This window comes from Paraburkholderia sp. BCC1885 (assembly GCF_900996235.1).
Lineage (GTDB): Bacteria > Pseudomonadota > Gammaproteobacteria > Burkholderiales > Burkholderiaceae > Paraburkholderia.
On record NZ_CAAJGM010000230.1, the window covers coordinates 56,184 to 113,854 of the forward strand.

General features: G+C 59.0%; 52 protein-coding genes, 2 pseudogenes and 1 other annotated feature. Of the genes and pseudogenes, 40 read left to right on the top strand and 14 right to left on the bottom strand.

From position 1 onward, the window contains the following. Positions 1-61: 61 nt before the first annotated feature. A complete protein-coding gene (locus tag FQ755_RS28090) occupies positions 62-1,591 on the bottom strand; it encodes a UxaA family hydrolase (protein WP_144158503.1) in 1,530 nt (509 codons plus the stop codon). Positions 1,592-2,385: 794 nt separating this feature from the next. Between FQ755_RS28090 and FQ755_RS28095 the strand changes: the two genes are divergently transcribed. Next, entirely contained in the window at positions 2,386-4,089 is a 1,704-nt protein-coding gene (locus FQ755_RS28095) for an aspartyl protease family protein (RefSeq protein ID WP_186308683.1), read from the top strand. Between the two features lie 113 nt (positions 4,090-4,202). Here FQ755_RS28095 and FQ755_RS28100 read toward each other — a convergent pair whose 3' ends face one another. Then, the gene (locus tag FQ755_RS28100; RefSeq protein ID WP_186308684.1) at positions 4,203-4,547 is read right to left on the bottom strand and encodes a response regulator; all 345 of its coding nucleotides are present in this window, start codon (positions 4,545-4,547) and stop codon (positions 4,203-4,205) included. A gap of 294 nt (positions 4,548-4,841) precedes the next feature. Here FQ755_RS28100 and groES point away from each other — a divergent pair, with 294 nt between their 5' ends. Both groES and groL read left to right on the top strand, forming a co-directional pair. Then, entirely contained in the window at positions 4,842-5,132 is a 291-nt protein-coding gene (gene groES / locus FQ755_RS28105; RefSeq protein ID WP_025496518.1) for a co-chaperone GroES, read from the top strand. Between the two features lie 52 nt (positions 5,133-5,184). Further along, on the top strand, positions 5,185-6,828 hold the full coding sequence (gene groL, locus FQ755_RS28110; protein ID WP_074265692.1) for a chaperonin GroEL: 1,644 nt from the start codon (positions 5,185-5,187) through the stop codon (positions 6,826-6,828). A gap of 137 nt (positions 6,829-6,965) precedes the next feature. Here the strand turns inward: groL and cysC are convergent, their stop codons facing one another. Together cysC and FQ755_RS28120 are read right to left on the bottom strand one after the other, a co-directional pair. Continuing rightward, a complete protein-coding gene (gene cysC, locus FQ755_RS28115) occupies positions 6,966-7,553 on the bottom strand; it encodes an adenylyl-sulfate kinase (protein WP_260858904.1) in 588 nt (195 codons plus the stop codon). Between the two features lie 340 nt (positions 7,554-7,893). After that, positions 7,894-8,757: a hydroxymethylpyrimidine/phosphomethylpyrimidine kinase gene (locus FQ755_RS28120; RefSeq protein ID WP_144158515.1), complete on the bottom strand. Its 864-nt coding sequence runs from the start codon at positions 8,755-8,757 to the stop codon at positions 7,894-7,896. A gap of 268 nt (positions 8,758-9,025) precedes the next feature. Between FQ755_RS28120 and FQ755_RS28125 the strand changes: the two genes are divergently transcribed. The 8 genes from FQ755_RS28125 (at position 9,026) to FQ755_RS28160 (ending at position 16,059) form a co-directional block, all read left to right on the top strand. Further along, on the top strand, positions 9,026-9,196 hold the full coding sequence (locus tag FQ755_RS28125) for a rubredoxin (RefSeq protein ID WP_025527884.1): 171 nt from the start codon (positions 9,026-9,028) through the stop codon (positions 9,194-9,196). 191 nt (positions 9,197-9,387) lie between these two features. Beyond that, positions 9,388-10,818: a hypothetical protein gene (locus tag FQ755_RS28130; RefSeq protein WP_144158518.1), complete on the top strand. Its 1,431-nt coding sequence runs from the start codon at positions 9,388-9,390 to the stop codon at positions 10,816-10,818. A 255-nt stretch (positions 10,819-11,073) separates the two neighbouring features. Next, positions 11,074-11,652 carry a YqgE/AlgH family protein gene (locus tag FQ755_RS28135; RefSeq protein WP_144158521.1) on the top strand — a complete coding sequence of 193 codons (579 nt, stop codon included), beginning with the start codon at positions 11,074-11,076 and terminating at the stop codon, positions 11,650-11,652. Continuing rightward, entirely contained in the window at positions 11,649-12,089 is a 441-nt protein-coding gene (gene ruvX, locus FQ755_RS28140; RefSeq protein ID WP_144158524.1) for a Holliday junction resolvase RuvX, read from the top strand. The genes FQ755_RS28135 and ruvX overlap by 4 nt, the downstream gene beginning before the upstream one ends. Then, on the top strand, positions 12,076-12,600 hold the full coding sequence (pyrR, locus tag FQ755_RS28145) for a bifunctional pyr operon transcriptional regulator/uracil phosphoribosyltransferase PyrR (protein ID WP_144158527.1): 525 nt from the start codon (positions 12,076-12,078) through the stop codon (positions 12,598-12,600). The genes ruvX and pyrR overlap by 14 nt, the downstream gene beginning before the upstream one ends. A 125-nt stretch (positions 12,601-12,725) precedes the next feature. Continuing rightward, positions 12,726-13,757 (top strand): aspartate carbamoyltransferase catalytic subunit, encoded by a 1,032-nt coding sequence (locus FQ755_RS28150; protein WP_144158530.1) that lies wholly within the window; start codon positions 12,726-12,728, stop codon positions 13,755-13,757. Positions 13,758-13,826: 69 nt separating this feature from the next. Next, positions 13,827-15,104 carry a dihydroorotase gene (locus tag FQ755_RS28155; RefSeq protein WP_144158533.1) on the top strand — a complete coding sequence of 426 codons (1,278 nt, stop codon included), beginning with the start codon at positions 13,827-13,829 and terminating at the stop codon, positions 15,102-15,104. Positions 15,105-15,180: 76 nt separating this feature from the next. Further along, on the top strand, positions 15,181-16,059 hold the full coding sequence (locus FQ755_RS28160) for a lysophospholipid acyltransferase family protein (RefSeq protein ID WP_144158536.1): 879 nt from the start codon (positions 15,181-15,183) through the stop codon (positions 16,057-16,059). Here FQ755_RS28160 and FQ755_RS28165 read toward each other — a convergent pair. Then, positions 16,056-16,910, bottom strand: coding sequence for a symmetrical bis(5'-nucleosyl)-tetraphosphatase (locus FQ755_RS28165; protein ID WP_144158539.1), 855 nt, complete (start codon positions 16,908-16,910; stop codon positions 16,056-16,058). The two genes, FQ755_RS28160 and FQ755_RS28165, sit on opposite strands and share 4 nt — an antisense overlap. 176 nt (positions 16,911-17,086) lie before the next feature. On the opposite strand from FQ755_RS28165, the gene FQ755_RS28170 reads away from it, so the two are divergent. The 22 genes and pseudogenes from FQ755_RS28170 (at position 17,087) to FQ755_RS28280 (ending at position 39,620) form a co-directional block, all read left to right on the top strand. After that, on the top strand, positions 17,087-18,019 hold the full coding sequence (locus FQ755_RS28170) for an NAD-dependent epimerase/dehydratase family protein (RefSeq protein WP_144158542.1): 933 nt from the start codon (positions 17,087-17,089) through the stop codon (positions 18,017-18,019). Positions 18,020-18,337: 318 nt separating this feature from the next. Next, positions 18,338-19,399 (top strand): dTDP-glucose 4,6-dehydratase, encoded by a 1,062-nt coding sequence (gene rfbB / locus FQ755_RS28175; RefSeq protein ID WP_144158545.1) that lies wholly within the window; start codon positions 18,338-18,340, stop codon positions 19,397-19,399. Between the two features lie 13 nt (positions 19,400-19,412). Continuing rightward, positions 19,413-20,294 carry a glucose-1-phosphate thymidylyltransferase RfbA gene (gene rfbA, locus FQ755_RS28180; protein WP_144158548.1) on the top strand — a complete coding sequence of 294 codons (882 nt, stop codon included), beginning with the start codon at positions 19,413-19,415 and terminating at the stop codon, positions 20,292-20,294. Further along, on the top strand, positions 20,291-20,842 hold the full coding sequence (gene rfbC, locus FQ755_RS28185) for a dTDP-4-dehydrorhamnose 3,5-epimerase (RefSeq protein WP_144158551.1): 552 nt from the start codon (positions 20,291-20,293) through the stop codon (positions 20,840-20,842). The genes rfbA and rfbC overlap by 4 nt, the downstream gene beginning before the upstream one ends. A gap of 7 nt (positions 20,843-20,849) precedes the next feature. After that, positions 20,850-21,752 carry a dTDP-4-dehydrorhamnose reductase gene (rfbD, locus tag FQ755_RS28190; protein WP_144158554.1) on the top strand — a complete coding sequence of 301 codons (903 nt, stop codon included), beginning with the start codon at positions 20,850-20,852 and terminating at the stop codon, positions 21,750-21,752. A gap of 95 nt (positions 21,753-21,847) precedes the next feature. Beyond that, positions 21,848-22,738, top strand: coding sequence for a hypothetical protein (locus FQ755_RS28195; RefSeq protein ID WP_144158557.1), 891 nt, complete (start codon positions 21,848-21,850; stop codon positions 22,736-22,738). Between the two features lie 76 nt (positions 22,739-22,814). Further along, positions 22,815-23,540, top strand: a complete 726-nt coding sequence (locus FQ755_RS28200; RefSeq protein WP_144158559.1) for a GNAT family N-acetyltransferase — start codon at positions 22,815-22,817, stop codon at positions 23,538-23,540. Between the two features lie 41 nt (positions 23,541-23,581). Then, positions 23,582-24,715 carry a dTDP-4-amino-4,6-dideoxygalactose transaminase gene (gene rffA / locus FQ755_RS28205; protein ID WP_144158562.1) on the top strand — a complete coding sequence of 378 codons (1,134 nt, stop codon included), beginning with the start codon at positions 23,582-23,584 and terminating at the stop codon, positions 24,713-24,715. After that, positions 24,715-25,977, top strand: a complete 1,263-nt coding sequence (locus FQ755_RS28210) for an O-antigen translocase (protein ID WP_144158565.1) — start codon at positions 24,715-24,717, stop codon at positions 25,975-25,977. Before rffA ends, FQ755_RS28210 begins: the two co-directional genes overlap by 1 nt. A 2-nt stretch (positions 25,978-25,979) precedes the next feature. Further along, on the top strand, positions 25,980-26,891 hold the full coding sequence (locus FQ755_RS28215) for a glycosyltransferase family 2 protein (RefSeq protein ID WP_144158568.1): 912 nt from the start codon (positions 25,980-25,982) through the stop codon (positions 26,889-26,891). A gap of 51 nt (positions 26,892-26,942) precedes the next feature. Beyond that, positions 26,943-27,950, top strand: a complete 1,008-nt coding sequence (locus FQ755_RS28220) for an EpsG family protein (RefSeq protein ID WP_186308685.1) — start codon at positions 26,943-26,945, stop codon at positions 27,948-27,950. A gap of 42 nt (positions 27,951-27,992) precedes the next feature. Next, positions 27,993-28,952: an NAD-dependent epimerase/dehydratase family protein gene (locus FQ755_RS28225; RefSeq protein WP_144158572.1), complete on the top strand. Its 960-nt coding sequence runs from the start codon at positions 27,993-27,995 to the stop codon at positions 28,950-28,952. 54 nt (positions 28,953-29,006) lie between these two features. Then, positions 29,007-30,179: a glycosyltransferase family 4 protein gene (locus tag FQ755_RS28230; RefSeq protein WP_186308686.1), complete on the top strand. Its 1,173-nt coding sequence runs from the start codon at positions 29,007-29,009 to the stop codon at positions 30,177-30,179. Between the two features lies 1 nt (position 30,180). Then, positions 30,181-31,125: a UDP-glucose 4-epimerase family protein gene (locus tag FQ755_RS28235; protein ID WP_144158578.1), complete on the top strand. Its 945-nt coding sequence runs from the start codon at positions 30,181-30,183 to the stop codon at positions 31,123-31,125. Next, complete coding sequence (locus FQ755_RS28240) at positions 31,122-31,682, top strand: sugar transferase (protein ID WP_144158581.1); 561 nt, start codon at positions 31,122-31,124, stop codon at positions 31,680-31,682. Before FQ755_RS28235 ends, FQ755_RS28240 begins: the two co-directional genes overlap by 4 nt. A gap of 9 nt (positions 31,683-31,691) precedes the next feature. After that, on the top strand, positions 31,692-33,602 hold the full coding sequence (locus FQ755_RS28245; protein ID WP_144158584.1) for a polysaccharide biosynthesis protein: 1,911 nt from the start codon (positions 31,692-31,694) through the stop codon (positions 33,600-33,602). A gap of 78 nt (positions 33,603-33,680) precedes the next feature. Beyond that, positions 33,681-34,213: pseudogene (locus FQ755_RS38370) on the top strand (transposase); the annotation flags it as partial. After that, positions 33,971-34,087, top strand: a sequence feature (AL1L pseudoknot). It overlaps the preceding pseudogene by 117 nt. A 96-nt stretch (positions 34,214-34,309) precedes the next feature. Next, positions 34,310-35,476, top strand: a complete 1,167-nt coding sequence (locus tag FQ755_RS28260) for an acyltransferase family protein (protein ID WP_144158593.1) — start codon at positions 34,310-34,312, stop codon at positions 35,474-35,476. 211 nt (positions 35,477-35,687) lie between these two features. Then, positions 35,688-37,307 carry a hypothetical protein gene (locus FQ755_RS28265; RefSeq protein WP_144158596.1) on the top strand — a complete coding sequence of 540 codons (1,620 nt, stop codon included), beginning with the start codon at positions 35,688-35,690 and terminating at the stop codon, positions 37,305-37,307. Beyond that, positions 37,304-38,266, top strand: a complete 963-nt coding sequence (locus FQ755_RS28270) for a glycosyltransferase family 2 protein (RefSeq protein WP_144158599.1) — start codon at positions 37,304-37,306, stop codon at positions 38,264-38,266. Before FQ755_RS28265 ends, FQ755_RS28270 begins: the two co-directional genes overlap by 4 nt. 26 nt (positions 38,267-38,292) lie before the next feature. Next, positions 38,293-38,727, top strand: coding sequence for a GtrA family protein (locus tag FQ755_RS28275; protein WP_222105793.1), 435 nt, complete (start codon positions 38,293-38,295; stop codon positions 38,725-38,727). Beyond that, entirely contained in the window at positions 38,724-39,620 is an 897-nt protein-coding gene (locus FQ755_RS28280) for a class I SAM-dependent methyltransferase (protein WP_222105794.1), read from the top strand. The genes FQ755_RS28275 and FQ755_RS28280 overlap by 4 nt, the downstream gene beginning before the upstream one ends. A 388-nt stretch (positions 39,621-40,008) precedes the next feature. Here the strand turns inward: FQ755_RS28280 and tnpC are convergent. The 3 genes and pseudogenes from tnpC to tnpA all read right to left on the bottom strand — a co-directional run bounded on the left by tnpC (position 40,009) and on the right by tnpA (position 42,394). Beyond that, positions 40,009-41,585, bottom strand: a pseudogene (gene tnpC, locus FQ755_RS28285) (IS66 family transposase). 63 nt (positions 41,586-41,648) lie between these two features. Further along, positions 41,649-41,987, bottom strand: a complete 339-nt coding sequence (gene tnpB / locus FQ755_RS28290) for an IS66 family insertion sequence element accessory protein TnpB (protein ID WP_222105795.1) — start codon at positions 41,985-41,987, stop codon at positions 41,649-41,651. Further along, a complete protein-coding gene (tnpA, locus tag FQ755_RS28295; RefSeq protein ID WP_313957485.1) occupies positions 41,984-42,394 on the bottom strand; it encodes an IS66-like element accessory protein TnpA in 411 nt (136 codons plus the stop codon). The genes tnpB and tnpA overlap by 4 nt, the downstream gene beginning before the upstream one ends. 31 nt (positions 42,395-42,425) lie before the next feature. On the opposite strand from tnpA, the gene FQ755_RS28300 reads away from it, so the two are divergent. After that, entirely contained in the window at positions 42,426-43,298 is an 873-nt protein-coding gene (locus FQ755_RS28300; RefSeq protein ID WP_144158605.1) for an SGNH/GDSL hydrolase family protein, read from the top strand. A gap of 61 nt (positions 43,299-43,359) precedes the next feature. Here FQ755_RS28300 and FQ755_RS28305 read toward each other — a convergent pair whose 3' ends face one another. Both FQ755_RS28305 and FQ755_RS28310 read right to left on the bottom strand, forming a co-directional pair. Beyond that, complete coding sequence (locus FQ755_RS28305; RefSeq protein WP_144158608.1) at positions 43,360-44,895, bottom strand: hypothetical protein; 1,536 nt, start codon at positions 44,893-44,895, stop codon at positions 43,360-43,362. Between the two features lie 753 nt (positions 44,896-45,648). Next, positions 45,649-46,755 carry an MraY family glycosyltransferase gene (locus FQ755_RS28310; RefSeq protein ID WP_144158611.1) on the bottom strand — a complete coding sequence of 369 codons (1,107 nt, stop codon included), beginning with the start codon at positions 46,753-46,755 and terminating at the stop codon, positions 45,649-45,651. A 200-nt stretch (positions 46,756-46,955) separates the two neighbouring features. Here FQ755_RS28310 and FQ755_RS28315 point away from each other — a divergent pair, with 200 nt between their 5' ends. The 6 genes from FQ755_RS28315 (at position 46,956) to FQ755_RS28340 (ending at position 53,358) form a co-directional block, all read left to right on the top strand. Continuing rightward, positions 46,956-47,342, top strand: coding sequence for a hypothetical protein (locus FQ755_RS28315; RefSeq protein WP_144158614.1), 387 nt, complete (start codon positions 46,956-46,958; stop codon positions 47,340-47,342). A 253-nt stretch (positions 47,343-47,595) separates the two neighbouring features. After that, a complete protein-coding gene (locus FQ755_RS28320; protein WP_144158617.1) occupies positions 47,596-49,248 on the top strand; it encodes a methyl-accepting chemotaxis protein in 1,653 nt (550 codons plus the stop codon). 189 nt (positions 49,249-49,437) lie between these two features. After that, positions 49,438-49,743 carry a hypothetical protein gene (locus tag FQ755_RS28325; RefSeq protein ID WP_144158620.1) on the top strand — a complete coding sequence of 102 codons (306 nt, stop codon included), beginning with the start codon at positions 49,438-49,440 and terminating at the stop codon, positions 49,741-49,743. A 204-nt stretch (positions 49,744-49,947) separates the two neighbouring features. Continuing rightward, on the top strand, positions 49,948-50,709 hold the full coding sequence (locus FQ755_RS28330) for a glycosyltransferase family 2 protein (protein WP_144158623.1): 762 nt from the start codon (positions 49,948-49,950) through the stop codon (positions 50,707-50,709). 176 nt (positions 50,710-50,885) lie between these two features. Continuing rightward, positions 50,886-51,893 (top strand): zinc-binding alcohol dehydrogenase family protein, encoded by a 1,008-nt coding sequence (locus FQ755_RS28335; protein WP_144158626.1) that lies wholly within the window; start codon positions 50,886-50,888, stop codon positions 51,891-51,893. 121 nt (positions 51,894-52,014) lie between these two features. Continuing rightward, the gene (locus FQ755_RS28340) at positions 52,015-53,358 is read left to right on the top strand and encodes an alpha/beta hydrolase (protein WP_144158629.1); all 1,344 of its coding nucleotides are present in this window, start codon (positions 52,015-52,017) and stop codon (positions 53,356-53,358) included. A gap of 34 nt (positions 53,359-53,392) precedes the next feature. On the opposite strand, the gene FQ755_RS28345 is transcribed toward FQ755_RS28340, so the two are convergent. The 4 genes from FQ755_RS28345 to FQ755_RS28360 all read right to left on the bottom strand — a co-directional run bounded on the left by FQ755_RS28345 (position 53,393) and on the right by FQ755_RS28360 (position 57,635). Next, positions 53,393-54,301: a LysR family transcriptional regulator gene (locus tag FQ755_RS28345; protein ID WP_144158632.1), complete on the bottom strand. Its 909-nt coding sequence runs from the start codon at positions 54,299-54,301 to the stop codon at positions 53,393-53,395. A gap of 232 nt (positions 54,302-54,533) precedes the next feature. Then, positions 54,534-55,562, bottom strand: coding sequence for a UDP-glucose 4-epimerase GalE (gene galE, locus FQ755_RS28350; protein ID WP_144158635.1), 1,029 nt, complete (start codon positions 55,560-55,562; stop codon positions 54,534-54,536). A gap of 12 nt (positions 55,563-55,574) precedes the next feature. Further along, complete coding sequence (locus FQ755_RS28355) at positions 55,575-56,738, bottom strand: glycosyltransferase family 4 protein (RefSeq protein WP_144158638.1); 1,164 nt, start codon at positions 56,736-56,738, stop codon at positions 55,575-55,577. A 75-nt stretch (positions 56,739-56,813) separates the two neighbouring features. Then, positions 56,814-57,635 (bottom strand): glycosyltransferase, encoded by an 822-nt coding sequence (locus tag FQ755_RS28360; protein WP_144159184.1) that lies wholly within the window; start codon positions 57,633-57,635, stop codon positions 56,814-56,816. Positions 57,636-57,671 lie beyond the last annotated feature (36 nt).

Below are 57,671 nucleotides of genomic sequence, written 5' to 3' on the forward strand. Positions count from 1 at the left end.
GCGTGCGGTCACCTCTTTGCACAACCACGCGCGGGCGTAAGACGGCTACGGTATGGACTGCTTACATTTGTGCGCCGATCATCCAGGGCACGAACTCTTCGTTGCCCACGCCGAGGGCTTCGCTTTTGCTCTTCGCGCCCGACGCGACTTCGATGATCATTTCGAAAATCTCGCGGCCCTTTTGCTCGACCGTCGAATCCCCGTCCATGATGTCGCCGCAGTTGATGTCCATGTCGTCGACCATGCGCGTGTACATCTTCGTGTTGGTCGCGAGCTTGATCGAAGGTGCCGGCTTGGCGCCGAAGCACGAGCCGCGGCCGGTGGTGAACAGCACGAGGTTCGCGCCGCTCGCGATCTGCCCGGTCGCGCCCATCGGGTCGTAGCCCGGTGCGTCCATGAACACGAGGCCGTTGGTGTCGATCGGTTCGGCGTATCGGTACACGCCCGTCAGCGGGGTCGAGCCGCTCTTGGCCACGGCGCCGAGCGACTTCTCGAGAATCGTCGTGAGGCCGCCGGCCTTGTTGCCCGGTGTCGGGTTGTTGTCGATGCTGCCCTTTTCCCGCTTCGCGTAGTCTTCCCACCAGTGAATGCGCTCGACGATTTTCTGGCCCACTTCGGGCGTGATCGCGCGGCGCGTGAGCAGGTGCTCGGCACCGTAGATTTCGGGCGTCTCGCTAAGGATCGCGGTGCCGCCGTGCTGCACGAGCAGGTCGACAGCCGCGCCGAGCGCCGGGTTGGCGGTGATGCCCGAGTAGCCGTCGGAGCCGCCGCATTGCAGCGCGATGTTCAGATGCGACACCGGCAGCGGCTCGCGCTTCACCTCGTTCGCTACGGGCAGCATTTTTTCGAGTGCGGCGATGGCGGCGTCGACGGTCTTCTGCGTGCCGCCCTGTTCCTGAATCACGAGCGGCACCATCATGGCGTTGGGCTCGACCCCTTCTGCGATGAACAGCGCGCCCATCTGGTTCGATTCGCAGCCGAGGCCGATCACGAGCACGCCTGCGAAATTCGGATGACGGATATAGCCGCCGATCGTGCGGCGCAACTGCTGCACGCCTTCGCCGTGGTGGTCGATGCAGCAGCCGAAGCTGTGCGTAATCGGGACGATGCCGTCGACGTTCGGATACGCGTCGAGCTTGCCGGGCGCGGAGAAGTGCTGCGTGACGAGCTTCGTGACGGTCGCCGAGCAGTTCACCGTGCTGACTACGCCGATGTAGTTGCGGGTCGCGACGCGGCCGTCGGCGCGACGAAAGCCCATGAACGTGCGGGTTGTTTCGGCAGGAACGACCGTCTTCATGTCCTGGCCGAACGCGTAGTCGCGCGCGAAGTCGCCCATCGAGACGTTTTGCGAGTGGACGTGCGCGCCCGGCTCGATGGCCTGCGTTGCGAAACCGATGATCTGGCCGTAGCGCCGGACCGGATCGCCGTCCTTGATCGCGCGCAGCGCCACCTTGTGCGCAGCGGGGATGTCGTCACGCGTGACGATACCGCCGACTTCGGCCAGCGTCGTGCCCGACGCGATTGGAAGACGCGCAATCGCGACGTCGTCGTCCGCGTGCAGCCTGATAACCAGTGAACTAGAATCCGCCATATTTTTCTCCTGAATCGTGGGGAGCGGCGCATCAATGCTGTTTTATCGTCTCGATGCGACCGCGCGACGATATGGTGGTCGTGTGCCAGGCACAGGGCAAATTGGTCGGGCCAGTTTAGGGTGGGGGGCGACGTGTGAGTTTGCTTCGCGCGAGTTGAAGTGCCGCGCAATGAACCCGATGTAGTGCTGAGGGCGCGGCGCACTCACGTCTACAAGACGCACACGATTGCCGCTGCCTGATTGAATAACGGGATTTGCGACGCGACGCCCCAGGCTGACATTTGAACTCGTACCGCATCCTGATTGCTGCAAGCGTCCTCAAGCACGTCTTTCTTCATGCCATCGGCTATCTGGCGAGCCATGCAACGATTGTAGTTACTGGCATTGCCGCATTCGAAAGGGAGAGGCGTCCCCGTCTGGCGGATTGGCTTGATCGTTGCAATAGCCGTCCGGCGTATCAAAGGGTTTCAAAGTTACCTTAGGTCACCCGATTCGGTCGGCAATGAACTTCTTTGTTCGCTGATTGAAGTAGTCCCGAACGGACTGATTACTGCTGGCGATTTTTGGTGCGTCGTAGAATCAGTATTTCTCTCGCTCAGCTTGCACAACTGCCTATGGCTGTTTTTCGATTTGTCACCGCCCGGGTTTTCTGTTCATTAGTACTGGTAGCAACTGCATTGCTGTCTAGCAACGTGCGAGCCGATACAGCGCGGGATGTCTCCGACAGTAGACAAACATTGAGTAACCGAAACGGCATTGCGTCTTTAAAGGGGAGGGCGGACTGCGGCCCGATCATGATCGAAGGGACGGCTCGCTCAAAGGGGCTCGTCGGGAAATTCCTTTTAACGGCAGACCCGGGCCAACAGGTGGCGACGCTCCAGGTCTCCGATGCAGGCCCCGCAAATTTTGCATTTGGCGTATCGGGTCCTCGAGTATGGGTCAAGGATGCCAACGGCGTGGTCGGCGATGCAGATTTTGATGGTTACCGGCAAGGCATTGTTAGCGATGCATATTGGCTAAGCGGCGGAATATTGAACAAGTGCTGGCCGGCCAGCATAAGGTTCCTGAAAACCGAGCAGGTCGACGGTACGACTGCCGACAAGTTAAGCGTGTGGCCACAGGGCGGGAAAGTCACAACGGTCTGGATGTCTCGCGCGAGCCATCTGCCGTTGCGCTGGTCCCGAAGAGACGAGCCAGACGTCGCGACGACGACATACTCGGAATACCGTCCGATCAGTCATCGGCTCGTTCCTTTCGGGCAACGCATGGTGGATCGCGATGGCAATCGATGGGACCTGCATGCCATTCGGGTAACGACCGGCGTTACCGCGGAATTCGTCGCTGAACGGGCCAGAAAACCTGACTCCACATTGAGCGACTATTGGATCGATGGCAGTGACACCACGACGATTCCGATGGGCGCAGCCGGTTTGCCTCGCGTCGACGTCTTTATCAATGGGAAGGGGCCGTTCAGCTTTCTGTTTGATTCGGGTGGCGCATTCTCGATGACACGGGCTACAGCCGATGCTGCAGGTCTCAAGCTATTTGGAGAAGGAAGCGACACGGGGATCACTGGCGCTGCAGTCAAGACCCGATTCTCCAGGATCAAGGATCTACGCTTAGGGTCCGCGCATTTGCGCGATCAGTATGCGTCCGTTTTCGACGCGGGTTCTGAAGGGACGGGCGCGCAAGCCGCTGGTGCGATTGGTTACGAGGTTCTCGCACGCTTTACCACGACTTTCGATTTCCCTGACCGGACGGTTAGCCTCTCGCTAAAGCATGGCGATGCAATGGTCAGCGATCCGCTCGCGTCGCCTATCGCGCTCGACCACACCGTCCCCGTAGTAGAAGGTGAGATGAATGGTGTCGCCGATTATTTTTGGCTCGACACCGGGTTCAATGGAGCACTTCTTGTAAATCGGACGTTTGGCATTGCACACCCCGCGGCGATGCCCAAGCGTCTGTACAACCTGGGAGGGGCGCTAAACGCCGTGGGCGGCGGTGGAGCTATCAGGATGGGGCGAATTTCCTCGTTGACGGTCGGAACGGCGACCTTCGCTGACACCATTGGAATGTTTTCGACCTTGGACGGTGGTCTGAACACGGACTCGGAGTTCGCCGCGGACGTGGGCGACGCTCTGCTGAGTTCATGCGTCGTGAGGTTCGATTACATGGGGCGACGTGTCTGGTTCACGCGACGCGATGCTTCGAGTGGCGGTTATATCCCGCCTTACAACAGGGCGGGTTTCGGTCTTGCCTACGCAACCGGTGGCGTTGCGACAGTCAGCTATGTCAGGGAGGGTTCACCCGCAGCAGAAGTCGGATTGCGCGAAGGGGACTTCGTCATAGAGATCAACGGGCAAGAAACATCCGGTTTGGTAGTCTCTGCGACGATGTCCAATCTGAGGGCGCTTAACGACGCCCCTATACGGCTTGCGGTTCTGCGGGCGGGCACGGTCCTCGATTTCACCGTTCAGCCAAGGGATTACGTTCAGTGAGGGGACGGCTCGGTCTGCCGGATTGCGCCAGAGAGCCAATGTGAAGGCTCATGCAGATCGGGCCGCGCGCACTTCGGCACTTCGAAGTGTGCGCATGGCCGAACCGCTGGCGGCTACGCCGTCAACAGCTCTTCGAGGCGGTCGAACTGCAGTGGCTTCAACACGTAACCGTTAAAGTCGCCGAGACTAACGCCTTGCTCCAACCCGACGTGACCTGTCATGGCGAGGATTTGCGAATTTCGCGAGGAGCCTTCGCGCCGCATGCTGGCGCAAACGTCTCGACCATCTTCGTGTCCTAGCTGAAGGTCGAGGAGTATCAAATCGAATCTGGTGGTGTGCGCAAGCTCAACGGCTGCCTGGCTATCGTACGCAACGGAGGCCTGGTGTCCCATTGATACCACGAGGGCGGCTAAAGCATCGGCCGAGGCCGGATTGTCGTCAACAAACAGGACGTTCAAGACATGTCTCCTTGACACGTTTAGGCCGTCCGCAAGTATATCCCATGACCTTTCGGTTGACTTTGCGGCGGCCAGCGCGCGGGAGGCTGATCGAGGAATGTGGTTGGTGTTTACCCTATAGTTATCTGCCTTTCGACATCCGTAAAAATTTCCCACCCCCTTCCTTCTTGAATTTGTCACCACCCGTCCATATAATTAGCACTCGCTGCACGAGAGTGCTAACAACATCGCCGGTTGGCTTGGCCAGCCGGGTTTTCTCAGCGTTCTTCAGTCTCAACCAAGAGAGGAGTATGTATGAACCTTCGTCCTTTGCATGATCGCGTGATCGTCAAACGTCTGGATCAAGAAACCAAGACTGCGTCGGGCATCGTGATCCCCGAAGCCGCAGCAGAAAAGCCGGATCAAGGCGAAATTCTGGCAGTCGGCCCGGGTAAGCGTGACGACAAGGGCGCACAAATCGCGCTCGACGTGAAGGTTGGTGACCGCGTCCTGTTCGGCAAGTACGCAGGCCAGACCGTCAAGGTCGACGGCAGCGAACTGCTGGTGATGCGCGAAGAAGACATCATGGCCGTGGTGCAGAAGTAAGCGCTGGTCGCTACTTCCCCGGTTATTTCCCAAGAATTCAAGGAGTTAGAAGATGGCAGCTAAAGACGTCGTATTCGGTGATTCCGCCCGTGCCAAGATGGTTGAAGGCGTGAACATCCTCGCGAACGCTGTGAAGGTCACGCTGGGCCCGAAGGGTCGCAATGTGGTCCTGGAACGCAGCTTCGGCGGCCCGACGGTCACCAAGGACGGTGTGTCGGTCGCGAAAGAGATCGAACTGAAAGACAAGCTCCAGAACATGGGCGCGCAAATGGTCAAGGAAGTGGCTTCCAAGACCAGCGACAACGCCGGTGACGGCACCACGACCGCAACGGTCCTGGCCCAGTCCATCGTTCGCGAAGGCATGAAGTACGTCGCATCGGGCATGAACCCGATGGACCTGAAGCGCGGTATCGACAAGGCTGTGACTGCAGCTATCGAAGAACTGCGCAAGATCAGCAAGCCGTGCACGACCAACAAGGAAATCGCTCAGGTTGGCGCGATTTCGGCCAACAGCGACTCGTCGATTGGCGACCGTATCGCTGAAGCAATGGACAAGGTCGGCAAGGAAGGCGTCATCACGGTCGAAGACGGCAAGTCGCTGCAAGACGAGCTGGACGTCGTCGAAGGTATGCAGTTCGACCGCGGCTACCTGTCGCCGTACTTCATCAACAACCCGGACAAGCAGGTTGCTGTGCTCGACAACCCGTTCGTGCTGCTGCACGACAAGAAGGTGTCGAACATTCGTGACCTCCTCCCGGTTCTGGAACAAGTGGCCAAGGCTGGCCGTCCGCTGCTGATCATCGCAGAAGACGTCGAAGGCGAAGCACTGGCAACGCTGGTGGTGAACAACATCCGCGGCATCCTGAAGACTGTTGCTGTCAAGGCTCCGGGCTTCGGCGATCGTCGTAAGGCCATGCTGGAAGACATCGCGATCCTGACCGGCGGTCAAGTCATCGCTGAAGAAACCGGCCTGACGCTCGAAAAGGCAACGCTGGCTGAACTGGGTCAAGCGAAGCGTATCGAAGTGGGCAAGGAAAACACCACGATCATCGACGGCGCTGGCGAAGGTGCCAACATCGAAGCACGTGTGAAGCAGGTTCGCACGCAAATCGAAGAAGCTACGTCGGACTACGACCGTGAAAAGCTGCAAGAGCGCGTGGCCAAGCTGGCCGGCGGTGTTGCGGTGATCAAGGTCGGCGCTGCGACCGAAGTCGAAATGAAGGAAAAGAAGGCACGTGTCGAAGACGCACTGCACGCAACGCGCGCAGCTGTGGAAGAAGGCATCGTGGCTGGCGGCGGTGTCGCACTGATCCGCGCTCGCACGGCAATCGCTGGCCTGAAGGGCGCTAACGCCGATCAGGACGCCGGTATCAAGATCGTTCTGCGCGCAATGGAAGAACCGCTGCGCCAGATCGTTACGAACGGCGGCGAAGAAGCCAGCGTCGTGGTGGCAGCAGTTGCAGCAGGCACGGGCAACTACGGCTACAACGCAGCAACGGGCGAGTACGTCGACCTGGTTGATGCTGGTGTCGTGGACCCGACGAAGGTCACGCGCACGGCACTGCAAAACGCAGCATCGGTGGCAGGTCTCCTGCTGACGACCGACGCAGCGGTTTGCGAACTGCCGAAGGAAGATGCTCCGATGGGCGGCGGCGGAATGCCGGGCGGCATGGGCGGCATGGGCATGGACATGTAATTTCGCGTCGGCTTCTCCTCTCGCGGGGAGAGGCTGGTTCGAAATGCATGGGGAGGTGCGCCGCGAGGCGTGCTTCCCAAAAAGAAAAAACCCGCAGCGATGCGGGTTTTTTTCGTTTACACGCGCACGATGCGCACTTAGGACTTCATAAGAAACGCCTTGTTCAGGTGATCGAAGATCCCGGACACGCTCGCCTCTTTGCTTTGACCTACCGTATCCACGCGTAGGTCGGGGTTCGCAGGCGGCTCATATGGTGCGGATACGCCAGTGAACGAGGCGATCTCCCCCGCCCGGGCCTTCGCATACAGGCCCTTGGGATCGCGCCGCGCGCAGTCGTCGACGGAGGCGGAAAGATAGGTCTCCACAAACCGCTCGTCGCCGATGATCTCGCGGGCCATGGCGCGGTCTTCGTTCATGGGCGAGATCAGTGCGGCAATCACGATCAGGCCGGCGTCGTTCATTAGCCGCGCGACGTGCGCCACCCGGCGGATATTCTCGCGCCGGTCTTCCTTGCTGAATCCGAGGTCGCTGCCGAGGCCGTGCCGGATGTTGTCGCCGTCCAGCACGTAGCATGGATGGCCTAGCCCGATCAGCCGACGCTCCAGTTCATAGGCCAGCGTGGATTTGCCTGCTCCCGATAAACCCGTGAGCCAGACGGTGACGGCTTTCTGCCTGAACAAACGGGCGCGGTCGAGATCGCCAACCGAGCCACTGACGCGTTGCAGAAATGCCGGCGCAGACGTTTGAGGCGCGATTGATTGATTGTCTTCAGAGGTGGTTCCGGCGCCGGAGCGGCTGTCGTCGTGACCGTCCGGCGTGGCGTCGTAGAGGGATCGATTAGAAGCGTGCGAAGAATTGTTCACTTTAACGATTCCCGCTGAGATGGAGGGGCATGAGGGCGCTGCCTGCAGCATTACAGTCAGTAAATTCTACTGTCGGATAGCCCGTCCATCTGTAACGCTTAATTACGTTCGTAATACCTTGGTGATGTTTTTGTAGGGACGCGGGCGGCCTCGCGCCAGGTCTGTGATCGTTCGTAACATGGTATGCGGCCCCCATCCGCCCTCAGTGCCGCGCTTCCCCGGACGGCGGCCCATCTTTCGCGCCACCCAGCGGCGTCTCTTCCTCGCTGCTGCGCGCCCAGAAAAACCGGTCCGGCAGATACGCGCCCATGCCCGGCCGAAACGCATTGCGCATGGCCTGATGCATATACTCCTGCGCCTCGCGCACCGCTTCGGCCGGATCCTGCCCATTCGCCAGCAACGCGGCGATCGCCGCGCCGAGCGTGTCCGTGAGCCCCATGATGCGATGCGGGCCGCGGTCCCACATATCCTGGCGCAACTGGCCGTCGTCGCTGAAAAGGGTATTGACGAGGCGATGCGTGCCGGTTTCTGTCGACAAGATGTATTCGCAGCCCTGCGACAGCAGATGCGAGATCGCGGCGTCGAGGCTCGGCGCTTCGGCGTCACCGTCCGGCTGCGCGAGCGCGAGCAGGGTGGCGTGGTCGGCGACCAGCAGGGTGGTCTGCGGGGCGAGCAGGTCGGCAATCGCTTCGCGCAGTTCGTCGGCGGCGAGCACGTGTTCGTCGTCGAGCGTGAAGTCGGGGGCGAGAATCAGCGGGATGTCGTCGTAATCGGCGACAACTTCGGCAATTGCGCTCACCACTTCCGCACGCGTTGCCGCGCCCACTTTGAACGCCGCAATGGGCATGTCTTCGAGCAGCATGCGCGCCTGGGTGGCGACGACTTCCGGGTCGAGCCCGGTCACTTCGTCGCAGCTCGCCGAGTCGCGCACGGTATAGCCCGTCAGCACGCTGACGCCGTGGCAGCCCATGCTGGCCAGCGTCATCAGGTCGGCCTGGATGCCAGAGCCGCCCGTCGGGTCGGAGAGGCCGAAGGTGAGAACGATCGGAGGAGTATCGCTGGGCATGAAGATGGTGGGCAGGAATTGAGCATGTAAGCGCGCACCGGGCGCGCAGTCGGCTCAATTATGCGTCCTAAAGCGTCACCGGGGCGTTTTTTCGCATCCGCGAAGGGGTTGTTGCACAGAGGCTGGGCGTGGTGTCGCGCCTTCGCGGGCGAGCGGGCAGGGTGCCGGGAAGGCGCCGCCGTGATGATTTTCAATCGCTAGGCATTAGGGCGGCAACACGGTACCATCATGGCTCTCGTTTCAACGCACTTTTTGACGCGACACAAGAATGGAATATAGAAGCTGGATGTGCCTGATCTGCGGCTGGATCTACGACGAAGAAGCCGGTTTGCCAGAGGAAGGAATCGCGCCGGGCACGCGTTGGGAAGATGTTCCCATTAACTGGACCTGCCCCGAATGCGGCGCGCGCAAGGAAGACTTCGAGATGGTCCAGATCTGACCGTCCGGCGTTCGCGCGTCCCGGTGGGCGGCGTAAGCGCGTCTGCCGGTCGCCCGGCAGGGCGGAACATCCGCCTCCACGTTTTGTCGCAACGGTAGTTCGTCATCGTACTGTCGCGGGCTCGCGCGCTTTTTGGGCGCGTCGGGCCGTGCGGCGGCCTGTCGTTGTTCGTGCCGTTTGCCCATGCCGCCATGATCTCTGGATCTGCCTCTTCCGGTACTTTCGAAGCACTGCCGAATCCACGCGGCGGCGCGCTCCGTTCCGTGGAACTCGCGCTCGCCGAAGCGCAGCTTGCGCTCGAACAGCGCGGCGATCTGGCGGCGCCGTTATTGCGTGCGGTTCAGACCTTGCGCGAAGCGGGCTGGCTCGGGGCGCAGCGTCTCGCGGACGTACTCGTGCTGGCCTCGCCGCTGACGGCGGCAGAGCCGTCCGATGAGCCGGACGCGCGGCAGCTGTTCACCGCGGCGCTGCACGATTTTCGGGCAGCGGTAGGCCGCCATAACCTCCGTGAGCTGTCCTGCTCACCGGCTCTATATGCGCATTACGCCGCGCTCAGCGCACGGGTTTCCCGCCGCACGCCCGGCTTCACGGTTGCGTATGAAGATCTCGCGCTCGCCGCACGGCCCGTGCCGCCTGTGTCGTTCAGCGCGCAGCCCGCGGCGCGTCTCGCGCATTTGCGGGCCCGCTACGAGCGGGCGCTGCTGCCGGTCCTGCGGGCGCATTCGAGCGACGGCGCGGCCAGCATGGCGGCCGCCGCCTTGACGCGCGCCGCGCTCGAAGACCTCGATGCGTGTCTCGCCGAACTCGCCGGCCCCGATCCCTACGATTTCTGGCGTCTCGCCTCGGCGTGCGCACGGTCGTTGCGTGTGAGCGGTCATCTCGTCGGTGATACCGACGCGCGGCGCTTTCACGCCCGCTGCAATCTGGCGCTCGCGGATCACGCACGCGGTTTGTCGCTCGCGCCGCGCTCGCTGGTGCGCGCGACGCTTTCGCTGTTGTGGCGCGATTACGCGCTGTTCGGCGCTGCGGCGGAGGACGCCGAGCAGGTCGAACTGCTGCGCGACTATGGTCTGACGGTTGACTGGCACGTGGCCGGCACGCAGGAGTCGGAGGCGTTGTGGGAGGCTGGCGCGGCCGAGGCGCAGGGAAGCGGCGGTGTTGCTGGGGGCCTGCTCGAAGCGCGCACGCGCGAACTGGGCGTGCTGACCGTCAACGCGCACGCCTATGAAGATTTCCTGCAGACGGCGGACGGGGCGATTGCCGCGCTCGCCGAACATGCTCGGGCGGCCGGCCATCCCGAGAAGGCCGATCCCAGCGAAGCGCTGCAGGCGGGTGACGCCGCTTACCGGCTGGGCGCCGCTGCCGGCGGCTTGGGTCTGGGTCACGTCGCGCTGCTCGCGGATGCGCTGGGCCTCGCCTGGCGGCGTCGTGCGCATGCCGGCGTGTCGACACCTGCCGTGCGTGCGCATGTGGCCGTCGCGGCGCCCGACGTGCGTTCGCTGGAAGAGGGCGCCGAAGCGCTGCGGGCCATGCTGCATACCATCGCGGCAGGGATCGCGCCGCCCGGCGCGAGTCCCGCGCTGGCCGTGTTGACCCGCGCTGTCGAACAGGGCGGCGCCTGAAGTCGAGGGCCACTGGACGGGGCAGCCAACAGGCAGCCGTGGCGTAGCTCGCCGGCCCTCATCACGGTCGTTTCAACACCCTGCACGGTCTCGCTTGTGACACACCCCGATACGCACCCGAATACGCTCCGTTGGCAACGTGTAAGCGCGTGATAGAGTGGCAATATGATCCGCTGTTCATGGATCGCGGCAAGACCTTGTCTGCCCTACGCTCAAAGCCCGCCATTCCGCATCGTCTTTGCTAAAATCCGAACTATGTCCAAGAGTACCGATCGCATCAATCTGACCAACCAGTTCCTGATCGCCATGCCGAATATGGCGGATCCCACGTTTTCAGGAACGGTGGTCTACCTTTGCGATCACAGTGAGCGCGGTGCGCTCGGCCTTGTGATCAACCGTCCGACCGACATCGATCTGGAAGCGCTTTTTAGCCGCATCGATCTGAAGCTGGAGATCGAGCCCCTGCTGCATGTCCCCGTCTACTTCGGCGGCCCGGTGCAAACCGAGCGCGGCTTCGTGCTGCATTATCCGAAGGATGGCAGTCCGTATACGTCCTCCATGTCCGTACCCGGCGGGCTGGAAATGACCACCTCGAAAGACGTGCTCGAAGCCGTCGCGGGCGGCACCGGCCCGGAACGCTTCCTGCTCACGCTCGGCCACGCCGGGTGGGGCGCGGGTCAACTGGAAGAAGAGATCTCGAAGAACGGCTGGCTCACCGTCGAAGCCGACCCGAAAATCGTCTTCGACGTACCGGCTGAAGAGCGTCTCGAAGCGGCGCTCGCGTTGCTTGGCATTTCCCTCTCCATGCTCTCCGGCGAAGCAGGTCACGCATGAGCAGTGCGGCCGGGCGGGCGGCAACGCTGCTGGCGTTCGACTATGGTGAAAAACGCATTGGCGTGGCGGTCGGCAACTCGCTGACCAAAAGCGCGCGGCCGCTCGTGGTGGTGCCCAACCGCAGTCGCGAATATCGCTTCGAGGCGGTGGGCAAGCTGATTGCCGAATGGACGCCGGATGCGCTGGTGGTCGGTCTGCCCATGCATCCCGACGGCGCGCCTCACGAAATGACCCAGCTCGCGAAACGCTTCGGCAACCAGCTCAACGGCCGCTTCAATCTACCGGTGACGTGGGTGGACGAGCGCTATTCGTCCGTTGAAGCCAAAGCCGGGATTCGCGCCGGCAATGGCCGCGCGGATATGCTCGACGCCGAAGCCGCCTGCATCATCCTCCAGCAATATCTAGACGGACTTGCCGACGATCATGAGTTCCATTGACGCCGAAGCGCTCTATCGCCGTGTCCTCGAACAGATCCGTGCGGCGTATGGCGACACGTTAAGCGGCGCGCATGGCGCGGTGCTTGCCGGCATCCATAGCGGCGGGGCGTGGCTGGCGCAGCGGCTGGCGCGTGATCTGAACGCGGACAGCTTCGGCGTGATCAACGTGGCGCTGCATCGGGACGACTACGCGAAGAAAGGTCTGCACGCGCAAGCGAGTCCGACCGCGCTGCCGTTCGACGTGAACAAACGGCGCATCGTTCTGGTCGACGACGTGCTGTACACCGGCCGCACCGTGCGAGCGGCGCTCAACGAGTTGTACGACTTTGGACGGCCGGCGTCGGTCGAACTGGCGGTGCTCGCTGATCGCGGCGGTCGCGAGTTGCCGGTGGCGGCGCGTTTTGTCGGCGGCGTGGTGGACTTGCCGGCCGACGCGACGCTCGTGCTGGCGCGCGGGAACACCGACGGCGCCGAGCGTTTCATCTTTCACACCGAAGCAAGCGCAGATTGAACCGTTGACCGGCCGTTGCCCGAGCGCAGGGTGCATGCAATATCGCACGCAACTCCGCGCGCGACACGTCAGGCAAGCCGCTCTCAAGCCGCGTCGATTCGTACACGATTGAACCAGGTATCTTCATGAACAGCGCCTCCCAGCCTTCGCAGGACCCAACCGGCCAGACGCCGCCACCCGAGCGCTTTCGGCACGGCTTCCTGAAGGGCAATCCACAGCTCACCAAAAACGGCGAGCTCAAGCATCTGCTGTCGATCGAAGGTTTGCCGCGCGCGATCGTCAATCACATCCTCGATACGGCCGAGCAATTCGTCAGCGTGACGGATCGTGAAGTGAAGAAAGTGCCGCTGTTGCGCGGCAAGTCGGTGTTCAACCTGTTCTTCGAGAATTCGACGCGCACCCGCACCACCTTCGAAATCGCCGCCACGCGGCTGTCCGCGGACGTGCTCAATCTGAACATCAACGCGTCGTCGACCAGCAAGGGCGAGTCGCTGCTGGACACCATCAACAACCTGTCCGCGATGCATGCCGACATGTTCGTGGTGCGCCACGCATCGAGCGGCGCGCCGTATCTGATCGCCCAGCATTGCGCGCCGCATGTTCACGTGATCAATGCCGGCGACGGCCGTCATGCGCACCCGACTCAGGGGTTGCTCGACATGTACACGATTCGCCACTACAAGAAGGACTTCACGAATCTGCGCGTGGCGATCGTGGGCGACATCCTGCATTCGCGCGTGGCCCGCTCCGACATCCATGCGCTGACCATACTTGGCGTGCCGGAAGTGCGGGCGATCGGTCCGCGCACCCTGCTGCCGGGCGGGCTCGAGCAGATGGGCGTGCGCGTGTTCCACAATCTCGACGAAGGCCTGAAGGACGTCGACGTCATCATCATGCTGCGGCTGCAGAATGAACGGATGAGCGGGGCGCTGCTGCCGTCGGCGCAGGAATACTTCAAGAGCTGGGGACTGACGCCCGGGCGCCTCGCGCTGGCCAGGCCCGACGCCATTGTGATGCATCCGGGCCCGATGAACCGCGGTGTTGAAATCGACTCGCAGGTGGCGGATGGTCCGCAGTCGGTGATCCTGAACCAGGTGACGTTCGGCATCGCCGTGCGGATGGCGGTGATGGGGATCGTGGCGGGGAATTACGATTAAGGACGCAACTTCGGTTTGCTCAGGTAAGCAACGAACCCGCGTCTCAGGCAACACAGAAAAAGGCAACGCATGAGGATTCATATTCAGGGCGGCACGCTGATCGACCCGGTAGCCGGCACCGAACAGCAGCAGGACGTCTTTATCGCGGCAGGCAGGATCGTCGCGCTCGGCAGCGCGCCCGCTGATTTTCACGCGGAGAAGATCATCGACGCCAGCGGTTTGTCGATTGCTCCGGGTCTGGTCGACCTCGCCGCGCGTCTGCGTGAACCGGGCTATGAACACAAGGCCACGCTCGAATCCGAAATGGCGGCCGCGCTCGCGGGCGGCGTGACGAGCCTCGTCTGTCTGCCGGATACAGACCCGGTGCTCGACGAGCCCGGTCTGGTCGAAATGCTCAAATTCCGCGCCCGCAATCTGAATCAGGCGCATGTGTATCCGCTTGGCGCGCTGACGGTGGGCCTCAAAGGCCAGGTGATCACCGAGATGGTCGAGCTGACTGAAGCGGGCTGCATCGGCTTTTCGCAGGCCGATGTGCCGGTGGTGGACACACAGGTGCTGCTGCGCGCGCTGCAGTACGCGAGCACCTACGGGTACACCGTGTGGCTGCGTCCCGTCGATGCCTATCTCGGCCAGGGCGGCGTGGCCGCGAGCGGGCCGCTGGCGTCGCGGCTGGGGCTATCGGGCGTGCCGGTCTCGGCTGAGACCATCGCACTGCATACGATCTTCGAACTGGTCCGCGTGACGGGCGCGCGCGTGCATCTGTCGCATCTGTCGTCGGCGGCGGGCGTCGAACTGATGCGCGCGGCCAAGGCCGAAGGCCTGCCGGTGACGTGCGACGTCACGGTGAACCATATCCATCTGATTGACCTGGACATCGGCTACTTCGACGCGCAATTCCGCCTCGATCCGCCGTTGCGTTCGCAGCGCGACCGCGAAGCGATCCGCGCGGGACTCGTCGACGGCACCATCGACGCGATCTGCTCGGATCACACCCCCGTCGACGATGACGAAAAGCTGTTGCCATTCGCCGAGGCCACGCCGGGCGCAACCGGGCTGGAACTGTTGCTCTCATTGACGGTGAAATGGGCGGAAGAAGCGGGCGTGTCTTTGGCGAAGGCGCTCAAGCGCATCACGGCGGCGCCGGCCAGCGTGCTTAAACTGGATGCGGGACGCATCGCGGTTGGCGCAGCCGCCGACCTGTGTCTGTTCGATCGCCATGCTTACTGGCACGTCGAGCCGCGCGCGCTGAAAAGCCAGGGGCACAATACGCCGTTTCTCGGCTACGAACTGCCGGCGCGTGTGCGTACGACCATCGTCGCCGGGAACGTGGCGTACGAACAGCGCTGATTCCACACATAGCCAAAGTCTGCCGCTCAACATTGACCCAACTGACCTCTAGCGACCGAAACGGAACGCTCCGACCATGAAGCTCGTATTTCGCAAGGCCCGGCTGATCGCTCATTTGCTGCATGGCATGTGGACGGTGGCGACGCGTTTTCCGCGCGCTACCGCTGCTGAACGGGAAGCGCTCAACCGCGCGTGGTCGCTGAAGATGCTGCGGCTGTGCGGCATGCGCCTCGTAGTCCATAACGACAGCGCGCGGCTCGATGCCGGCGCGCTGGTGGTGGCCAATCACATATCGTGGATCGATATCTACGTGATCAACGCCTGGCGTCCGACGCCGTTCGTCTCCAAGGCGGAGATCCGCCAATGGCCGGTGGTGGGCTGGCTGGCGCAGCAACTCGGCACGGTGTTCATCCAGCGCGAGAAGCGCAGCGACGCGAAGCGGATCACGCACGAGCTGTCCGAACGGCTGAGCGCGGGCGAACTGATATGCGTGTTCCCGGAAGGCACGACCTCGGATGGCCTCAAGCTGCTGCCGTTCCATGCCAATATGTTTCAAGCGGCCGTCTCCGCAGCGAGCCCGGTGCAGCCGATTTGCCTGATGTACGAGGATGCGCAAGGCCGGCAGTCGACGGCGCCTGCTTACATCGACGATCTCTCGCTTGGCCAGTCGCTCGACGCGCTGCTGCGCGGCGGCCCGCTGACGGCGCATGTCTACGTGGGTGAGACGCTTGCGCCGGGAGCCGACCGGCGCAAGCTGGCAGCCCAGGCCGAGCAGATTATTGGCGCGGCCTTGCGCACGCTGCAAGGCGCGAGCGCTTCGTCGGCGGCAATGGAAATTGAAAGCTCGCCCGTTGCCGCAGCCAAGGCGGCGGTAGCAGTCGGCTCGCGCTCGCAGGAATCGCATGAAGGCACGCTGATCGACGGCGGCGATCAGCAGCAGGGGTGTTCAGCCTAATCGGCGGAGGCGCGGCAACCTTTGCACTCGACCTGGGTCAGCGTGCGGTCTGCCGGGTTGGCGGCAAGCCGCACGGCGGACAGCTTTTCGCCCCAGACGCAACCCGAATCGAGGCCGATCAGGTTGTCGCGCATCAGCAGGCCCAATGCAGCCCAGTGGCCGAACACGACGGTGACGTCGGTGGTCTTGCGCGACGGCACATCGAACCATGGCATTACGCCCCGCGGCGCAGTCTCTAGAGCTCCGTTAGAACTGAAATCCATCGCGCCATCCAAGCCGCAGAAACGCAAGCGGGTCAGTGCGCTACACGTCACGCGCAGACGATCGATGCCCTTCAGCCTGGGCGTCCAGCGGTTTGGGTTGTTGCCATACAGACCAGCTAACGTCTCCTTCCAGGTCGGCGCGCGTAGCGCACGCTGCAGTTCGTCAGCTAGTTCGAGCGTCCGCGTCACATCCCATTGCGGCAACACGCCCGCATGCACCAGCAGCATGCCGTCTTCGAAATGTGCCACCGGGAGATGACGCACCCAGTGAAGCAAATCCGCGGCATCTGGTGCGGTGAGAATCTCGTCAATTGTGTCGCCTCTCTTCGATTTGCGGATTCCCGCAGAAACCGACAGCAGATGCAGATCATGGTTGCCGAGCACCGGCACAGCGCGCTTGCCCAGCGCGACGATGTCGCGCAGCGTGGCAAGCGATTCACCACCGCGATTGATGAGATCGCCAGCGAACCACAGCGGCGTCTCCGACGAAACCGCAGCCTTCGCGAGCAGTTGCTGGAACTGGGTACGGCAGCCTTGTAGGTCGCCGAAGGCAAGGGGAATCGGATGCGGCTCGGTGGAAACGGTCATCTGGGATGGAATCAGGAACGCACTTGCGTTTTAAAACGTTGTGTCAGCGTGACATAATAACCGATTTGAAGCGACGGTATTGCGATGGACGTTGGCGCGCCAGGCGAGCCTCGGTCCAGTGCCTGAAGTGAGTTATGCGGGGGGGGGTATGTACGTTGCATATCGAGGAGCGAAGGATGTCGGTGAAAGGTGAAACGCAACGGACTTCTCATGCTGAGCGTCTGACACGGACGCTCGTCACCGGGGCAAGCGGGTTCACCGGCTCCTGGCTGGTTAGCAATCTCGTCGCCAGCGGCCATGCAGTCACCGAAGCGCTAGCTGGGCAGCGCAGCGCTGAAACGCCGTCGCGGCGCAGGCTGGATATCACCTCACTCGAGGACTGCCGACGCGTTATCGGGGACGTGCGGCCGGACTATATTGTCCATCTGGCGGCAATCAGTTTTGTGGGTCATGACGATGCGCTCGATTTCTACCGCGTCAACGTGCTCGGTACGTTAAATCTGCTGCAGGCCTGCGCAGATATTGGTCATACACCGCGCAAAGTTCTCATTGCCAGCAGTGCGAGCGTGTACGGGAACGTCACCAGCGATGCGATCGACGAGACATTTCCGTTGGCGCCCGTCAATCACTATGCTTCCAGCAAAGCCGCGATGGAATCGATGGTTCGGACCTGGTTCGATCGGCTACCGATTCTGATCGTCCGGCCGTTCAATTACACCGGTCGGGGTCAAACGTCGAATTTTCTAGTGCCGAAGATCGTAGAGCATTTCATCCACCGCGAGTCGACGATTTCCCTAGGTAATATCGATGTGGCCCGGGACTTTTCAGACGTGCGTTACGTCGTACAGGTTTACGAGGCTTTGCTCGATTCCGCAGCGGCGGGTGAAACGGTGAACGTTTGCACCGGCGAGCCCTATACACTCCGGCAGATTCTGGCAATGGCTGGTGATCTGACCGGGCACGAGTTGGAGATTCGCGTCAATCCCGCTTTGGTCCGCTCAAGCGATGTCAGGATGTTGGCCGGATCGCCGTCGAAGCTGCGGACGTTGCTGCCGGGAATCGCCCCTATCGAATTCCGTGAGACGCTGCGATGGATGTTGAACATGTAGTCTGCATTGCTGCATATCGGCTCCCTGAGCTTCCCTGTTCGTCTTGCAGTAGGCAATTGCGGCGAGTTCTTTGAACTCCAGCTAGTTCTACCTCTTTTCAGCACGTTCGAAAACGAACCTTGTCAAGCTGTTTCGAGTTGTTAGGCCTCTGGTTTTTGCGCGTCGCCGCTTTATAATCTGTGCTTTACGCGACAGTACGCTCCGCGTTTCTAGTATGGCGCGCTGCCTACGGCGATTGCGCGAATCGCGAACACAAAACGGGTTGACCAAGATCATAAGTCGGGTCGAATCCACCAAGAACATCTACTGAGGAATTCCATGATCCTGGTAACGGGCGGTGCCGGCTTTATCGGTGCTAATTTTGTGCTCGACTGGCTAAGCGCCTCGGATGAGCCCGTCCTGAATGTGGACAAGTTGACGTATGCGGGGAATCTGCGTACGCTGAAGTCGCTCCAAGGCAATCTGCGGCATGTCTTTGTGCGGGCCGATATCTGTGACCAGGCGGCGCTTGATGCGCTATTCGCGCAATACAAGCCGCGCGCCGTGTTGCACTTCGCAGCCGAAAGCCATGTCGACCGTTCGATTCATGGTCCTGCGGATTTTGTTCAGACGAATGTGTTTGGCACGTTTGCGCTGCTGGAGGCGGCGCGTTCGTTCTGGAATACGCTGAATGATGCCGACAAGGGGGCGTTCCGTTTCCTGCATGTGTCGACGGACGAGGTTTTCGGTTCGCTCTCCGCAGCGGATCCGCAGTTTTCGGAAACGACTCCCTATGCGCCGAACAGCCCGTACTCCGCGACCAAGGCCGCTTCCGATCATTTTGTGCGCGCGTACCATCACACGTACGGCTTACCGGTTCTTACGACGAACTGCTCGAATAATTATGGCCCGTACCAGTTCCCCGAGAAACTGATTCCATTGATCATCGCCAATGCGCTCGGCGACAAGCCCCTACCAGTCTACGGAGATGGTCAGAATGTGCGCGATTGGCTGTATGTCGGCGACCACTGCAGCGCGATCCGCGAAGTCCTCGCGCGCGGGCTGCCGGGTGAGACATACAACGTCGGCGGTTGGAATGAAAAGAAGAACCTTGAAGTGGTCCATGCCTTGTGTGACTTGCTCGACGAACTGCGGCCGAAGAAGGCCGGCTCGTATCGGGATCAAATCACATACGTGACCGACCGGCCGGGCCACGATCGCCGCTATGCGATCGATGCCCGTAAGCTGGAGCGCGAACTGGGGTGGAAGCCGACGCAGACGTTTGAGACTGGGATGGCAAAGACGGCCCGATGGTATCTCGACAATCAGGAGTGGGTTGCCGAAGTGGCTTCGGGCAACTACCGCGAGTGGGTTGAAACCAACTACGCGAAACGCGCATAAGGATATGATGGGTATGGCGCGCAAAGGCATTATTCTCGCTGGCGGATCCGGTACGCGTCTGTATCCGATCACCCACGTCGTATCGAAGCAGTTGCTGCCCGTATACGACAAGCCGATGATCTATTACCCGCTTTCGACGCTCATGCTCGCCGGGATACGGGATATATTGATTATTTCTACGCCTACTGACCTCCCTCGCTTTCAAGCGATGCTCGGCGATGGGTCCCAGTGGGGCTTGAACCTGAACTACGCGGAGCAGCCGTCACCAGATGGGATTGCGCAAGCGTTCTTGATTGGTCGCGAGTTTCTTGGTGCGAGCCCCTGTGCACTAGTGCTCGGCGACAATATTTTTCATGGCCACAGTCTTGTCGAACAATTATCACGTGCCAATGCGCGACAGAGTGGCGCGAGCGTTTTTGCGTACCGTGTGCACGATCCAGAGCGATACGGCGTTGTTGAATTTGACCACGAGTTTCATGCCGTTTCCATCGAAGAAAAGCCAGTCAAGCCGCGCTCGGATTATGCGGTAACCGGCTTGTATTTCTACGACGATCAGGTCAGCGATATCGCAGCTGACATTAAGCCTTCGTCGCGCGGCGAATTGGAGATCACCGATATCAACTTACGGTATCTCGCGGCCGGAACGCTCAAAGTGGAGATTATGGGTCGTGGTTATGCGTGGCTCGACACTGGCACGCATGATTCGTTGATCGAGGCTGCGACGTTCATTGCCACGCTGCAGAGGCGGCAAGGATTGGTGATCGCGTGTCCGGAAGAGATTGCGTATCGCCAGCATTGGATAAATGCGGAGCAGTTATCACGGCTCGCTCAACCGCTTGCGAAGAGCGGCTATGGCAAATATTTGCAATATCTACTAACAGAGCGATTTGCATGAGCCTCCAAATAGCCGAAACGTCATTTCCCGAGGTCAAAATTATCAAACCGCAGGTATTTGGCGATGAACGAGGATTCTTCTTCGAGAGCTTCAATGCGCGCGATTTTGCGCGGCAGGTCGATGTCGAAGCTGTGTTCGTGCAGGATAACCATTCGCGCTCGGTAAAAGGCGTATTGCGCGGCTTGCACTACCAGATCCAGCATGCGCAGAGCAAGCTCGTTCGCGTGGCGGAAGGCGAGATATTTGATGTCGTCGTCGACGTCCGCAGGAATTCGCTGAGCTTCGGTAAGTGGTTCGGCACCACGTTGTCTGCTGACAATCGTCAGCAGCTGTGGGTGCCCTCGGGATTTGCGCACGGCTTTGTCGTGTTATCAGAGTCTGCCCAGGTCCTGTACAAGACCACCGATTACTGGTTCCCCGAACACGAGCGCTGCATCGCCTGGAACGATTCCGAAATTGGGATCGAATGGCCCATAAATTTCGTGCCAGTGTTGGCCGGGAAGGATCGTGCGGCGAAGCGTCTTTCGGAGGCTGAATGCTTCGAGTGAGAGGGTAATGGCCGTAAGCGACCAACCTGTCATCCTGCTGACCGGCGTGAATGGGCAAGTGGGGTTCGAGCTGGCCCGCAGTCTTCAGGGCATCGGCAGAGTCGTCGCGCCTGATCGTCGCGCACTCGATCTTTGCGCCCCGGATCAGATACGCCGCATAGTTCGCGAGTTGGAGCCCGCACTGATCGTCAATCCCGCGGCGTACACCGCTGTCGACAACGCTGAGAGTGACGGCGCGACGGCGCACAAGCTCAATGCCGATGCGCCCGGTGTGTTCGCTGCGGAAGCGAAAAGGCTAGGCGCAGCGTTGGTGCATTATTCGACCGACTATGTTTTCGACGGTGCGAAAAACGGGCCCTATGTCGAGGACGATCAGGCCAACCCGCAGAGTATTTACGGGGAGAGCAAGCTGGCTGGCGAGCGCGCGGTCGCGGAGTCAGGATGTGCCCATTTGATCTTTCGGACCAGTTGGCTCTACGGAAAACGTGGCAAGAATTTCTTATTGACCATGCTTCGTCTTGCGGGCGAGCGCGAGGAACTCAGTGTGGTAGCGGACCAATACGGCGCTCCGACATGGGCAAAGACGGTCGCCACGCTGACGTCTTACGTGCTTGCCCAGGCGACGCGTGGAACTCAAGGGGATTGCGAGGACTGGTGGCGTGTCCATTCGGGTGTTTACCATTTGACTGCCTCCGGGCAGACTTCATGGCATGAATTTGCAGAGACGATCTTCGAGCTTGCGGATTTGCAGCGAAAGCCGCTAATCCGGCGAATCGCAGCGGCATCGTACGCCGCCGCTGCGAGGCGACCGGCGAACTCCGTGCTGTCGAACGACAAACTTGCTGACGCATTTGGCGTGCGAGCTCCGAATTGGCGCGATGCACTGGAGCTTTGTTTGCAGGAGTTCTAACAAACCTGCGCAAAGGGCAGTCAAACGATATTTCGCCCGAGGCCTTGATCGGCACGTTGTGCCGTTGACTTTTAACTATACTCTTTCAAAAAATCATGCATGAAGTAGAGAGACGATCATCCCGAGAGATTTCAGAATCACAGCCTAACACGCTCCAGAATCTTGTTGATTTGGTAAAGCGCGACGCATTGAAGCTTGTGGGCGGCGCGATACTGGGCGCGGCAATCGGGTATGGTGCCAGCTATCTACTGCCGAGAGAATGGCAATCAACGGTAGTAGTTCGACTCGGACAACTTTACAACGGTACTGCCGGAGCGCTTGTCGAAACGCCTGCAAACTTGGTCACGCGAATTCAGCAGATATCTTTTCAGCAGGACGTGCTCAAAAATTTGGGCCTTGGCACGGATCCGGCCGCCGACCCACGCGTTAAGCTCTTCAAGAGATCTACTCGCGCCAAGATCATCGGTACCGACCTGGTCGAAATCGACGTGAACGGTTTTTCGCCCGAAGAAACGCAGCGTCAACTGAATGCGCTAGTAGCCCAGATCGCTCAGATCCACAAGCAAATGATGGATCCGTCGATCACGAGGCTGAACGCTGACCTCAATGAGGCAAATCAGCGTCTGGCTCAAGCCGAGACACGAGCTACAACGCTTACGGGCGCGGCTGATAGACAATTGCAAGCGAAAGGTGGTGCACAGTCTTCCCCAGTGGACATCTTGCTGACTGAACTTATCAACGACAACGCACGAGAAATAGGTACCATTCAGCAGCGCAAAGCAGAACTGTTAGAGCAACTGGATCCAGAGCGCTCCTTTAATACGCGTCCATTGGTGGCTGGCAGCGTAAGCGACTCTCCAGTATTCCCCAAGAGGGGGGTAATGCTTTTCGCCGGTATGTTTGTGGGCATCGGTTTCGCATTGAGCTGGGCCCTGATGAGCTCCAGCCGTGCCTCGAGGGCAGTCCAGCTGGGAGGCCGGTCGTGACGGCACCCGAGTCGGCGATGTCGTCGACGGTTTCCGTGCGATCGCGTCCGGGTGTGTGTGAACGAGCAATTTGTCTATGAGCTTAATTCTTTCAGAGATCGATCGAGCGCGATTTGGGGTAGTTACCGCAAAAGCGACCGCGAGGGATACTGACGAGCTCGATCAGGTCTTCGGCGGCTGTGAGGAACAGCATGTCGAGTTTCTGATTCTGCGGGTCGGTGCTGCAGATATTGCAGTGGTGCAAGAGGCTGAAAAGCGCGGGGCGTTTATCACCGATACGTTGCTGTACTTTAAAAAGACACTCGCGTCCCGACCAACTGTGGTTTTGCCCGTTTCGGTGCAGCTACGCGTTGCCACAGCGGTCGATGCGCCGCGTGTGGCCGGTTTGGCCGTGCAGATTTTCAAACGCTACGACGGGCATTATCAGGCTGATTGTCGGCTGCCGACGGACAAGGCGGATCAGGTCTATTCGTCGTGGGCGGAGGCCTCCTGTGTCAATCCCGATGTTGCTGATACGGTGCTAATCCTGGAGCGAGGCGACGAGGTAATCGGCTTCTCGGCACTCAAGATCACGGCGCCGCAGGTCTTTGATTGCTGTTTGCTAGGTGTATCGCCGTCCGCACGGCGTGAGGGCCTCTTTAGCTCGCTGTTGCAAGCTTCGGAGCAGTGGGGGGCGTCGCGTGGTCTGACGACTATGGGGTATTCGACGCAGATCACCAATGTGCCTGCTCAGCGTGGACTGTGCAAGGCTGGTTTCCTTCCCTCAAAAAGCAGCTATACCCTGCATAAGTGGTTTGTTTAATTTAGGGCTTGAAAATGTCTGATGTTTCGAAACGCGAAGAGTTGATTCCGTTCAATAAACCCTACCTTCATGGCCGGGAGCTTGTGTATATCGCCGAGGCCGTGGCGTCGGGAAAGATCTCGGGCGACGGTATTTTCTCGAAGCGTAGCCATCAGTACTTTGAAAACCGCTACGGGATCAAGAAGGCGTTGCTGACAACGTCGTGCACTGATGCGCTGGAGATGGCGGCCCTGCTGCTGAATATCGAGGCGGGCGATGAGGTCATTTTGCCATCCTACACATTCGTTTCGACGGCCAATGCGTTTGTGCTGCGCGGAGCACGGCTCCTGTTCGCGGATAGCTGTGCAACGGACCCGAACATTGATCCAGAACAGATCGAGCGGCTGGTTACACCGCGCACGAAGGCAATCGTAGTCGTGCATTACGCAGGCGTAGCCTGTGACATGGATCGTATCCTTGAGATTGCGAACCGTAACGGCATAGCGGTCATCGAGGACGCGGCGCAGGCGATCGATTCTTTTTACAAGGGGCGTCCGCTCGGTGCGATTGGTGCACTCGGCGCATTCTCGTTCCACGAGACGAAGAACATTATTTCGGGCGAGGGCGGCTTGCTGACCGTCAACGAGGAGCAGTATCTGAAGCGCGCAGAGATTATCCGCGAAAAGGGTACCAACCGGTCTGCGTTCTTTCGCGGCGAAGTCAACAAGTACGGCTGGGTGGATATCGGTTCTTCCTTTCTGCCGTCGGAGATTGTTGCCGCGTATCTCTACGCCCAGCTCGAACAATTGGACGCGATCCAGGCACGACGTCTCGCGATCCATGAGCGATATACGAACAATGCGAAAGCCCTTGCGGAGCGAGGCTGTTTCGAGTTGCCGCGTATTCCTAGTTGGGCGACCAACAATGCGCACATGTTCTACATCGTGTGCAGGTCGGTCGACGAGCGTACCCGCCTTGTCCAGTATCTGAAGGAACGGAACATCATGTCCGTTTTTCACTATCTGTCGCTGCACTCCAGCGCCTTTTATGCGGACAAGCACGACGGCCGGGCATTACCCAACAGCGATCGCTACACGGAATGTCTGCTTCGGCTGCCGCTGTACTATGAGTTGTCGGATCAGCAGGTTGATCGCGTTAGCGCGGGGCTCGAGGAATTCTTCGGGGTCCGGGGATAATGTTGGCGGGCTGGATAAGAGCCTCGCTGGCAAGTGCTATAGCACAACTGACCCGGATGGCATGTGGTCTTGCAGTGCTAAAGATTGTGGTCATTCAGTTGGGCGTAGAAGGGGTCGGCAAGCTCGGTCATTTCATGAACCTGCTTTCGATTCTCTTCGTCTTTGCCGGTGGAGGCATCAACGTTGGCATCGCGAAGTACGTGGCACAGTACGAGAATTCGAAAGCGCAACTCGACAGATTCCTCTCTGCGGCGTGGACATATTCGTTGCTGGCGTCTTGTGTGCTGGCGGTCGTTTTTATTGCTGGTGCCCACACTGCATCCGTTCTGTTGTTTGGCGACAGCCAGTATCAAGGTCTTATCATCTTCGTTGGCCTAGCACAGTTCACCTTCGCGTACATCAACTATGTGACGGGAGTGGTCAACGGTCTGCGGCAAACGCAGGCTTTTTCGCGCATCTTGACTATCGGTTCGTTGATTGGAATCATCCCGTGCTATTTCCTGGTCAATACCTACCATCTGTCCGGTGCGGTGATTGCGCTGGTGCTGGTGCAGGCGGGCATGCTGGTGCCTGCCGTTTTTGAGTTGCGTAAGCTTGTCAAGGTACGGCCGCGATTTATCACGCATTTCAACGAGACGGGGCAGCTTGGACAGTTCAGTCTGATGCAGTTATTTTCAGTGGCAACCATGCCTTTGGTTGAGATGTACATCCGGACGGAACTGGCAAGGATTGCAGGCTGGGAGGGCGCAGGAACGTGGCAGGGAGTGCAACGTCTTTCTTATGCGTCGCTTAGCCTGTTTACGAGTTTTCTCTCTGTATACTACATGCCGACACTATCCGCACTGACGGACGGCCGGAAGATTGTTAAGTATGTATTAAAAACGTTGGGAGGGATCCTGCTGGTATTCGGCGTGGTAGCGGTGACAATCTATTTTCTGCGGGGACTGGTATTTTCCATTCTGCTGTCGAAGGATTTTTTCATTGCCCCCGACCTGCTGCGTTACCAATTGACCGGAGATTTCTTTCGGATCGGCGCTTACGTGGTCGGCTTTCTCGCAGTTGCAAAAGCGGCCACTAAGATTTACGTAGTGTGTGAAATAGTGCAATCGGTGCTTTACCTGGTGCTATTCACTTTCACTTCACATGTGTCGGGTGGGCGAGGCGTTTTTATTGCGTACGCGTTGTCAAATTTTTCTTACTTCTTGGTGTGTTTTGCCGGCTTAGTGCTTTACGCCAAGGTGCGGTTAAAGACCGTTAATTGACTATGCTTAAACTTTCGGTTGTCGTCTCTTGCTACAATCAACGTGGATATATTGCGGATTGTATTGAAAGCATCCTGACGCAAGAAGTGAATTTTCCGTACGAGATCGTCATCTCCGATGACTACTCTCCGGACGGGACGCGCGATGTGGTCGAAGACTACGCGCGGCGGTATCCGGAACTCATCCGGGTTTTGCCGAACACGGAGAACGTCGGGCCGGCTCGCAACTATTTCCGCGCGCACAATGCGGCATGTGGTGAATATATTGCACACATCGACGGCGATGACGCGATGCTGCCGGGCAAGCTGCAGTGCCAGGTCGATGTGCTGGACGCACATCCAGAATGCATGCTCGTCATCCACCGGGCACGCTATTTCAACGATAGCCGCAGCTACGTGACCGAGACCGGCGAGTTACCCGACGGCCGTGAGCTGATCTTCTTTACATGCACTGAGCAGGCGCGCTGGGGCACCATTGCGGTTCACAGTTCGTACATGTACCGTGCGAGCGCGCGAACCACGCGAGAATATCAGGGTGACTTCATGGAGTGGTACTTCACCATGGAGTACCTGAGCCAGCCCGGGACGCGCGCTTGTTTTATTAACCGTGTGCTGGTCGAATACCGTTGCAACGAATCCAATCAAGCCTATCTGGCATCTCGCCGCGGTCGTCAGCGTTCCTACAAGATTCTGATTGGCCACTTGATGGACCATTTTGCAGAGCTTCGGGCGTTGCGGCGGGATATCTATGCTCATGCCTTTTTGAACATCCTGACGTACCACCGCACGATCAGGACCATCTCACCGCGTATGATCTGGTTCCTCTTGAGACACGCTTATGCTTTTGATCTCGCTCGCGTGCGTGATACGATCCGCGTCCGGCGCGCCGTCGGACCCCAGCAGCGCATCCGCTAGTCGGCATTGCACTTTCGCGCTATGAGTCATCGACAGACACAGCCGGCCGTTATGCCGCTATCACTCGATACCGTCCGCTGGACGGCGTTGTATGTCGTCGTGGGCCTGCTGCTCGCCATCGTCTATGCATCGGCGACCGTCGGCGTGGACTCGGACAAGCCAGCCTACGAACTCTACTATTATTATCTGGCTCACAACCTTGGCGTCCCGGTAGGATTTGACCGGGTCGAGCCGGGCTTTTTCGGCTTCACGTGGCTGATCTCCCGATTTGTCGACACGAGTTACTTTTATTTCTTTCTGATCTTCGCGATTGAGTTCTTCGGGCTGACCTGTCGGCTGGGTAAGCGCAGCTCCCTCTTCCGGGATCGTTTTTACCTGTCGCTGCTGTGGCTCGCATTTCCTTTCTTTTATTCGCTCAGCATCAACGCGGTTCGTCAGGGGTTGGCGCTGGTTTTTGTCGTATACGCCATCGACGCCGAACTGACGGAACGGAAGTGCCGCCCCTTTATCCTGTTGGCGCTCGGCTCACTATTCCATTTCAGCACGGCCATTTATGCCCCGTTGTTTCTCTTGTTGCGTTGGCGCGTGAATTTTCGCTCGCTGCTTACGTTTTGGGCAATTTGTGTCGTCTGTGCAATGTTGTCGATCCCGCAACATCTTGTGGAACTGGCTGCTTTAGCAGCGCCGGACAGTTTCAGACAGCAGTTTCCTTACTATTTCTCGTATCTAACGGGCACGCTTACGGCCGATTACGATACAAGCTTTAAGTTCCGATTCCTGCTATTCAGTGCGTTGCCGATCTGTGCATTCGCTGTCACCACACGCTTGAAGTTTGCGGTCGACCGCGACTGCAAGTTTCTGTTCAAGATCTATTTGATCCTCAACGGATTGTTTTTCCTGATCGGTTATATCCCGTTCAGCGATCGTATTGCGCTGCTTAGTTGGCAGTTAATGCCAATGCTGGCGGTTGGGCTAACGCCTCTGAGTATCAGGCCGGTCGCGTCGATCGTGGCCGTTCTACTCGCTGTGGCTGCGTTCGCCTATTTCTTTGTGTTCTAGTACCCCATGAGCCCACGCGGCACGACCACTTAGGAAATTCTTATGCGCGTATCGGTAACTGGTGCGAGCGGCTTTATTGGCCGCCGCCTGGTAGAGCAACTTCTGAGTACGGGCTACAACGTCACCTTACTGACACGGCGCGATGTGCCGTCTGAGCTCGCCGGCAGGGTCAACGTCGTCCGCGGTGATCTGTGTCGCGATGAGGACGATTTGCTGCCACTGCTCGCCGAGTGCGACACGCTGTTCCATTGCGCAGGAGAGCTCTACAGCCCGGACGCCATGGAAGCGCTTCACGTCGGCGGAACACGGCGGCTGCTCGAAGCCGCGGAGATCATTGCTGCGCGCCGTGGCAAGCCGTTGCACTGGGTCAATCTGAGCAGCGTTGGTGCTTACGGGCCGCCGCCCGAGCGCCCGAATCAGATACGCGTCGTCACTGAGGACTACCCGCTTTGTCCGGTTGGTCCCTATGAAGTCACCAAAACCCGTTCTGACGAACTGGTGATGGCCGGTGGCAGTCGCAGCGCGATCACCTATACCATCGTGCGGCCGACCAACGTGTTCGGCGAATCCATGACGAATGCCTCTCTACGAGGATTGCTGTCGATGATCCGTAAGAGGCTGTTCTTCTACGTTGGCGCGAGTGACGCGGTTGCCAACTATGTCCATGTAGACGACGTCGTTGCAGGATTGATCGCTTGCGGTAGCCAGCCGGCGGCACGCAATCGGGTTTTCAACCTTTCGAACGATTGCACGTTGCTGGAGTTGGTTTCCGGTGCAGCCCAGGAACTCGGTGTGCCTGCGCCCCGGCTGCGTGTCCCTGAAATGGCAGCAAGGGCAATTTCCGCGCTGGGCGGGGTCGCGCCGGGTTTCCCGCTTACCCAGGAACGGATTAACGCGCTGGTCGGACGCACCACGTATTCGTCGCAGCAAATCCGGCAGGAATTGGGTGTGCGACCGTCGATCTCAGTCGCGTCTCGCGCACGCCGGATGCTCGGCATATAACCGATGCCGCAAGCGAATCCCGGTTCCCTCACGCCCCCCCAAGGAAGCAAGTTTATGGCACGTCAACGGCTCTGTATCGTATCTACGATAGCGACCCCGCTCAGGGTTTTCATGGGGCCGCACATCGAAGCATTATCAGCGTTCTACGATGTGGTCCTTGTCTGCGATGGCGTACCGTCCGAAGTTGAGGCTTTGCTTGGCGAGCATGTGTCCTTTGTAGCGTGTCCCATTCAGCGTAATATCTCGTTCTGGAAAGATTTCCAGTGCGTGCTGTGGCTACATCGATTCCTTCGTGCAGGCAACTTTGCGGCAGTGCATACCTTAATGCCGAAATCCGGACTGCTTGGCATGCTGGCGGCAAGATTGGCTGGTACGAAGCATCGATTCCACTCTTTTACCGGACAAGTCTGGGTCACGCGAACCGGCGCAATTCGCCACGTGCTGAAGGCCATGGATAGACTTCTGTCGCTTTGCGCCAGTCGACTCCTTGCGGATAGCACCTCGCAACTGGATTTTCTAGTCGAGCAGGGCATCGTATCGAGGCAACGTATAGAAGTCCTTGCGGACGGTTCGATCTGCGGCGTGGATGTCCACAGGTTCAGCCGCAACGACGACACACGGCGCAACGTGCGGGCCGAATTGGGTATCGGCGAGGACGATATTGTTTTTCTGTTTGTCGGCAGATTGACGGTGGAAAAAGGTATCAGTGAACTGTTGCAGGCGTTCAACGCGGTTGCCTCGCGGTTCGATCGAGTGCATCTTGTTATCGTTGGACCGTCCGAGGCGGATTTCGAGCAAGAACTGGAACAGGGCCGACGTCTCACGGGAGGTCGAATCTATCGGATCGGTTTTACGACCCGGCCACAAGAATATATGTCCGCCGCCGATGTATTTTGCCTGCCGAGTTATCGCGAAGGTTTTGGTACGGTCATTATCGAGGCAGCTGCGGCGGGTTTGCCGACCATTGCCTCCCGTATCTACGGAATAACTGATGCCGTGGAGGACCGTAAGACCGGTCTGCTACATCAGGTCAAGGACGTCTGTTCGATGGAAGCGCTGATGGAAAGAATGGTTCAAGACGCGCCGTTGAGAGTCGCATTAGGGCAAGCTGCATATCAGCGCGCGGTGACAAGGTTTTCCAAAGAGCGAGTGGTTCAATGTTTGCTCGAATTTTATAAAAGGGAAGGGGTAGGAAGTGGTGCCGCCATGTCCTCGACCAGAATCTGACATGAATGTACTTGTAACCGGAGCAAACGGTTTTGTCGGTAGCCGCCTGTGCCAGGAGTTGGCTGCCCGCGGCATTGCTTTCGTTGGTACCGCCCGGAACGGCCGCGACGACCTTGTCGCAGTAAGCGACCTCGCGCTGGATAACGATTGGAGCCATGCCCTGCGCAATGTGACCGATGTCGTGCATCTGGCGTCGCGGGTTCACGTCATGAATGAGACTGAGGCCGATCCGTCAATCGCATTCCGGCGGGCGAATGTCGACGGCACGATCAACCTGGCGCGACAGGCGGCTGAAACTGGGGTAAAGCGTTTTGTCTTCGTCAGTTCGGTGAAGGTGAATGGAGAGTCGACCACTTCCACGCCATTTTCAGAGTTAGACACGCCCGCGCCGCAAGACCCTTACGGCGTATCCAAGCATGAGGCCGAGCTTGCTCTGTGGGAAGTCGCTCGAGAAACGGGGATGGAAGTCGTCGTTGTAAGGCCGCCACTCGTATATGGGCCGGGTGTCAGGGCAAACTTCCAGAATCTGATGCGGGCAATCCATCAAGGCATCCCTTTGCCAATCGGATCGGTGCGCAATTTGCGAAGTATGGTTGGACTCGATAATCTGGTGGATTTTCTGATTGCAGCGCTGACTCATGCAAATGCCGCTGGGCACGTGTTCCTGATATCCGACGGCGAGGATGTTGGCACGGCGGCGCTTGGTCGAAAACTGGCCAAGGCCATGAAGCGGCGAGCACATTTAATCCCGGTGCCACTTTTCATGCTGCGTGCGATTGGCGCGGTCACCGGCAAAACAGCCGTTATCGAGAGGCTGACTGGGTCATTGCAGGTTGACATTCGTCTCGCGAAGCAGCTACTCGACTGGCAACCCCGCGTATCTCTCGAGCAAGGTATCGAGCAGACGGTGGCTCATTTTGTTTCGACACGGGATACTGAGCAATGAAGCGCCTATTCGATCTCGCGCTTGGGCTGGTTGCGCTGGTCATTCTGGTGGTGCCGGCGTTGGTTGTCGCCTTGCTGGTCAAGGGGACTTCTGACGGGCCGATTTTGTACTGGTCTGAGCGCGTTGGACGCAACAACAATATCTTCAGAATGCCGAAGTTCCGCTCGATGCGGATAGGCACCCCCGCGGTGGCAACACACCTACTCTTGGATCCGAGCGCGCACCTCACGCCGATTGGCGGATTCCTGCGCAAAAGCAGTCTGGACGAGCTGCCGCAACTGTGGTCGATTCTGCGAGGCGACATGAGCTTCGTGGGTCCGCGTCCGGCGTTGTTCAATCAGGACGACTTGATAAGTCTGAGAACGGAGAAAGGTGTTCATATATTGCGTCCCGGTTTGACGGGTTGGGCGCAAGTTAACGGGCGCGACGAGTTGCCGATTCCGGTGAAGGTTAAATACGACGAAGAGTACGCTCAAAAGCAGTCCTTTGTTTTCGACATCAAGATTCTCGTCCTTACGTTCGTAAAAGTCGTCGGACGCGAAGGCGTATCGCATTAGGAAGGCAAGATGGTAAAAAAAGTCTCCAGTTGGTCTCGGGCCACCAAGAGGTCGCTGATCATTGCAGCAGATTGTCTGTTGCTGCCGTTTTCGCTTTGGGCGGCAATCGGACTGCGTCTGAACAGCTGGCAAGCGGGCAACGCCTACAATTGGTGGATCTTTTTCCTGCCATCGATCATCGCGATTCCCATTTTTGTTCGGATGGGTCTCTACCGAGCGGTTATTCGCTTCCTCGGGGATAAGGCCGCGCTGACTATCCTGCTGGCAGTCACGATCTCAGTGTTGTTGTTTGCGGGCGCTTATGACTTTCTGGGGTTGCCCAATATTCCACGCGGCGCGTTGGCCATCTACTGGGTACTAGCGGTATTCAACATCGGCGTGAGTCGCTTCCTAGCTCGTATCGTGCTGCGTCAACTGGAGTCTAGCGCGGGCCGCCGGGTGGCGATCTACGGCGCAGGTAGCGCGGGGCGGCAGTTAGCGATCGCCTTGCGGATAAGCCGCGAATATATGCCCGTGGCTTTCGTGGACGACGACGCTGGCCAGCGAGGTCTCTCGATTGATGGCCTCACTGTGTACTCTAGCGATCAATTGGAATCGCTCATACGGAAGCTTGACATTCACGAGATTCTGCTTGCCATACCTTCTGCCCCGCGCAATCGTCGTATTGAGATCATCAATCAACTGGTACCGATGCACGTGCGGGTTCAGGTGGTACCGGGATTCGCCGACCTGCTGGGCGGCGAGGTCAAGATGAGCGACGTACGGGAAGTTGAGATTGACGAATTGCTGGGACGCGACGCGGTCCCGCCGGACGAAAGGCTGCTCTCGGCGAACATCCGCGGGCGGGCCGTCATGGTAACCGGGGCAGGGGGATCCATCGGGAGTGAACTTTGCAGGCAAATCTTAGCGAACAAACCATCGATTCTGGTCCTGTACGAGCAGTCGGAGTTTGCGCTCTACAAGATCGAGCACGAGTTGAGACTCGTCGCGCAGAATCAAAAGTTCGAGATCGACATCCTTCCCGTGTTGGGCTCTGTGCAGAACATGGGTCGGCTTGACGGTGTCATGAGCCGCTATGCGATTCAGACGGTCTATCATGCCGCGGCATATAAGCATGTGCCGCTGGTCGAATGCAATATGATTGAGGGGATTCAGAACAATACCTTCGGCACGCGTGCGGCCGCGCTTGCTGCTATCGCGGCCGGTGTCGAGACGTTCGTCCTGATTTCCACCGATAAGGCGGTTCGACCCACCAACGTCATGGGTGCCAGCAAGCGCATGGCCGAACTCGTTTTACAAGCGTTTGCCAGCGATCCAGCCGTTGCGACTCGATTCAGCATTGTCCGGTTTGGCAACGTACTGGGATCGTCGGGCTCCGTGGTCCCGCTTTTTCGCCAGCAGATTGCGCGGGGTGGCCCGGTTACGGTCACGCATCCCGAGATCATCCGCTACTTCATGACCATTCCCGAAGCGTCCCAGTTGGTTATCCAGGCGGGAGCGTTGGGCGGAAATGGCGAGGTGTTTGTGCTCGATATGGGTGAACCCGTCAAGATTCTCGATTTGGCTCGCCGCATGATCAATCTGAGCGGCTATTCAGTAAAGGATTCTAACAACCCGCACGGCGACATCGAGATCGGGTTTAGCGGCCTGCGCCCCGGCGAAAAGCTATATGAAGAGTTGTTGATTGGGGGAGACGTGACAGGCACTTCCCATCCTCGCATTATGAAGGCGCATGAAAGTCATCTGGCTCGGGTACACATGGAGGAACTCGTCGAGACGTTGGCTGCAGCCTGTTCAGATAACAATCTGGAGAGGATTCGCGGCATCCTGTTCGAGTACGTAGCGGGTTATAAGCCCGAGAGGGGTATTGTCGATCACCTCCACGAGCCGAAACTTGTGCCACCCGCTCAAGCGGAGTGAGCCACTGCAAGTCATTGTCAATGCTAGATTTTGAACCGCTCCAGGTTTTCCGGAGACTCCAAACCCTGGAATGGAGTCATGGAAAACGTCAAGAAGAAATCACCGAGGTATTCGCCCGAAGTTCGTGAACGGGCAGTCTGGATGGTCCACGAGCACCGCGGCGAACATGAATCGCAATGGAAAGTGATTGCGTCGATTGCTGCCAAGATGGGCTGCTCAGGCGAGACGCTGCGCGACTGGGTGCGTCAGGACGAACGCAATCGAGGCCTGCGGGTCGACAACAGCAGCGTGGATCAGCAACGCCTGAAAGAGCTGGAACGGGAGAACTGTGAGCCGCGCTAGGTCAATGAGATCCTGCGCAAGGCATCGGCGTATTTCGCACAGGCGGAGCTCAACCGCCGACCGAAGTGATGATCCCGTTCATTGATGATCACCGGCAGGTCTACGGGGTCGAGCCGATCTGCAGGGTGCTGCCGATCGCACCGTCGACGTATTACCAGCATGTGGCCCGACGCGTCGATCCAGCACGCCTGTCGGCGCGGGCGCAGCGTGACGCAATGCTGTGCGGGGAAATCCGGCGCGTGTGGGAGGAGAACTTCCAGGTGTACGGGGCATGACCTTGGCAACGCAGACTTCGTCGTGGCAAGGATTGTTTCGTTGCTGCGCTATACTGGTCGGCCCTTGAGCCGCCCATTTTTTAAAATAAAATGCGTTCGCATGTTCCAACCAACCCCGAGCTACAAGCCCTTCGCGCCATTGCGGTCATTTTGGTAGTCGTACATCACCTGCACTTCCTCTTTATATGGGACCCTGATCGGTGGGTGACATTTGGATCAGGGATGTGGGTTGGCGTAGACCTGTTTTTTGTCATCTCGGGCTACGTCATCGCGCGCGGTTTATTGCCGCGAATTAGTAGTCGGCAGGGCGAGGAGTTCTGGCGTCCGGTTGTTGCCTTTTGGATTGGGCGTTTCTATCGCATTGCACCATCAGCATGGCTGTGGATTCTGCTACCGTTCGTGGCTGGCCTCGCTTTTAGGCACGTCGATGCCGCCCATTTAACGGGGAAGAATTTATCCGATGTGGCGGCCGTATTATTCCACGTAAAAAACATACAAGATTTCGAATGCTCACAGCGCGGCGGAATCTGCGGTGACTTTCATATCTACTGGAGCCTGTCGCTTGAAGAGCAATTTTATCTGATCCTTCCGCTTCTTGTGCTGGTAAGCCGGAAGCGTCTTGTGCCGGTGATCGGAGTCCTGATCATCGTACAGTTTTTCCTGTGGCGGCCTCAATGGGGCACTTTGCCGGCGTTCCTGAGAACCGATGCATTGCTCTTCGGAGTGCTGATCGCACTGTTTGAGAGATCTACTGTCTACCAACTGATCGAGCCTCGTTTCGCAAAATCGCGTTTGCATTATTTGATTTCGGCCGCACTGCTATTTTGTGCAGTTGCGTTTGCGCGTTACGAGATCACTTGGTTTTATACGGGCATGGTCGCCATAGTCGGCGCCGTCATTGTCTGGATCTGCTCTTACGATTGTGGGTACTTCCTCGCACCGTCCCCAGTGCGCAGCGCGCTCGAGTGGATAGGTGCGCGTTCATTTGCGATCTATCTCATTCACATGCCTGCTTATTGGATCACCTGTGAGATCTGGGAAAGGTTAGCTCATGGATTGCCCGTCTCCTCCACTTTCACGCTTCGATTTTCTATGACCGCGCTTGTGCTGATCTTCATCTTGGCCGAGATGAGCTTTCGCTTCGTCGAAGAACCATTACGAAAGAGAGGGAAGCGCGTGGCCGCGTCCTTTGCAAATATGGAACTGCCGCCGAAATCGGGGACTCGAATTACCGAGACGGCAGTAGGTAATCGTTAAGAAGCACTGACGAAATGGTCGGCTATGCCTGTTTTCCAAACGCCAGGACCATCGGTGCTTTGCTTGCTTTAGTGCTGATGGGGGTGTTGCTTCGCCGACCAAAATGCAAAATCCCCGGAGCAGGCGGCTTCGGCTTGCGCGACACTATGCCGAAGATCATCGGGTCTGTGCTGAGGCCATCCGCCCCATTGCTTCGACCTGCGCTGGTAACATGCCCGGCTGGTTCCGCCAGAAGGAGCGGTATTTTGGGCAGACGAAAATGAAACCGATAGCAAAAGCACTGTCTTGGAGCGAAATCGAAAGCAGCCACCGACTGATGACGCTCATCGTTCTCGTGTTGGGTCTGTTCAGCTTTTTCTGGGGAGAAAGGATAACCGCTGGAGATGGTTTAGGCTGGGATGGTAGCCAATATGCCGATATGGTCCGCAAGCTCGAGGCAATTATAGGCACAAGACAACTCGGTAGCTACTATGCACAGCGAATCCTGCCGTCGGCCATCGTGCACGGTATGCTAAGTCTGGCCGGTGCGGCTTACAGCAATCTGGACATTATTCGCGCCTTCGAGATATACAACCTGACGCTTCTTGTAGTCGCTTGCGGCGTGTGGAAGCGCATCGCGAACGTGGTGTCGCTTAGTCTTGCGGGGCGCTGGGTTGGATTCAGCGGTGTTTTTCTCAACTATGAGTGTTCCAAGCAGGCATTCTTCTATCCTGTTCTCACGGATGTCACTGCGCTTTTCACCGCTATGATGCTGTTGATGTCTTACTTGGAGAGGAGATCTATTGGAGTGTTTGTCACTACCGTTGTTGGTGCTTTCGCGTGGCCCGTGGTGAGTGTTTGCGGCGCGTTGCTGCTGATTTTTCTTCAGTCAGGATTCCCGCAGGAAGTCGTATTGCCGGCATGGATGCGCGCGAAGCGATTGAACGTGCTCGCGCGCATAGTAAAATTTGGCGGAGGCGCGGTGCTAGCACTATCGATTCTTGGATATCTAGCGCTCATACAGAATGCCGCGTCAACCGAACACGAATGCAAAATTCCTAAGATATTGGCGGCGGTGATGGTCCCGAGTGTGGTTCCATGCACACTGGAACGATTGCTTACCGGCTTGCCATCCCTTACGGCTCTGGTGTTCGCATTGGCACTCTTAATCGGATCGCGGGCGTTCTTCCCCGCGATCATCCTCAACCTCCGCAAGGCACCCCTGCATTTGATCGTGATGGCGATTGCTGCAATTGTTGTGCCGTCAGTAGTTGTTAAGGCGATCTCTAACCCTTTCATTTCCAACCCTAGTAACGTGCAATATTTGATTGAATTTATATTGCTACCTCCCAGTGGCAAAGTTTTGTTGCCCTTCGTTACGCTGTCGGCGTTTTGGGGACCTCTCGTATTGCTCCTTTGCCTCTTTTGGAAGGAGTGCTGCGTTGAGGCAAGACGACTGGGGCCCGGTGTCGTCGCCGTTCTTGGCGCGTCAATACCATTGGGCATCGCATGCGAACCACGCTTTATTACGGTTGCGTGGCCTTTCTTCGTTTTGGTGCTTGTGCTTGCTCTCGAACGCTCGAAAGCAACAACGGCGCTCAAATGCGCGCTGGCCGTGTTGACCATCGTCTTCGGCCAGTTCTGGCTGCAGATTAATATCATGCAATGGCTGCCGCCAGACTACGGGGGTATTCTGACATTTCCGAAGCAGCTCTATTTCATGCACTATGGGCTGTGGATGAGCTGGATGTCTTATCTTTTACAGTTACCAGTCGTGGTCCTCAGTGCTATATGGCTTCGTCGAACCCTTAGCAAATTCAATGCCGCACACGAAGAATCGCCACGCACATGACACACGTACACATTTCCGTAGTTGTCCCAGTCTATAAGGCCGAAAACAGTCTCGATGAGCTTTATCGACGGCTAAAAATCGCTCTGGAGCCAGTTTCGACAGATTTCGAGGTCATTTTGGTTGAAGACTGCGGCGGTGACGGCTCTTGGGCGGTCATCGAGCGACTGGCGAATGCGGATCCGCGAGTACGAGGCATTCAGTTCAGTCGCAACTTCGGGCAGCACTATGGAATCACGGCCGGTCTCGACTACTGCCGGGGCGATTGGGTCGTCATCATGGACTGCGATTTGCAGGATCGACCGGAAGAAATACCCCGTCTGTACGCGCGAGCGCAAGAAGGATTTGATGTCGTACGCGCGGGGCGTGGAGTGCGCAGCGACTCGTGGTTGAAGCGGGCGACCTCTTGGTTGTTCTATAAATTATTTAGCTATCTGGCAGATATCGAATACGATGGCGACAGTGGAAATTTCTGCATCCTGTCGCGCAAGGTGGTCCGGAACTTCCAAGGCATGCGGGAACAACTTCGCTTTTTTGGCGGACTGGTGCAGTGGATGGGTTTTAAAGCCTCGACTGTCAATGTGTCGCACGACGAACGTTTTGAAGGAAAATCGACCTACACCTTCAGAAAGCTGTGGAATCTCGCCACGGAGACAATTGTCGCCTACTCCGACAAGCCCCTACGACTCGCCGTACGGTTGGGTTTTTTGATGGCGTCCATCTCGTTTTGTTATGGAACATACACATTGATACATTCAATTTTATATCGATCGCCAATTGCCGGATGGAGCAGCCTCATCATCTCTTTATATTTTATTGGCGGAATTATTATCTCGATCCTTGGAATCACGGGCATCTATCTCGGAAAGACCTTTGACGAAGCGAAGAAGCGGCCGTTATATATCGTGGACCGGCTAACTTTTGATGAAGATGAAAAGCGGAAAAATTATCTCGTTCACTGACCGAAAGTATTTGCGAAAGGAATTTTGTGGAACGTCTTTCCTTGCCTCATCGCGTAGTGCGCCTACCGATCCAGCAGTTGGTAAGATACTGCGTAATAGGTGTGGGCTGCAACCTGGCGATCTATCTTCTTTATCTGCTCGTCACTTACCTTGGCACCACACCACGAAAAGCAATGACGATGTCATACCTGACCGGTGCCTGTGTAGGATTCGTGGCAAATCGAAAATGGACGTTTTCCTATCGTGGCTCACTGGCTACGACGATAGGCCGATATGCGATTGCACATTTAATGGGGTATCTAATTAATTTTTCCATGCTGAGTTTTTTCACCAGCTGCCTAGGCTTGCCGCATCAGTTTGTCCAGGCCGCCGCAATCGCCGTAGTGGCTGGATTTTTGTTCTTAACGTTTAAGTATTTTGTATTTCCCGCAGATAAGAGTGACACGAGAGGCTTGACGTGAAGAAATGCCTCGCTTGCGGTGCGATCTATCCATCGCTAAATGAAAATTGCCCAACTTGTTCGGCGACGCTTGAAATCCACGATGGCTTTCCGTCTCATGCGCCTGCGTCGAGCGAGGTGGCCGATGGGTTCAAGCCCTCATATTTTGCTGAACTGGCCCCTCTGGAAGCCAGGAACTTTTGGTTCCGTGTTCGTAATCGCCTGATCGTCTGGGCGCTCGGGAAATACTGCGGTGGGTTCCAGTCCCTGTTGGAGATCGGTTGCGGCACGGGGTATGTCCTGTCTGGTATCGCGAATGCTTACCCCGGTGCGCGGCTTTATGGAAGCGAAATTTTTCCAGCCGGGCTGAAATTTGCCGCAGCCAGACAGCCATCGATTGGGTTCATGCAAATGGACGCCAGGGCAATTCCGTATTTTGAAGAATTTGAAGTTATCGGCGCGTTTGACGTGCTCGAACACATCGAAGAGGACACCAAGGTGTTGGCGGAAATGCACCAGGCATTGAAGCCCAATGGTCTACTGTTGCTGACAGTGCCGCAACACCCGTGGCTGTGGAGTTCTGTCGACGACTATGCCTGCCATGTGCAACGATACGAGGCTCGACCACTTCATATGAAGGTCGAAGCCGCCGGCTTCGATATCTTGCGCAGCACCTCCTTTGTATCGAGTTTACTGCCGCTGATGTTTGTATCCCGGCTGCTGAAGAGATCTCCGAGCAACGCCACTGATCGCGTGGACGCGGTGGCAGAACTCAACATCTCCCCTTGGCTTAATTCCCTGTTCGAGAAGATATTGGGCGTCGATCTCGCGTTGATTCGCAATGGCATTGACTTGCCCCTCGGGGGCTCACGACTCATCGTCGCGAAGAAGACGATACAGAAGCCTTTGGGATAGGCAGAACTGATTATTCGACTATCGGCGTAGTACCGAAACTTGGAAGGCGGCAGCGTATCAGTTAATGTGTTAGTTGGCTGCGCCACGACTGAGTCAGGGGCCGTTCGTCTAGCCGCGATAACGAGCGAAAACGGAAGCTAGGTGTGCGGAGTCGCGCGCTTACGTAAAACCCGCGTCGCGCAGTAGGTTGCGCCGCTCGCCGGGCGTGATATCACTTGTGCAACCCCCCTTGGTCACAGCTGATTGCCTATGTCCGAGAGAGCTAACTGAAGGTTCAGAGAAGACACTGGAGGTCGACGAGTAGACGAAACCGGAGTTGCATTCCCGGCGGCCCTGTATTCAACAACATACCTACGAGATATGTAAGCGGCTGCCTTGACGAGGTACGCTAATCGACGGTCACGGTTGGTTGCCAGCGATGCGGCAGCAATGCAGAGATGTCGCTGGCCTTGTGGGTCGGCAATCGCGTGAGGATGTCCTTCAGGTAGGCGTGCGGGTCGTGGCCGTTAAGCTGTGCCGACCTTATGAGGCTCATGATGGCGGCAGCGCGCTGGCCTGCTCGTAGCGAGCCGGCGAACAACCAGTTGGCCCTGCCGATGGCCCATGGACGTATCTGGTTTTCGACCCAATTGTTGTCTATGGGCACGTGCCCGTCGTCGAGATAGCGCGTGAGCGCTTCCCAACGTTTGAGGCTGTAGTCCAGCGCTTTTGCAATCGCTGAACCTTCCGAAACCAGCTTGCGTTGCGCCGTCATCCATTCGTGCAGTGCATCGCACACCGGTTTGGCCCGGCTCTGGCGGAGCCTGCGGCGCTCCCCGGCATCCAGCACTGCAGCGTCGCGCTCGATTTCGTAAAGCGCAGCGAAGAACGGCATGGCCTGTCCAGCGACGTGGCTGCTGTGATTGGCATGCAGGTCGAAGAACTTGCGCCTCGCGTGCGCCGCACATCCGATTTCGGTGATGCCTTGCTGGAAGCCAGCCTTGTACCCACCATAGTCGTCACACACCAGCTTGCCCTGCCAGTTGGCCAGAAACGTGCGAGCATGCTCGCCTGCGCGGCTGTCTGCGAAGTCGTAAACCACCGCGCGCAGATCACTGAAGTGCGTCGGCGCGTATGCCCACAGATACGCCCGGTGTGTCTTCCCCTTGCCGGGACTGAGCATCTGCACCGGCGTCTCATCCGCATGCAGCACACCCTGCTGCAAGAGTTCCTGATGGAGGGCATCGACCAGTGGCTGCAACTGTGCGCCGCACGCGCCGACCCAGGCACCCAGTGTCGAGCGCGGTATCGCCAGACCCGCCCGCGCAAAGATCTGTTCCTGACGATACAGGGGAAGGTGGTCAGCGTACTTGGCAACCAGCACCGAGGCCAGTAGTCCCGTGGTCGGGATACCCTTGTCGATGACGTGTGCGGGCACCGACGCCTGAACCAGCGTTTCGCACTTCTTGCAGACCCACTTGCCACGGATATGCCGCTCTACCGTGAACACGCCCGGCGTGTAGTCCAGCTTCTCGCTGATGTCCTCACCGATGCGCACGCGCTCGCAGCCACACTGACACACGGTGCTGTCCGGCTCGTGGTGGATCTCCGTGCGCGGCAGTTGCGCCGGCAGCGATGCGCGCTTCGGTTGCCGGGGTGACGGGTCGGCTGCTGCTTGTGAAGCTGCTCGAGCTCCAGTTCGATGGCGGCCAGATCGGCGTCGACGGCTTCGTCCAGCAGGTTCATCTGCTCGCTGCTGAGCTGTTCGCTGCGCCGGCCAAACTGCTGGCGCCTGAGGATGGCGATCTCGTGGCTCAACTGCTCGATACGGGTCTGGCGGTAATGCAGCTCGCGTTCGTTCTCCTTGACCTCCCGCGCCTTCTCTTCGATTTCCCGGTCTCTCTCCTGCACCTGGGCAATCAGCTGCGCGGCGAGCGTGCGCAACTGTTCCGGGCTGAGGGCGTTGAGGTCGGCGGGCAGGTTCATGCAAACCAGTCTGCCAGAACCCCTGGCACCATGGAAGCGCAACTGTTTACGTCCCTGTTGGCCTTATACGACGCGGATCACACCGTTCGGGCCGATGCGCTGCCACGGCAAACCGATTACCAGACGCGCGAGCTGCTCCTGCGTGAGTGCGTGTTGCTTCGGTTCGCTGCCGGCGTGAGGCCAGACGAACTGTCCCTCGTGCAGCCGTCGCGCTGCCAGCCAGATACCGATTCCGTCGTGAACCAGCACCTTCAGGCGGTTGGCTCGCCGGTTGGAGAACAGGTAGGCATGGTAGGGATGCGCGGCGCCGAACACCTTGACCACCCGCGCCAAAGCCGTGTCGAAAACGGCACGCATGTCCAGCGGGTCGACTGCCAGCCATACTTCATCAATGCGGATCACGCGAGCCACTCTCGCAGCCAGGCGGCGCATTGCGCTGCCTCTGATGTCGGCCAGCTAACCGTGATCGACTGACCTCCACGGCGAACCTCAATGCGGATCTTGGACGAGTGCGTATCCGGTGTTCCCAATGGTACTGGCACAAAGGCTGGCAGCGACGGTGGCGTGGCAGGTGGGCGGCCCAACGGCCTCCTGGGAAGTCGACCTTCTGCCTGATCGATCCAGCGCCGAAGCAGATTCGCATTGAGCCTGTGTTCCAGTGCAACTGCCGCAACCGATACGCCGATTCCCTGGCAGGCCGCTACCACCTCGGCCTTGAACTCCTCGCTATAGCGTTGCCGCCGACGACGCTCTGGGAGTGATTCCGATTCTATAGTGTTCACGTGTCCGCTTATTCGTGTAGTGGACACGATACTCCCAAGCGCCGCAGCCAGATTCAAGATGGGTTTGCTGGCCGCTTACCGAGATATCTCTACTCCGGCCTATCGATGGCGGAGATGTTCGCGCCGGCTGGCGCGCAACAGGGTCGCCATGCAATCCAAGCGTACGAGTGCCCGAGCGCTGCATTCCGAGGTCATCAGGTATGATTTCAGCCTTCAAACGAACATTGAGGCCCGCATGTCACGATCGGTACTGGGTTCATTTCTTGGCATCGTATTTTTGATGTCCGCTGGATGCGAAGTCGCTTCGGCCGCCCAGCACCGAAGCTATGTCATCGATTATTACGGGGACAGTACGGTTCTCGTTCCGGTAGACAAACCGGATCACACCGCGCCTGCCATTCTGCAAAGCGAGCTAACGCAACGCTGTAGATTTCCGGTGACCGTGAATAATAGGGCAGTCACGACAACTCGTGCGATTGATGCTCTGAATGGCACGAATGGCTATCCTTCGACCTTTGCGGCTGCAATGACAATGTCGAAGGCGAACATGGTCATTGCCAACTACGGCATCAATGATGCACGTCTCAAGACATCGGAGGCGGACTACCGGGGTGCCATGCAATCCATCGCTCAGTTGGTTCGGACGCACGGAAAGATGATGGTCTTCGAGACGCCCAATCCGGTGGTTGATGGCGCTCAAACGGTAATTTGGGACGGCGAGAACCAGTGGATTGGCATGCTCGACGTAACCCTAGTCGAGCTGGCTAAAAGCATGAAGTTACCGATCGTTAACCAATATGAATACTTCATGTCTCGAGGCAATATTGCGCCACTGCTTTTTGATGGTGCGCACCCGACAAACGCTACGGTGCGAGTGAAGGCGCTTCGCGTCGCGGATGTCGTACAGCCGTACGTGTGTCCGAGCCATTAGGCTGATTTACTGCGGGGACGTCGCGACTCGTTGGGAGATCGCGTGGCTAAGGCGCCGTTGCTCATGGATGTGATTCGCAATTCGCCTTTGGATTGCGATAGAGCGTACCCAGTGGTGTTTGAGCGATGGGTACCAGGGATGCACCAGGATTGGCGTCAAGGAGTGCTTCGGCAACACTCGGCCCAAGCAACCAGTAACGAGAACGCATGGGCATCGGATCGCTATTGGAGACAAAAAAGGTGATCCCTACACCGGCGGGCACTTCAATCAGTTCAGAGCGGAAGCTGTACACACTTATGTTCAGAGTATTGCACCAAGGATTAGTTTGCGCTGGATCGTACGCCAGATGATGGCGCAGACTAGCTTTAAATGCGGCCAGATCGGCCTGATTTCTAACCATCTTGGAGTCAATTCGTTCCTGGAAGGTCGTCAATACGCCAGGCAGGAATAGCAGGCTGGTAATAGCGATCAGAACCAGTGAGACGTAACGTTTGAAGTAGAGCAGTACCAGCATACTGAGTAGTAGCTGGGCGCTCAATAGTTGGAAGTCGTACCAGAAACCCGCGTGGAAGAAGACGATACAGGCTGCCAGAATGCCGCCTAGATTGAGGACATGGAAGATTCCTTCCTGACGGGTGATCCACTGGAAGCGCTTGCTGCACACCAATGCAGTTACCCCCAAGCCTAGGACAAATAGAAGTTGCAGGGTGAACGCGATTTCCGCTGGTGTCTTCAATGGGCTGAAAAAGCCTTCCAGATTTTCGACGATTCGATTCAGATAAGCATGCAACGGATGTCCGATTGCCAAAATGCCTTGTCCTCCTAACAGATAGGGTGCGCGCACTTGGTCAAATAAGGTCATCGACCCTAGCCCCACCACTCCCGTCACCATTACGGAAAGCAGGAACATTTTGCGGGTGGGCGCGAGCATGAGCAGTAAGCAGGGCAGGAGGACGATTACCCAGGAGGGCCGCAAGAACGAAATAAAGGCGATGAAGATCAGCACCCCCGCCTTCAGTGCAAGCGATGCGCGCTCCCCCCGTCGCCAGAGTGGGACACACAATGCCGCCAGTATCACCGCCAAGGCATAGTGCAGCGTTTCTAGCATGCTCAGAGGGTAGTACAACAGTCCGGGCCAGAAGGTCAGAAGGATCAGCGCTAGCACTGCCAATTGGCGGAGGTTCAGGCGTGCTACCCAGCAGAAACTAGCTAGCGCTAGCGTCAGCGCCGTCAGATTAAATATTGGAAAGCTATATGGCCCCCACCCGAACAGGCTACCCGCCATAGCATAGATAAGATAGGGCGAAGGACCCCAAGCATAAAAATGGAAGGTTTTCAGCGGCGCTGGTTGCTCCCACATTGTGTAGTAGCCGCCTTTCAGACCTGCCCGGATAGCGGTGGCAACTTGGTGCCAGTGCATGATTTCATCACTCCAGCTTGGCAGGACGTCTTGCCACTGTCCCCGGCTGGCGATCAATGTGGAGATGATCGTCATCACCACCGGGATCAGGCTGACACTGACGATGGTGACTAGGCGTAGATAGAGTGGCGAAGATGCTGAACGATCCGTCTCAAGGTAAGGGCTGGCGTGATGCAAGAACGGGTTCCTAATATGGTTGTTGTGCTGTCGGCTGAATATACTTGAAACTAGAATGTAAAAGCCATATGCAAAAGCATTGCGCTTGTTCCGAAGGATGCCAGAGAGATTCAATATATTCGTGACCTCGTCTTGATCATAGACGCTGGGCAAGTTGGCAACTATTGCGCGCAGCGAATCCTTCCATAGCTAGGTGCGCAGGGTGTGCTGCGCTTGGTTCAAGCCACCGACAGCAATATGAACGTCATTCGCTGCTTTGCGTTGTATAGCCTCGCGCCTTTTGTTGCCGCATGCGGCGTCTGGAAGTGCATTGCGGACAAGACATTGCTCAGTTTTGCCTGTCTTGCCGAACGCTAGATCGGATTCAGCCGCATTTTCCTCAACTTCGACCGCTTCAGGCAGGCGTTCTTTTACCTAGTCTCACCGACGTCCCAGCTCTCTCCTCCCACCCATGCTGTCGCTTGATTTTGGAAAGGAAATCCATCGGTCTGTTCGTCATCGAAGTCGTAGGCGCTTTCGCATGGTCCGTGGTAAGTGGCTGTGGCGCCTTCCCGCTGATTTTTCTTCAGTCCGAGTTTCCGAGGCAAGTCGTCGCGCCAACATCGATGCCGAGCGCAACGCGACGGGCCACACTTGCACCACTGGTCAAATTTTGTGGCGGAGCGGTCCTAGTATTCTCGTATCTCGGGAACCTGCCCTCCAGCGTTTCATTTCCGTCGGGTAAGCGAAGCTGATTACTAGTCCAACGGGGCCTTATTTGCGTTGGGGGCTCCTCCTCACAACCAGCCACCGCGGTGACTTAAAGCGCACGATACTGACGTACAGCCAGACGTAGGTCGCAGCGAACACCATCACGAAGCAGAACAGATGCAGTGTGTGCCGCCAGAACAATGTAGCAGGGACCACTGCGACGAGGCACAGGAGCCACAGATACGGAGAGGTCAGCGAATTGCGCCGCGTCAGCTCGCGCGCCGTACGTGTACCCACGGCCCAACGTGTAAGACGCTTATAGACCAGCATATGCAGATGAACGCCGTCCGGAATCCCTGGTGACGTCCCGCGAATAAACTTCTTCCGGTAGATCGAGAAACACGTTTCGAAGATCGGGTACATGAAGAGCAGCACTGGATACCACGCCGACACTTCGCGGTTGCGCATCACCAGCATGATCGACACTTCCGCCAGCATGAAGCCAATGAAATACGCGCCGCCATCGCCGAGAAAAATCAGACCTGCCGGGAAATTGAAGATGAAGAAGCCCATTACTGCGCCCATCATGATGAACGACGCGGACAGCACGACCGGGTCCGACACCTCGAACGCCACATACGCGAGAGACGCGAACATCATGAGCGCGACCATCGACGCAAGTCCGTTGAAGCCATCGATGATGTTGACGGCGTTCGCCAGCGCCGCGACGGCCAGCACCGTGACCGTGCAGGAAATGACCGTATAGGACAGCAGAAAATCGAGCGGCGGAACGCTAATGCGTGTGACGGCGATACTCAGCAGGAAATACGCGAGGGCGGCGGCCGCCATAGTGCAAATGAGCCGCGCGAGCGGGGGGACCCGCTTGGTCAGATCTTCGATCAGCCCCGAGCCGAAGGCCGGCATGCCGCAAGCCACAAGGCCCAGAATCCCCTCCGACACGGCCGGATAGGCGTGATGCAACTGCAAGGCTGACGCCACCAGTCCGATCAGGACGCCGGCTCCGCCAATGCGCGGCACCGGGAATACGTGAAATTTCTGTACACCGGTCAGATCGGTATCGGTGGAGAATTTTTCGTGCAGATGCGCATAGCGCACTATCAACAACGTGACCAGCAGTGAGACGAGAAAGCCGAGCGCGAGACTAAGCATGAACGTGGGCCTGAGCGAAGACGCCGAATTATACAAACGAAACGCACGGCGCCGAAAAGCTGCCCTCGGCGGATCAAAGCGTCAATCACTGGCCAACCCGCTTCTGCTCCGCTGATGCCCCGAGCTAGGCATGGCACCGCCACTGAAAAAAACTGACCATTCTGTCATACTTCTTGAACCCCGATTCACTGAATGTCCTCATGCTTGGCAACCTCACCGCTGTTTTTATTCTGTTTTCTATTGCGCGCAGCGCCATAGCCGATGGCTATTCGCATCCCGTCGTGATGCAGGGAGAGACGCAAATGGCCGACACGGCGGAACTGCACTTCGATCCCGCTCCCAAGTACACCGGTACGCTGGTTGTTCTGGGCGATCACACGAAAACGCCCAAGCAAAGCTATCCTTTTGTCTATAGTTTGCCGACGCCGCAGCATGGTGCGACTGATGCTGCGGTCAACCTGGATTTTAGCGGCAAGCAAACGCTGACTATCTTATGCGACCCGCTCTCCGATAACTGTCGGTCGACCGGTTACGTTACGCAGGGCAATACTACCTTCTCCATGTCCTGGAAGGTCACGCAACGATAGCCGTCAGGAAGCCGCGCTGCCGCAAGCGTTGCTTGAGTAATCTTTCACGACGGCGTATGCGCCGCGCATGCGCTCTTCCGGCGCTAATTAACACTCCCAAATAGTGATCCCGTAACCCTGGTCAAACCCTTGCCCGTCATGGATTCCCCCTATCTAGTGCGGGATCCGAACGACCGTTAACCCAGAGGCAGCGAGGTGAGGAGAGGGAATTTTTGGTCATGCGCCGCGCGACCAAGACGTTACGGAGAAAACAATGTTAAATAACATCACCATTCGGGGTGGCCTGACGTTAGTCATCGGCGTGTTCGTCGCGTTTTTGCTGACCGTGATCGGGGTCGGATACGGGGCGCTCAAGTTGGCGAGCAACGGCCTTCACGACGTGCAGCGCAATTCGGCCGCGCTGACGCATCTGAACGCGAGTTCCGCCAAGCTGCTGCAGGTGCGGCTGGCGCTGGGCAGCTACGAGACCCTGTTCAGCGTCGGCAAGCAGACCGACGACCTTCTACCCGCGGCGCACAAGGTGCTGCTTGAATCGAACACGGATTTCCAGACCTACATGGCTGGACCATTCGGCAGCGACGACGAGCAGCGGCTCGCGCATGCCGTGCAGACGGCTCGCTCGGCTCTGGTCGATCAGGCCATCGAGCCGGAGTTCAAGGCGCTCGCCGATAACGACTTCAATACCTTCCGCAACATCCAGGGCGAGACCGCCAATAGCTACTACGCGAGTTATGCGAAAGCGATCGATTCGCTCGAGCGACTGGAAACCGACAACCAGCGTGCCCAGGCCGAAACGGCGACGTCGCGCTTCCAGATGGCCACGCTGCTGTTCGCGGCGATCGGCGTGATCGCGATTGTGATTGGCGTGCTGGCGCGCGTCGGGTTGTCGGCGGCGGTGATCCGGCCGGTCAACCAGACCATTCGCCATTTCCAGCGTATCGCGGCGGGGGATCTGACGATCGCGGTCAAGGTGCGCTCGCGCAACGAGATGGGCCAGTTGCTCGGCGCGTTGACGCAGATGCGCGACGGCCTCGTCGAAACGGTATCGAAGGTGCGCGGCAGCACCGGCGCGATCACGCAGGGCGCCAACGAGATCGCCGCGGGCAATGCCGATCTGTCGCGACGCACGGAACAGCAGGCGGCGGCGCTAGAAGAAACCGCGGCCAGCATGGAAGAGCTGTCGGCGACGGTGAAGCAGAACGCCGACAACGCCCAGCAGGCCAATCGGCTCGCTCACGGCGCGTTGGAGACGGTGACGCGCGGCGGCACCGTGGTGGGCCGGGTCACCGAGACGATGGAGGGCATTACCGCTTCGTCTCGCAAGGTGGCTGAGATCATCGGCATGATCGAAGGGATTGCCTTCCAGACCAACATCCTTGCGCTGAATGCGGCCGTCGAAGCCGCGCGCGCGGGCGAGCAGGGGCGCGGCTTCGCGGTGGTGGCCTCGGAGGTGCGCAGCCTCGCGCAGCGCTCCGGCACGGCCGCCAAGGAAATCAAGGAACTGATCGGCGAGTCGGCGGCCAAGGTGGAGCAGGGCGCGTCGCTGGTGGCCGAAGCGGGCAAGACGATGCACGAGGCGATGCAGTCGGTCGAGCGCGTGACCGGCATCATGGGTGAGATCGAGGCGGCGGCGCTGGAGCAGAGCGAGGGCATCGCGCAGGTCAACAAGGCAATTACGCAGATCGACGAGGTCACCCAGCACAACGCGGCCTTGGTGGAAGAGGCGGCTGCCGCGGCGCAGTCGCTGGAAGAGCAGGCGGCTGTTTTGCGGGACGCGGTGTCGGTGTTCCGGCTCGAGCCGGGCGAAGCGTCTGCGGAGGACGGCGAGGACGCGCCATTTGCTGCCCGTGGGCGCGGGAAAGCGTCAGCGCAACTGGGCGGCGCGGTTGCACCGTTGGCGGCCTAGCTCCCGCTGGCGAGGTTTGACTTCTGGCGCAACCCGGGCGGCCCGACGGCCCCGTTGCGTCAGAATTTTGCTGTAACACACCACCAGGCTGAATCCGCCGATACAATCGCCGTTGCCGTAACCCCGCCGTTACCGACGACGCCTATGCCTAGCTTTTTGTCTCATCGCCGCTTGCCCGGGCCCGTGTTCATGCTGCTTCACGCCTCGCTTTGGCGTGCCGCGACGAGAAAAAGCGCGTGCCTCGCGGGAATCGGCGTACTGTCTGCGTGCACGACCGTGTCGAATGTCGACTCACGCCAGGACGGCCACCTGACCCTTATGAGCCGGGCGCGCTGGAGCCTGACGTCGTGGACCCACGTCAGGTCCGTGGGGACGAAGCACGCGGCGGCGTACTGCAAAGCCCACAACAAACAGGTGCACGTGGTCGCCTTGCATACCACCAGCGTCCAGGGCGTGACAAATGAGGCGATCGAGGTGGTGTTCGATTGTTACTGAGCCGCCTTGAGATGTGTCATTGGGCCATTAAATCCGTCTGGCTTTCAACTCAAGGTTTCATCCAGAATGCCGACAATATTTACAGTGCGCCATTATCTTCGGGAGATGCGGAAATCTTCCCGAAATAATGGCCCGGCAGATGAAATTTCTTGGCGGCATGCAATGGTGCGGCTTCATCGATATTGATTTTAAGTTGATAAAAAATTGACACCTCTTTCGGTATATGTTCTCACTTACAACAGCGAGCAGCATTTAGACAAGGTTTTAGCGGCCGCCAAACGCATCGCGGACGACCTGCTGGTTGTCGATAGCGGCAGCAAAGACGCAACGCTGGAAATTGCCGCCAGACATGGCGCCAGAATTGCGCACCGGAATTTCGATAATTTTCGCGCACAACGGCTATTTGCCAACAGCATGTGCCTGCATCAGATGGTGATGTTCTTCGATAGCGACGAGATCGCTAGCGATGCACTCATCGATGAAGTCGTGGCCCTGAAAATGGCTGGGTTTTCACACGACGCCTACCGGGTTCGCCGTGACTGGGTGGTGAGGGGCACGGTTGTCCATGCGGTCATGCCGGTGGGCTGTCCTGATTATCCCATTCGTATCGGCGATCGGCACAAGACCGACTTTACGGCGCATAGCGTCCACGAAACGCCTATCGGCTATGACAATATTGGGCGGATCGAATCCGCCATGTCCCATCATACGTTTGAGACTAATTCCGAGGTGATGCGCAAACTGGATCTGTACACCGATCTGGCCGCAAATGACCTGCTCGATAGAAAAAAGCGGTTTGCCGTGCTTTGGTTCAAGCAATGGTTCAGTCCGATTGGGGCATTCGGGAAATGGTATATCCGCCGTGGAAATTGGCGCGATGGCCGGGTTGGATTGACATTGGCGCTGTACGCCTTCACGTACACACATCGCAAATATCGCAAGGCGCTTTTACAGAGCAATATCTGAGCGGCGTCACGGCCGGGCGCGCGAAGTCCCCTTGCAAGCTCGCGAGCACGCGCTGGCGGGACGGTATATATTCTTCGCCTTGAGCAGCAGGCCCCAAGCCGCGCCGCAGGCGCGTCACACAAGGCTGCCCGGGCCGCGCACCGCGGCTTCCCCCGAACATCACGCCAGTCATTCCAATGAAAGCCATTGTCTACGACCAACCCGGACTACCGACCGACGATCCGCGCTCCCTTTACGAAACCGAATTGCCGAAGCCCGAACCGGGGCCGCACGATCTGCTCGTCAAGATTAGCGCCATTGCCGTGAACCCCGTCGACGCCAAGGTCCGCGCGGGGCTGCTCGGCGATACGCCGCTTCTGCTCGGCTGGGATGCGGTCGGGACGGTGGAGGCGGTCGGCGCGGCTGTCACGCTCTTCAAGGTCGGCGATGGCGTGTTTTACGCCGGTTCGGTGAAGCGCCCCGGTGCCTACGCGGAATATGCCCTCGTCGACGAGCGCATCGCCGGCCATCGACCCACCACGCTCGACGACGCGCACGCCGCGGCGTTGCCGCTCACGTCGGTCACGGCGTGGGAGCTGCTGTTCGACCGCCTCGGTGTGACCGAGGGCGGGGGCGATGGCGACGCGCTTCTGGTCATCGGCGCGGCCGGCGGGGTCGGCTCGATTCTGGTCCAACTCGCGCGGCAACTGACGAAGCTGCGCGTGATCGGCACGGCCTCGCGGCCGCAGACGCAGGAATGGGTCCGCAAGCTGGGCGCGCATGACGTCATCGATCACACGCGTCCGCTGACCGAGGAGTTGCGTCGCATCGGCGTGACGCAGGTTCGCTACGTCGCGAGCCTCACGCATACCGAAGAGCATTATCCGCAGATCGTCGAGGCGCTCGCGCCGCAGGGCAAGCTGGGCGTCATCGACGATCCGAAAACGCTCGATGCCGTGCCGCTCAAGCTCAAAGCGATTTCGTTGCACTGGGAACTCATGTTCACGCGCTCGTTGTTCGAGACGCCGGACATGATCCGCCAGCACGAGATTCTGGAACGCGTCGCCGCGCTGATCGACGCCGGCACGCTACGGACGACGCTCGGCGAGCACTTCGGCACGATCAACGCCGAAAATCTGCGGCGGGCGCACGCGCTGATCGAAAGCGATCGCACCTGCGGCAAGATCGTGCTTGAAGGGTTTTGAGGCGGTCGCGTTGCTTCGGGTTCGGGACTGAGCCGGACTAAAGGTGACTAGGCGGGACCAGGCGCCGCGCGGGCAAGCAGTCGGACCCGGCCGGCATGCGCAGTGAGGGAGGGAATCATCGATGACCAAAGCCCATGCTGTTCTCGTGATGGCGCTGCTCGCAACCGCTGCTGCCGTGCCGGCCAGCGCCGCCGAATCCGCCGATGCCGCTTGCGTGCCGCCCAATGCCTCGGTTCCGGCGGGCGCCAACACCACCGATCCGCAAGCGCCGTTTTTTATCGATACCTCCGGGCTGGATCTGAAAACGGCTCCGCCCACCCGCGACCCGCACAATCCGAACTATCCGCAGGCGACCGAGCTGCCCGACGGCCAGTTGCCATCGATTGACAGCGACGGCAACTACATCATCGGTGCGACGCATCAGGCGTCACCGGAGACGGTTCCCCAAGCCGGCGTGCCTCACGGCACGGTCCACACCTTCATCATGGATTCGGCCGATAGCGTGATCTACCGGCCGGGCATGATTCGGGACGATCTGCCCGGCTGCAGGAATTCGGCGGTGAACACGGCTTCGACCGCTCCCGGCGACAAATCCGATCTTCTGGTCCCGGCAAGCCACCCCGGAAGCTGGCGCCGTGAAGTCGACGTCTATGTGCCCGCCGATTACGTCCCCGGCACGGCCGCGCCGTTCATCGTATATGGCGATGGCGGCCCGCACGGCTTCTTCAAGGCGCAGAAGCTGTTCAACGTGCTGGATGACCTCATCCACGCGCACAAGCTGCCGCCGATGATCGCCATTGGCATAGGCGCCGGCGGGCAGGATGCGCAGGGCGCCGAACGGGGCCGCGAATATGACGCCGTGTCCGGTACTTACGCCCAGTGGGTCGAGCAGGAAGTGTTGCCGCGTGTCGAACAGAATGCGCACGTGCAGTTGACGAAGGACCCGGACGGCCGCGCGACCATGGGCATCAGTTCCAGCGCCGCCGCGGCCTTCACCATGGCCTGGTTCCGTCCCGACCTCTATCACCGCGTGCTGGGCTATTCGCCGACGATGGTGAACCAGCAATGGCCGCATGACACAGCGCTGCCTGGCGGCGCCTGGCAGTATCACAGTGCGTGGCCGGGGCCGGTCAAGCAGAACCTCACCGTATCGGGAATTGCCGTGACGCCGGCGAGCGGTTCCAACGGCGCGCCGCTGATTCCGAATGCACCGCGCAAGCCGATCCGCTATTGGTTCGAGGCGGGGGACCACGATCTCTTTTATCCGGTCGCGCCGCTTGCCGATGGCATGCACGACTGGACCGCGGCCAACGAGAACATGGCACGCGTTCTTGCCGCCAAGGGCTATCACTATCAATACGTGTTCGCGCGCAATGCCGGTCACGTTGACCAGAGCACCGTCGAACAAACCTTGCCCGAGGCGCTCGAATGGTTGTGGAAGGATTATCCGGCGCCGGTGCATTAAAACGCGGGCCTTATCCGGGCAGTCCATCACCCGATTACATGAAATCGATCTCCGCCATGCCCGCCTCAAAATAACGGCTCGCCAGGTCGGCGCCGTGGGTCAGCGGTCGGCCTGTAGCCTCGCATAAATGCAGTCGCAGCGGTTTCAGATGCGCGTCCTGCAGTTGACGGAAGTCCATATCGCCTGAAGCGACATCGGACGCGACGTCGAGCCAGCCCAGCACCGCGACGCCCATACCCCGCCGCACCAGCGAGCGCATCATCTGCGTGTTGTTGCAGGTCATGAAACGACGCATGTCGACCTGGTGCTGCTGGAACAGCGAGCCCACGCATTCGCTGATCATGAGCGGCGGCGCGGGAAGAATCGGCTTGTGGTCCAGCGTGTGGCAGACGCGCAGATCCGCGTTGCCGTGCAGCGGATGTCCGGGTGCGAACGCGACGCCCAGCGGCGCATTCACCGAGGCGCGAATTTCCAGGCCTTGCGTCGATTCGGGCGTCAGTAGCAGGCCGAGATCCACGTCGCCGGCGACGATCCTGCGCGCCACCTCATCGTTATCGAAAACCTGCACGCGGACCGTCAGACCGGGGTGATCGTTCGCCAGCCTGGCGATGACTTCGGCGACGAAGCCTTCAGTGAGCGCCTCGATGATCGCCACTTCGATGTGCCCACGCCCCAGACCCTGAAGCTCATCGATCTGCGTGAGCGCGTGACGATAGTCGCGCTGCCAGCGCGCCAGCAGGTTGTCGAAGACCTCTCCGGCCGCCGTCAGGCGCAAGCCCTGAGGCGCGCGATCGAACAACTGCGCGCCGATTTCTTGTTCCGCCTGCAGGATCTGCTGGTCGATGGCGGATGCGGACACCTGCAAGGCTTCGGCAGCTTTCGGAATGCTGCCGTGCTCGACGACAGTCGCGAAGTAATTCGTGAAACGGGAGAACGTAATCATGGACACGTCGAATTATGCGAGGAAGGCCGGCCGGCGTCCTCAAAAGGGGTATCGCTATATCCGTAGGAATATAGCGGAAAATGAAATATTGCGCTTTTCGCAAGGCGGTTTTGTGATCTGAGGGCGTGGGTTACGCCCTTCCGGGAGAGGGTGCCGGGGCGGCCATCGTCGATGCGGCCGGGCGGCGGCGCCATAAAAAAAGACCCCGCTTCAGCGAGGTCCATGGTTCATGTCAGGCGGCTGCAAACCCCCGCGGATTCCTCTCCTGCCACCGCCAGTGGTCCACACACATCCGCTCGATGCCGAACTGTGCCTTCCATCCCAGCAGCTTCGCAGCGGCCGCCGGGTCGGCATAGCAGGACGCCACGTCGCCTGGCCGGCGCGCCACGATCTCATACGGCACCGGCCGGCCCGAGGCCTTTTCGAACGAGCGCACGACATCGAGCACGCTGTAGCCCTGGCCGGTCCCGAGGTTCACCACGAAGCTCGCATCGTGTCTGACCAGCGCATCGAGTGCCGCCAGGTGGCCGCGCGCCAGATCCACCACGTGGATGTAGTCGCGCACGCCCGTACCGTCCGGCGTGTCGTAGTCGCTACCGAACACGCGCAGCTTCTCGAGCTTGCCCACCGCCACCTGCGCGACATACGGCATCAGGTTGTTCGGAATTCCAGCCGGATCTTCGCCAATCAGCCCGCTTTCATGCGCGCCCACCGGGTTGAAATAGCGCAGCGTCGCAATGCGCCAGCCTGGGTCCGACACTTCCAGGTCGCGCAGCACCTGCTCGGCGATCAGCTTCGACTGACCATACGGGTTGGTCGCCGAAAGCGGAAACGATTCGTCGATGGGCGAACTCTTCGGCACGCCATACACGGTCGCCGACGAGCTGAACACAAACTGCTTCACATTGCGCTCACGCATCACGCCAAGCAGCGTGAGCAGGCTGCCGACGTTGTTGCTGTAGTACTCGATCGGCTTCGCCACCGATTCGCCCACCGCCTTCAGCGCGGCAAAGTGGATCGCGCCCGTGACCGGATGCGCGTCGAAAATACGCTGCAGCGCGGCTTCGTCGCGCGCGTCGGCTTCGTAGAACGTCACGGATTTGCCGGTGATCTGTTCGACGCGCTTCAACGATTCGCGATTGCTGTTCACGAGATTGTCGATGACGACGACGTCGTAGCCGTCGTTCAGCAATTCGACGCACGTATGCGTGCCGATGAAACCCGCGCCGCCCGTCACCAGAATCGTGCCTTTCGTGGCCATGCTGTTGCTCCGTTAAAGTGAAACGCCCGTCAAGTTACGAATCAGGTCTTTATATTTATTTATCACGACACGCTCGTCGAATTCGGCGGCGACTTTCTGCCGGCCGCGTTCGCCCATGGCGCGGCGTGCGTCGCCGCTCATGTCGAGCATCTGTGCGAGCCGCTGCGCGAGGCTCCCGGCATTACGGACTTCGCACAACAAACCATTGACGCCATCGGCGACCACTTCCCGGCAGCCCGGCACGTCGGTGGCGACAATCGGGCGGCCCATCGCCGAGGCTTCCATCAACGTGCGCGGCACGCCCTCGCGGTACGAGGGTAATACGACACAATCCGCCGCGGCGATAAGCGGGCGCACGTCGTGCGCCTCGCCCTGATATTCGATCACGCCTTCCCGCTCCCACGCGGCTACTTCTTCGCGGCTGATCGCGCTGGGATTATCCACGCCCACCGGCCCGAGCAGACGAAAGCGCGCGTGCGGATAGCGCGCGCGCAAACGCCGCGCCGCCTCCACGTATTCGCCCACGCCCTTGTCCCACAGCAGCCGGCCAATCAGCACGAAGTCGAAATGCGGCTTATCCGGCAGCGGCGTGAAGGCGAACTGCTGCAGATCCACGCCTTCGCCGTGCAGCAGACGGGCGCGCTCCGGATGCACCAGCAGATTCTGGTCGAGGAACGCGGCCTGATCGTCGCGGTTCAGAAACCAGACTTCGCGCGGGAAGCGAAATGCAAAACGGTAGAGCTTCTTCGCCACCTGCGCCGCGCGGCTCTGCTGGATGAAGACATAACCGAGCCCCGTGGTGACCGCCACCGAAGCGACGCCTGCCAGCTTAGCCGCAATCGAGCCGTAAATGTTCGGCTTGATCGTGTAGTGAAACACGAGGTGCGGCCGGATCGCCCGGTACTGCCGGTACAGCGCCCACAGCGTGCGCAGATCGTCGCGCGGATTGGTGCCTTTGGACGCCATCGGCAGTTCGATGCAGCGGCAGCCCATCGTGGTCAGCAGATCGAAGGTGCGGTCGCGCGGCGCGAGTACCGTCACCGCGACGCCGCGCGCCACCAGTTCGCGGATCAGCCCTTGCCGGTACGTGTAGATTGCCCACGCCGTGTTGCAGACGAGTGTAATGCGCAGCGAAACGTCGGAGGCATTGGGGGCGTGCGAAGCGTTGGGATTCATCTTGATGGCGGTTCAGGTTGGGGTGCCGGTGCGTGCCGATGCGTGACGATGCCTGGAGAGACGGCCAGACCTGCCTCACTGGCCGGCGCGCGGCGCGAGCAGGCGGCGTTTGACGGCGCGCAAGGCGCGATAAGGCATGACGAAGTGCAGCAGATTCTTGGCGAGACCGAGCCAGTCGTACAGGTTGCCCGCGTTGAAGTAGCGCAATTGCAGCCGCAGCGTGGACGTGATTTGCCGGTGCCGTTTGGTCGCGCTGATGCCGCCTTCGTTCAGTTCATAGTACAGACCCAGTTCCGGCAGGTTCGCGCAATCATGGCGTTCCATCAGGCGCAGGAACAGATCGAGGTCTTCGGCCGAGCGGTAATCCGCGCGGTAGTTGCCCACCTCGCGCACGGCCTCGATGCGCAGCATCATGGACGGGTGCGCGAGGCAATTACGATAAAAGCGCATGCGCCGGATCGCCGCCGGCGCGGCAGGCGGCGTCAGCATGAAAAGCGGCTCGCCTGCGAGCGACACCACCTGGGTCCACATGCCGAGCCCGGCCACGCGCGGATTCGCTTGCAGATACGCGCGTTGCTTCGCGAGCCGGTGCGGCACCGTCAGGTCGCCCGTGTCGATCCGCGCGGCATAGCGAAAGCCGCGTGCGGCGAGCGCGTCGATGCCGGTCTGCAGCGCCTTTTCGATGCCGCCGTTTTGCGCCATGCGCAGGACTTCGACGGTCAGGTTCGGCAGGGCGGGCGCGACGATCGGCGGCGTGCTGCCGTCGTCGACGATCAGCACGTTGACCGGCGCCTCTTCGCTAAACGATGCGAGCGTGCGTTCGAGCTCGGCCTGGCCGTTGTAGGCGGGGATCAGCACGGCGACGTCGCCGAGTGTATCGTCCGAGGCGCGCAGCATCGGGCCTGGCAGACCATCTGTCAGACCATGCGGCGC

Bases quoted from the DNA above. Each gene is read 5' to 3' on its own strand.
- FQ755_RS28325 (WP_144158620.1), top strand. From the start codon at position 49,438: ATGCTGCTTCACGCCTCGCTTTGGCGTGCCGCGACGAGAAAAAGCGCG.
- FQ755_RS28230 (WP_186308686.1), top strand. From the start codon at position 29,007: ATGGCACGTCAACGGCTCTGTATCGTATCTACGATAGCGACCCCGCTC.
- FQ755_RS28335 (WP_144158626.1), top strand. From the start codon at position 50,886: ATGAAAGCCATTGTCTACGACCAACCCGGACTACCGACCGACGATCCG.
- FQ755_RS28300 (WP_144158605.1), top strand. From the start codon at position 42,426: ATGGGTTTGCTGGCCGCTTACCGAGATATCTCTACTCCGGCCTATCGA.
- FQ755_RS28270 (WP_144158599.1), top strand. From the start codon at position 37,304: ATGACACACGTACACATTTCCGTAGTTGTCCCAGTCTATAAGGCCGAA.
- FQ755_RS28265 (WP_144158596.1), top strand. From the start codon at position 35,688: ATGCCCGGCTGGTTCCGCCAGAAGGAGCGGTATTTTGGGCAGACGAAA.
- FQ755_RS28125 (WP_025527884.1), top strand. From the start codon at position 9,026: ATGGAATATAGAAGCTGGATGTGCCTGATCTGCGGCTGGATCTACGAC.
- FQ755_RS28160 (WP_144158536.1), top strand. From the start codon at position 15,181: ATGAAGCTCGTATTTCGCAAGGCCCGGCTGATCGCTCATTTGCTGCAT.
- FQ755_RS28315 (WP_144158614.1), top strand. From the start codon at position 46,956: ATGCTTGGCAACCTCACCGCTGTTTTTATTCTGTTTTCTATTGCGCGC.
- pyrR (WP_144158527.1), top strand. From the start codon at position 12,076: ATGAGTTCCATTGACGCCGAAGCGCTCTATCGCCGTGTCCTCGAACAG.
- FQ755_RS28195 (WP_144158557.1), top strand. From the start codon at position 21,848: ATGCATGAAGTAGAGAGACGATCATCCCGAGAGATTTCAGAATCACAG.
- FQ755_RS28340 (WP_144158629.1), top strand. From the start codon at position 52,015: ATGACCAAAGCCCATGCTGTTCTCGTGATGGCGCTGCTCGCAACCGCT.
- FQ755_RS28220 (WP_186308685.1), top strand. From the start codon at position 26,943: ATGCCGCTATCACTCGATACCGTCCGCTGGACGGCGTTGTATGTCGTC.
- galE (WP_144158635.1), bottom strand. From the start codon at position 55,562: ATGGCCACGAAAGGCACGATTCTGGTGACGGGCGGCGCGGGTTTCATC.
- FQ755_RS28170 (WP_144158542.1), top strand. From the start codon at position 17,087: ATGTCGGTGAAAGGTGAAACGCAACGGACTTCTCATGCTGAGCGTCTG.
- ruvX (WP_144158524.1), top strand. From the start codon at position 11,649: ATGAGCAGTGCGGCCGGGCGGGCGGCAACGCTGCTGGCGTTCGACTAT.
- FQ755_RS28360 (WP_144159184.1), bottom strand. From the start codon at position 57,635: ATGCTGCGCGCCTCGGACGATACACTCGGCGACGTCGCCGTGCTGATC.
- FQ755_RS28235 (WP_144158578.1), top strand. From the start codon at position 30,181: ATGAATGTACTTGTAACCGGAGCAAACGGTTTTGTCGGTAGCCGCCTG.
- FQ755_RS28245 (WP_144158584.1), top strand. From the start codon at position 31,692: ATGGTAAAAAAAGTCTCCAGTTGGTCTCGGGCCACCAAGAGGTCGCTG.
- FQ755_RS28090 (WP_144158503.1), bottom strand. From the start codon at position 1,591: ATGGCGGATTCTAGTTCACTGGTTATCAGGCTGCACGCGGACGACGAC.
- FQ755_RS28165 (WP_144158539.1), bottom strand. From the start codon at position 16,910: ATGACCGTTTCCACCGAGCCGCATCCGATTCCCCTTGCCTTCGGCGAC.
- FQ755_RS28135 (WP_144158521.1), top strand. From the start codon at position 11,074: ATGTCCAAGAGTACCGATCGCATCAATCTGACCAACCAGTTCCTGATC.
- groES (WP_025496518.1), top strand. From the start codon at position 4,842: ATGAACCTTCGTCCTTTGCATGATCGCGTGATCGTCAAACGTCTGGAT.
- FQ755_RS28225 (WP_144158572.1), top strand. From the start codon at position 27,993: ATGCGCGTATCGGTAACTGGTGCGAGCGGCTTTATTGGCCGCCGCCTG.
- FQ755_RS28240 (WP_144158581.1), top strand. From the start codon at position 31,122: ATGAAGCGCCTATTCGATCTCGCGCTTGGGCTGGTTGCGCTGGTCATT.
- FQ755_RS28210 (WP_144158565.1), top strand. From the start codon at position 24,715: ATGTTGGCGGGCTGGATAAGAGCCTCGCTGGCAAGTGCTATAGCACAA.
- rfbB (WP_144158545.1), top strand. From the start codon at position 18,338: ATGATCCTGGTAACGGGCGGTGCCGGCTTTATCGGTGCTAATTTTGTG.
- FQ755_RS28150 (WP_144158530.1), top strand. From the start codon at position 12,726: ATGAACAGCGCCTCCCAGCCTTCGCAGGACCCAACCGGCCAGACGCCG.
- rfbA (WP_144158548.1), top strand. From the start codon at position 19,413: ATGGCGCGCAAAGGCATTATTCTCGCTGGCGGATCCGGTACGCGTCTG.
- FQ755_RS28355 (WP_144158638.1), bottom strand. From the start codon at position 56,738: ATGAATCCCAACGCTTCGCACGCCCCCAATGCCTCCGACGTTTCGCTG.
- FQ755_RS28120 (WP_144158515.1), bottom strand. From the start codon at position 8,757: ATGCCCAGCGATACTCCTCCGATCGTTCTCACCTTCGGCCTCTCCGAC.
- groL (WP_074265692.1), top strand. From the start codon at position 5,185: ATGGCAGCTAAAGACGTCGTATTCGGTGATTCCGCCCGTGCCAAGATG.
- FQ755_RS28095 (WP_186308683.1), top strand. From the start codon at position 2,386: ATGATCGAAGGGACGGCTCGCTCAAAGGGGCTCGTCGGGAAATTCCTT.
- FQ755_RS28345 (WP_144158632.1), bottom strand. From the start codon at position 54,301: ATGATTACGTTCTCCCGTTTCACGAATTACTTCGCGACTGTCGTCGAG.
- FQ755_RS28310 (WP_144158611.1), bottom strand. From the start codon at position 46,755: ATGCTTAGTCTCGCGCTCGGCTTTCTCGTCTCACTGCTGGTCACGTTG.
- rfbD (WP_144158554.1), top strand. From the start codon at position 20,850: ATGGCCGTAAGCGACCAACCTGTCATCCTGCTGACCGGCGTGAATGGG.
- FQ755_RS28155 (WP_144158533.1), top strand. From the start codon at position 13,827: ATGAGGATTCATATTCAGGGCGGCACGCTGATCGACCCGGTAGCCGGC.
- FQ755_RS28200 (WP_144158559.1), top strand. From the start codon at position 22,815: ATGAGCTTAATTCTTTCAGAGATCGATCGAGCGCGATTTGGGGTAGTT.
- FQ755_RS28260 (WP_144158593.1), top strand. From the start codon at position 34,310: ATGCGTTCGCATGTTCCAACCAACCCCGAGCTACAAGCCCTTCGCGCC.
- rfbC (WP_144158551.1), top strand. From the start codon at position 20,291: ATGAGCCTCCAAATAGCCGAAACGTCATTTCCCGAGGTCAAAATTATC.
- FQ755_RS28320 (WP_144158617.1), top strand. From the start codon at position 47,596: ATGTTAAATAACATCACCATTCGGGGTGGCCTGACGTTAGTCATCGGC.
- FQ755_RS28215 (WP_144158568.1), top strand. From the start codon at position 25,980: ATGCTTAAACTTTCGGTTGTCGTCTCTTGCTACAATCAACGTGGATAT.
- FQ755_RS28130 (WP_144158518.1), top strand. From the start codon at position 9,388: ATGATCTCTGGATCTGCCTCTTCCGGTACTTTCGAAGCACTGCCGAAT.